At 49.8% G+C, this 57,671-nt stretch carries 55 protein-coding genes, 1 other RNA gene and 1 pseudogene; 50 read left to right on the top strand and 7 right to left on the bottom strand.

Annotation, left to right across the window (positions count from 1 at the left end; translation table 11 throughout):
- Positions 1-102: 102 nt before the first annotated feature.
- The 4 genes and pseudogenes from EDC14_RS11190 to EDC14_RS11175 form a co-directional block, all read left to right on the top strand.
- Positions 103-666, top strand: a pseudogene (locus EDC14_RS11190) (MBL fold metallo-hydrolase); the annotation flags it as partial.
- Positions 663-1,511, top strand: coding sequence for an Hsp33 family molecular chaperone HslO (gene hslO / locus EDC14_RS11185; RefSeq protein ID WP_132014376.1), 849 nt, complete (start codon positions 663-665; stop codon positions 1,509-1,511). The pseudogene EDC14_RS11190 and the gene hslO, both read left to right, overlap by 4 nt.
- Before the next feature lie 30 nt (positions 1,512-1,541).
- On the top strand, positions 1,542-2,048 hold the full coding sequence (locus EDC14_RS11180) for a YqeG family HAD IIIA-type phosphatase (RefSeq protein WP_132014375.1): 507 nt from the start codon (positions 1,542-1,544) through the stop codon (positions 2,046-2,048).
- On the top strand, positions 2,045-3,154 hold the full coding sequence (locus tag EDC14_RS11175; protein ID WP_132014374.1) for a GTPase: 1,110 nt from the start codon (positions 2,045-2,047) through the stop codon (positions 3,152-3,154). Before EDC14_RS11180 ends, EDC14_RS11175 begins: the two co-directional genes overlap by 4 nt.
- A 667-nt stretch (positions 3,155-3,821) precedes the next feature.
- On the opposite strand, the gene EDC14_RS11170 is transcribed toward EDC14_RS11175, so the two are convergent.
- Complete coding sequence (locus tag EDC14_RS11170; RefSeq protein WP_132014447.1) at positions 3,822-4,751, bottom strand: ribose-phosphate diphosphokinase; 930 nt, start codon at positions 4,749-4,751, stop codon at positions 3,822-3,824.
- Between the two features lie 121 nt (positions 4,752-4,872).
- On the bottom strand, positions 4,873-5,064 hold the full coding sequence (rpmB, locus tag EDC14_RS11165; protein ID WP_132014373.1) for a 50S ribosomal protein L28: 192 nt from the start codon (positions 5,062-5,064) through the stop codon (positions 4,873-4,875).
- Between the two features lie 373 nt (positions 5,065-5,437).
- Between rpmB and EDC14_RS11160 the strand changes: the two genes are divergently transcribed.
- The 24 genes from EDC14_RS11160 to EDC14_RS11045 all read left to right on the top strand — a co-directional run bounded on the left by EDC14_RS11160 (position 5,438) and on the right by EDC14_RS11045 (position 27,312).
- Entirely contained in the window at positions 5,438-5,629 is a 192-nt protein-coding gene (locus tag EDC14_RS11160) for a DUF1858 domain-containing protein (RefSeq protein ID WP_132014372.1), read from the top strand.
- Between the two features lie 97 nt (positions 5,630-5,726).
- Positions 5,727-6,104, top strand: a complete 378-nt coding sequence (locus EDC14_RS11155) for an Asp23/Gls24 family envelope stress response protein (protein WP_243662902.1) — start codon at positions 5,727-5,729, stop codon at positions 6,102-6,104.
- 20 nt (positions 6,105-6,124) lie between these two features.
- Positions 6,125-7,765 carry a DAK2 domain-containing protein gene (locus EDC14_RS11150; protein WP_165907951.1) on the top strand — a complete coding sequence of 547 codons (1,641 nt, stop codon included), beginning with the start codon at positions 6,125-6,127 and terminating at the stop codon, positions 7,763-7,765.
- Positions 7,766-7,776: 11 nt separating this feature from the next.
- Positions 7,777-8,625, top strand: a complete 849-nt coding sequence (locus EDC14_RS11145; protein ID WP_132014370.1) for a DegV family protein — start codon at positions 7,777-7,779, stop codon at positions 8,623-8,625.
- A complete protein-coding gene (gene rsmD / locus EDC14_RS11140; RefSeq protein WP_132014369.1) occupies positions 8,622-9,173 on the top strand; it encodes a 16S rRNA (guanine(966)-N(2))-methyltransferase RsmD in 552 nt (183 codons plus the stop codon). Before EDC14_RS11145 ends, rsmD begins: the two co-directional genes overlap by 4 nt.
- 20 nt (positions 9,174-9,193) lie before the next feature.
- A complete protein-coding gene (gene coaD, locus EDC14_RS11135) occupies positions 9,194-9,694 on the top strand; it encodes a pantetheine-phosphate adenylyltransferase (protein WP_132014368.1) in 501 nt (166 codons plus the stop codon).
- Positions 9,695-9,707: 13 nt separating this feature from the next.
- A complete protein-coding gene (locus EDC14_RS11130; RefSeq protein ID WP_132014367.1) occupies positions 9,708-10,193 on the top strand; it encodes an ATP synthase subunit B family protein in 486 nt (161 codons plus the stop codon).
- A 23-nt stretch (positions 10,194-10,216) separates the two neighbouring features.
- Positions 10,217-10,915, top strand: a complete 699-nt coding sequence (cmk, locus tag EDC14_RS11125; protein WP_132014366.1) for a (d)CMP kinase — start codon at positions 10,217-10,219, stop codon at positions 10,913-10,915.
- Between the two features lie 9 nt (positions 10,916-10,924).
- The gene (locus EDC14_RS11120; RefSeq protein WP_132014365.1) at positions 10,925-12,973 is read left to right on the top strand and encodes a bifunctional 4-hydroxy-3-methylbut-2-enyl diphosphate reductase/30S ribosomal protein S1; all 2,049 of its coding nucleotides are present in this window, start codon (positions 10,925-10,927) and stop codon (positions 12,971-12,973) included.
- Between the two features lie 539 nt (positions 12,974-13,512).
- Entirely contained in the window at positions 13,513-14,193 is a 681-nt protein-coding gene (locus EDC14_RS11115) for a DUF1614 domain-containing protein (protein WP_132014364.1), read from the top strand.
- Positions 14,194-14,237: 44 nt separating this feature from the next.
- On the top strand, positions 14,238-15,302 hold the full coding sequence (gene spoIIP, locus EDC14_RS11110) for a stage II sporulation protein P (protein ID WP_165907950.1): 1,065 nt from the start codon (positions 14,238-14,240) through the stop codon (positions 15,300-15,302).
- Positions 15,299-15,769, top strand: a complete 471-nt coding sequence (locus EDC14_RS11105; protein ID WP_165907949.1) for a DUF3189 family protein — start codon at positions 15,299-15,301, stop codon at positions 15,767-15,769. Before spoIIP ends, EDC14_RS11105 begins: the two co-directional genes overlap by 4 nt.
- Complete coding sequence (locus tag EDC14_RS11100; RefSeq protein WP_165907948.1) at positions 15,766-16,218, top strand: DUF3189 family protein; 453 nt, start codon at positions 15,766-15,768, stop codon at positions 16,216-16,218. The genes EDC14_RS11105 and EDC14_RS11100 overlap by 4 nt, the downstream gene beginning before the upstream one ends.
- Positions 16,215-16,784, top strand: coding sequence for a stage V sporulation protein SpoVABEA (gene spoVAEA / locus EDC14_RS11095; protein WP_132014361.1), 570 nt, complete (start codon positions 16,215-16,217; stop codon positions 16,782-16,784). The genes EDC14_RS11100 and spoVAEA overlap by 4 nt, the downstream gene beginning before the upstream one ends.
- 137 nt (positions 16,785-16,921) lie before the next feature.
- The gene (locus EDC14_RS11090; protein ID WP_132014360.1) at positions 16,922-17,830 is read left to right on the top strand and encodes an acyl-CoA dehydratase activase-related protein; all 909 of its coding nucleotides are present in this window, start codon (positions 16,922-16,924) and stop codon (positions 17,828-17,830) included.
- Positions 17,831-18,030: 200 nt separating this feature from the next.
- Complete coding sequence (locus EDC14_RS11085) at positions 18,031-18,951, top strand: 2-hydroxyacyl-CoA dehydratase (RefSeq protein ID WP_243662901.1); 921 nt, start codon at positions 18,031-18,033, stop codon at positions 18,949-18,951.
- A complete protein-coding gene (locus tag EDC14_RS11080; protein ID WP_132014358.1) occupies positions 18,924-19,916 on the top strand; it encodes an acyl-CoA dehydratase activase in 993 nt (330 codons plus the stop codon). The genes EDC14_RS11085 and EDC14_RS11080 overlap by 28 nt, the downstream gene beginning before the upstream one ends.
- The gene (locus EDC14_RS11075) at positions 19,909-20,433 is read left to right on the top strand and encodes a mismatch-specific DNA-glycosylase (RefSeq protein WP_243662900.1); all 525 of its coding nucleotides are present in this window, start codon (positions 19,909-19,911) and stop codon (positions 20,431-20,433) included. The genes EDC14_RS11080 and EDC14_RS11075 overlap by 8 nt, the downstream gene beginning before the upstream one ends.
- 115 nt (positions 20,434-20,548) lie before the next feature.
- A complete protein-coding gene (locus tag EDC14_RS11070) occupies positions 20,549-21,412 on the top strand; it encodes a DMT family transporter (protein ID WP_132014357.1) in 864 nt (287 codons plus the stop codon).
- Between the two features lie 239 nt (positions 21,413-21,651).
- Positions 21,652-22,125 (top strand): hypothetical protein, encoded by a 474-nt coding sequence (locus EDC14_RS11065; RefSeq protein WP_132014356.1) that lies wholly within the window; start codon positions 21,652-21,654, stop codon positions 22,123-22,125.
- Positions 22,126-22,286: 161 nt separating this feature from the next.
- Complete coding sequence (locus EDC14_RS11060) at positions 22,287-24,440, top strand: clostripain-related cysteine peptidase (RefSeq protein WP_132014355.1); 2,154 nt, start codon at positions 22,287-22,289, stop codon at positions 24,438-24,440.
- Between the two features lie 903 nt (positions 24,441-25,343).
- On the top strand, positions 25,344-25,913 hold the full coding sequence (locus tag EDC14_RS11055; protein WP_132014354.1) for a DNA-3-methyladenine glycosylase I: 570 nt from the start codon (positions 25,344-25,346) through the stop codon (positions 25,911-25,913).
- 593 nt (positions 25,914-26,506) lie between these two features.
- Complete coding sequence (locus EDC14_RS11050) at positions 26,507-26,797, top strand: glutaredoxin family protein (protein WP_132014353.1); 291 nt, start codon at positions 26,507-26,509, stop codon at positions 26,795-26,797.
- Positions 26,794-27,312, top strand: a complete 519-nt coding sequence (locus EDC14_RS11045; RefSeq protein WP_132014352.1) for a ferredoxin-thioredoxin reductase catalytic domain-containing protein — start codon at positions 26,794-26,796, stop codon at positions 27,310-27,312. Before EDC14_RS11050 ends, EDC14_RS11045 begins: the two co-directional genes overlap by 4 nt.
- Positions 27,313-27,316: 4 nt before the next feature.
- Here EDC14_RS11045 and EDC14_RS11040 read toward each other — a convergent pair whose 3' ends face one another.
- Positions 27,317-27,904, bottom strand: a complete 588-nt coding sequence (locus EDC14_RS11040) for an LOG family protein (RefSeq protein ID WP_132014351.1) — start codon at positions 27,902-27,904, stop codon at positions 27,317-27,319.
- Between the two features lie 208 nt (positions 27,905-28,112).
- Here EDC14_RS11040 and EDC14_RS11035 point away from each other — a divergent pair, with 208 nt between their 5' ends.
- The 4 genes from EDC14_RS11035 (at position 28,113) to EDC14_RS11020 (ending at position 32,692) form a co-directional block, all read left to right on the top strand.
- Positions 28,113-28,610, top strand: coding sequence for a flavodoxin (locus tag EDC14_RS11035; RefSeq protein ID WP_132014350.1), 498 nt, complete (start codon positions 28,113-28,115; stop codon positions 28,608-28,610).
- A gap of 367 nt (positions 28,611-28,977) precedes the next feature.
- Positions 28,978-30,720: a phosphoenolpyruvate carboxykinase (GTP) gene (locus EDC14_RS11030; protein WP_132014349.1), complete on the top strand. Its 1,743-nt coding sequence runs from the start codon at positions 28,978-28,980 to the stop codon at positions 30,718-30,720.
- Positions 30,721-30,886: 166 nt separating this feature from the next.
- Positions 30,887-32,254 carry an FtsZ/tubulin family protein gene (locus EDC14_RS11025; protein ID WP_132014348.1) on the top strand — a complete coding sequence of 456 codons (1,368 nt, stop codon included), beginning with the start codon at positions 30,887-30,889 and terminating at the stop codon, positions 32,252-32,254.
- Positions 32,255-32,341: 87 nt separating this feature from the next.
- Positions 32,342-32,692 (top strand): cupin domain-containing protein, encoded by a 351-nt coding sequence (locus tag EDC14_RS11020; protein WP_132014347.1) that lies wholly within the window; start codon positions 32,342-32,344, stop codon positions 32,690-32,692.
- A gap of 30 nt (positions 32,693-32,722) precedes the next feature.
- Here the strand turns inward: EDC14_RS11020 and EDC14_RS11015 are convergent, their stop codons facing one another.
- The gene (locus tag EDC14_RS11015; protein WP_132014346.1) at positions 32,723-33,616 is read right to left on the bottom strand and encodes a LysR family transcriptional regulator; all 894 of its coding nucleotides are present in this window, start codon (positions 33,614-33,616) and stop codon (positions 32,723-32,725) included.
- 161 nt (positions 33,617-33,777) lie between these two features.
- On the opposite strand from EDC14_RS11015, the gene EDC14_RS11010 reads away from it, so the two are divergent.
- The 8 genes from EDC14_RS11010 (at position 33,778) to EDC14_RS10975 (ending at position 46,407) form a co-directional block, all read left to right on the top strand.
- A complete protein-coding gene (locus tag EDC14_RS11010) occupies positions 33,778-37,557 on the top strand; it encodes a phosphoribosylformylglycinamidine synthase (protein ID WP_132014345.1) in 3,780 nt (1,259 codons plus the stop codon).
- Positions 37,558-37,836: 279 nt separating this feature from the next.
- Complete coding sequence (locus EDC14_RS11005) at positions 37,837-38,328, top strand: SPOR domain-containing protein (RefSeq protein WP_132014443.1); 492 nt, start codon at positions 37,837-37,839, stop codon at positions 38,326-38,328.
- A gap of 564 nt (positions 38,329-38,892) precedes the next feature.
- Complete coding sequence (locus EDC14_RS11000; RefSeq protein WP_243662899.1) at positions 38,893-41,208, top strand: vitamin B12-dependent ribonucleotide reductase; 2,316 nt, start codon at positions 38,893-38,895, stop codon at positions 41,206-41,208.
- 159 nt (positions 41,209-41,367) lie between these two features.
- Positions 41,368-42,345, top strand: a complete 978-nt coding sequence (locus tag EDC14_RS10995) for an L-lactate dehydrogenase (RefSeq protein ID WP_132014343.1) — start codon at positions 41,368-41,370, stop codon at positions 42,343-42,345.
- Positions 42,332-42,598 (top strand): putative signal transducing protein, encoded by a 267-nt coding sequence (locus tag EDC14_RS10990; RefSeq protein WP_132014342.1) that lies wholly within the window; start codon positions 42,332-42,334, stop codon positions 42,596-42,598. The genes EDC14_RS10995 and EDC14_RS10990 overlap by 14 nt, the downstream gene beginning before the upstream one ends.
- Before the next feature lie 41 nt (positions 42,599-42,639).
- Positions 42,640-43,254, top strand: a complete 615-nt coding sequence (locus tag EDC14_RS10985; protein ID WP_132014341.1) for an MBL fold metallo-hydrolase — start codon at positions 42,640-42,642, stop codon at positions 43,252-43,254.
- Positions 43,255-43,307: 53 nt separating this feature from the next.
- On the top strand, positions 43,308-44,762 hold the full coding sequence (gene hemZ / locus EDC14_RS10980) for a coproporphyrinogen dehydrogenase HemZ (protein WP_132014340.1): 1,455 nt from the start codon (positions 43,308-43,310) through the stop codon (positions 44,760-44,762).
- 112 nt (positions 44,763-44,874) lie between these two features.
- Positions 44,875-46,407 carry a peptidylprolyl isomerase gene (locus EDC14_RS10975; RefSeq protein ID WP_132014339.1) on the top strand — a complete coding sequence of 511 codons (1,533 nt, stop codon included), beginning with the start codon at positions 44,875-44,877 and terminating at the stop codon, positions 46,405-46,407.
- 1 nt (position 46,408) lies between these two features.
- Here the strand turns inward: EDC14_RS10975 and EDC14_RS10970 are convergent, their stop codons facing one another.
- Positions 46,409-46,810: a hypothetical protein gene (locus tag EDC14_RS10970; RefSeq protein WP_132014338.1), complete on the bottom strand. Its 402-nt coding sequence runs from the start codon at positions 46,808-46,810 to the stop codon at positions 46,409-46,411.
- Between the two features lie 260 nt (positions 46,811-47,070).
- On the opposite strand from EDC14_RS10970, the gene hisS reads away from it, so the two are divergent.
- The 6 genes from hisS (at position 47,071) to EDC14_RS10940 (ending at position 53,086) form a co-directional block, all read left to right on the top strand.
- The gene (gene hisS, locus EDC14_RS10965) at positions 47,071-48,363 is read left to right on the top strand and encodes a histidine--tRNA ligase (RefSeq protein WP_132014442.1); all 1,293 of its coding nucleotides are present in this window, start codon (positions 47,071-47,073) and stop codon (positions 48,361-48,363) included.
- Between the two features lie 75 nt (positions 48,364-48,438).
- Entirely contained in the window at positions 48,439-50,205 is a 1,767-nt protein-coding gene (gene aspS / locus EDC14_RS10960; RefSeq protein WP_132014337.1) for an aspartate--tRNA ligase, read from the top strand.
- Between the two features lie 78 nt (positions 50,206-50,283).
- Positions 50,284-50,468, top strand: a non-coding RNA gene (ssrS, locus tag EDC14_RS10955) — 6S RNA.
- Positions 50,469-50,543: 75 nt separating this feature from the next.
- Positions 50,544-51,125: a 5-formyltetrahydrofolate cyclo-ligase gene (locus tag EDC14_RS10950; RefSeq protein ID WP_132014336.1), complete on the top strand. Its 582-nt coding sequence runs from the start codon at positions 50,544-50,546 to the stop codon at positions 51,123-51,125.
- A 276-nt stretch (positions 51,126-51,401) separates the two neighbouring features.
- Positions 51,402-51,791, top strand: coding sequence for a hypothetical protein (locus EDC14_RS10945; protein ID WP_132014335.1), 390 nt, complete (start codon positions 51,402-51,404; stop codon positions 51,789-51,791).
- 125 nt (positions 51,792-51,916) lie between these two features.
- Complete coding sequence (locus tag EDC14_RS10940) at positions 51,917-53,086, top strand: iron-containing alcohol dehydrogenase (protein ID WP_132014334.1); 1,170 nt, start codon at positions 51,917-51,919, stop codon at positions 53,084-53,086.
- 291 nt (positions 53,087-53,377) lie between these two features.
- On the opposite strand, the gene EDC14_RS10935 is transcribed toward EDC14_RS10940, so the two are convergent.
- The gene (locus EDC14_RS10935; RefSeq protein WP_132014333.1) at positions 53,378-53,734 is read right to left on the bottom strand and encodes a hypothetical protein; all 357 of its coding nucleotides are present in this window, start codon (positions 53,732-53,734) and stop codon (positions 53,378-53,380) included.
- Positions 53,735-53,886: 152 nt separating this feature from the next.
- Between EDC14_RS10935 and safA the strand changes: the two genes are divergently transcribed.
- The 4 genes from safA to EDC14_RS10915 all read left to right on the top strand — a co-directional run bounded on the left by safA (position 53,887) and on the right by EDC14_RS10915 (position 57,233).
- On the top strand, positions 53,887-55,149 hold the full coding sequence (safA, locus tag EDC14_RS27275) for a SafA/ExsA family spore coat assembly protein (RefSeq protein ID WP_243662898.1): 1,263 nt from the start codon (positions 53,887-53,889) through the stop codon (positions 55,147-55,149).
- 128 nt (positions 55,150-55,277) lie between these two features.
- Positions 55,278-55,865, top strand: a complete 588-nt coding sequence (locus EDC14_RS10925) for an RNA polymerase sigma factor (RefSeq protein WP_132014332.1) — start codon at positions 55,278-55,280, stop codon at positions 55,863-55,865.
- Positions 55,866-55,871: 6 nt separating this feature from the next.
- Positions 55,872-56,231 carry an anti-sigma factor family protein gene (locus tag EDC14_RS10920; RefSeq protein ID WP_132014331.1) on the top strand — a complete coding sequence of 120 codons (360 nt, stop codon included), beginning with the start codon at positions 55,872-55,874 and terminating at the stop codon, positions 56,229-56,231.
- Between the two features lie 24 nt (positions 56,232-56,255).
- Entirely contained in the window at positions 56,256-57,233 is a 978-nt protein-coding gene (locus tag EDC14_RS10915; RefSeq protein ID WP_132014330.1) for a hypothetical protein, read from the top strand.
- A 227-nt stretch (positions 57,234-57,460) separates the two neighbouring features.
- On the opposite strand, the gene EDC14_RS10910 is transcribed toward EDC14_RS10915, so the two are convergent.
- On the bottom strand, positions 57,461-57,671 hold a 211-nt coding region (locus EDC14_RS10910; RefSeq protein WP_207930738.1), incomplete at its 5' end, for a transposase.

Genomic DNA, 57,671 nt, shown 5'->3' with positions numbered 1-57,671 from the left:
CTCATCGGCCTGGATCCAAACCGGCCCTTACAGCATCCTTATTGATACCGCAACCGAGTTTCGAATTCAAGCTCTGCTAAACCGGATGACCCGGGTGGATGCTTATTATTAACGCATACCCATGCCGATCACGTTTGCGGTTTCGACGATCTACGCCGTTTCAATGAATTGCAGAAGGATTCCATTCCCGTATACGGCGGAGCATCCCACCTGGCGGAGATTGGCCGGATGTTCGCCTATGTCTTTGATGACTCCGTGCAAGTCGGAGGAGGTAAACCACGAGTGGTTCTCAATCCGGTTGAGCGGGCTTTTCAGTTTAAGGGAATCAAGGTTGTTCCGGTCCCGGTTCTCCATGGGAAACTAACGATCTTCGGCTATCGTATCGGCCGGTTCGCTTATATCACGGACTGCAGTCAAATTCCGCCATCGAGCATGGAGCTGTTAACTGATTTAGAATTATTAATTCTGGGCGTGTTGCGGTTTCGAAAACATCCGACCCATTTTAATCTGGATGAAGGGTTGAGAACCGTTGCGGCCCTTAAGCCGAAGCGCGCCGTTTTTACCCATCTATGCCATGATTTTAAACATAGTGATTCCCGGCACTGGTTGCCTGAGGGAGTAGAGTTGGGTTTTGACGGAGAACAAATTGAGGTGACAGACGAATGACCGATTCCCTGATGATAGCCACCACTGCCAATGACATGGTGCGGATTTATACCGTGTCTACCACCGGCGTGGTAGAAGAAGCCCGCCGGATCCACCAGACGTGGCCGACCGCAACCGCTGCTTTGGGTAGAGTGCTTACCGGGACATTGATGATGGGCGTAATGAGCGATACGCTAAAAAGATTGACCGTCCAATTCGCCGGTGAGGGACCTTTGGGAAAAATTATCGGTGTATCCAATCAGCCCGGGACAGTCAAAGGCTACCTGGAGAATCCCCAGGTTGACCTGGATCTGAATCCTCTGGGAAAATTTGATATTGCGAAAGCGGTCGGCCCGGGCACATTAACGGTAATTAAAGATCATGGTCTAAAAAATCCCTACAATGGGGTAGTCCCTATCCAAAGCGGAGAAATCGGCGAGGATTTAGCCTATTATTTTACCAAATCGGAACAAATCCCGTCAGCTGTGGGATTGGGTGTTCTCGTGGCCCCGGACGGCCAAGTTCAAGCCGCGGGCGGTTTCATTGTTCAGTTGTTACCGGGATGCCCGGACGCCGTGGCGATGAGCCTTGAAGAGACCTTACGATACATACCGGCAGTGACGACAATACTGAACTCCGGAGAGACTTCAGCACAATTAGCGCGGCGTTTTGCGATTGGAAGCCTTAAAATCCTGGCGGAGATGCCGGTAAAATATTATTGTGACTGTTCAGGGGAACGCTTTCGCGGCCCCTTGCTGAGCCTAGGGCGCCAAGAGTTGGAAAAGATTATTCAAGAGCAAGGCAATATTGAGGTTCAATGTCAATTTTGCAACCAAAAATATACTTATTCTGCGGCGGAACTATAAAAACTACCGATTGTATTCATGGAGGTTTGAATGCTTGAAAAGTTATGCCCGGACTGTCAGGCAAACTCGATCTTGGAACTCAATCTTGAGGAACTGAAGAAAGTTGGGATCCGGGGGGTCATCTTCGATCTGGATAATACTTTGGTTGAATGGAAGAAAGATATTTTAGACCCCGAAGTGGTCGTCCTGATCGAAAGGTTTAAGGCGGAGGGCTTTAAAATTTGCATTCTGTCCAATGCATTGGAGCACCGAGTCGAGGCTGTTGCCCGCGCTCTCGACGTGCCCTATGTATCGCGGGCGGCTAAACCCAGAAAGTTGCCGTTTCGCAAAGCCTTGGAATTGCTGGCCACCCTCCCGGAAGAGACAGCCGTGGTCGGCGATCAGTTATTCACCGATATTCTTGGTGGAAACCGCATGGAACTTTACACCATTTGGACACCTCCCTTGAGTACTACCGAATTCTTGAGCACCAAGGCTGTACGAAAGTTAGAACGTCTGGTCATTAAGCGGTTTCGTAAGAAAGGAATTCTGAAATGAAGAATGGTTACTGTCGAGGTTGCGGTTCGGTTTTACAAAGCGAAGACCGGAATAAGCCCGGTTTTATTCCCGCCGAGGCCCGGGAACGAAGTGGGCCGCTGGTGTGTCAACGCTGTTTTCGGGTCACTCACTACAATGAGATTGGTTCGACCAATCCTGACCCGAATCTGATTCGGGAAAACATTACGAAAGCCATAACGCTCAGTGATCTACTGGTGCTAGTGGTTGACTTTTCTGATCTTACCGGAAGTTTACCGGTTTGGTCCGGATTTTTAGGGGACAAACCGTATCTGTTGGTCCTCAATAAAATCGATTTATTGCCGGAACGTACGAAAACCGAGGAAGTAACCAATTATGCCGCCAGCTATGTACAGCACATCGGATTAAAGGCTCCCAAGGCGATTTGTGCCGTCAGCGGACTCAAGGAGAAGGGAATCACCGCTTTAAAAGAGCGGCTGCAGAAAGCAACCGCTTCCGGGACCAAAATTGCCATTTTGGGAGTCTCCAACGTCGGCAAATCATCGTTGGTAAAAAGCATTTTGAATAAAGAAGGCGCTGATTTTGGACCTACGATTTCTCGTTTCCCCGGTACCACCATGGGCTTGAGCAACTGGAGCATCTTCAAGGGGCGCAACACCTTGATCGACACGCCCGGGTTGAACCCCGGAGATCGTTTTAGCGATCGTTTATGCACAAAATGCGCCAGTTTGCTTTTGCCGGAACGCAAGATCCAGCAGAAGCTATGGGGGATCAAGCCGGGAAAAGGACTGATCGTCGGAGGCTTGGTCGGTTTGGAATCTTTAACGGAATCGGAGGTAGTCGTAATCAGTTTCGCATCTCCGGAATTAATGATTCATCGGACCGACAACAGTAAAATTCGGGCGTTGTTAGACGACCAACCCGATTGGTTGAATCCATGCTGCGATAGTTGCCGCAGGAAGATTGAATGGGTTACGGAGACAATCACCCTGCAACCCAACTCGGATCTGGCAATATCGGGACTGGGATGGCTTTCTTTCCGTAGAGAAACAGCCAGTCTCCGTATGACCATCCCATCGGGGATTCGCTGGGAGATTCGTCCGGCCGTAATTGGTAAAAAAGAATAAAAGAATAATCGAAATGATTATCAAGTTCGCTCCGCTCATTCACGAAGGGATTGAAGGATAAGTCATGGCGTCAAGTAGCGTTGTTTGGCGGATACGTGACCGGGTTGAGGAGCCGAAAGAGTGATTTTGCGGATCACGGATCTCTTTGGGTGACTGAAAGAGCTCTTTCAATCGCTGAACAAGCTCTTTTTGAGGAAAAAGAGTTCTTTCAGTCGTCGGGCGAGCTCTTTTTGTGAATAAGAGAGCTCACTCAGGCGTTCAACAAGCTCTTTTTGTGGATGAGCAAGCTTGTTTTGTGAATAAGAGAGCTCACTCAGTCGCTCGGCAAGCTCTTTTTGTGGATGAGCAAGCTTGTTTTGTGAATAAGCGAGCTCGCTCAGTCGCTCAGCAAGCTCTTTTTGTGGATGAGCAAGCTTGTTTTGTGAATAAGAGAGCTTGCTCAGTCGCTCAGCAAGCTCCTTTTGTGAATCAGCGATCTGTTTTTGTGGATAAACGGATCCGTTTAACGTGGTTAATGGTTTTGGCTGTGGATAAGTCGGGGAAGTGTGACGAAAACCGGGTACAGTCAGCGGGTGAGCGGAGCCAAGTTGATACTCAGTTAATCAAAAAACCCGGAAATGTACCGGGTTTTTCTTCGAATCGAATAGAAATCTGGAAAGGCCGTCTCTCAATCGAAGAGGACACTCACGGAGATGTCTTGATGGATTCGGCGAATGGCATCCCCAAACAAAGGAGCCACGGATAAAACAGTGACATTCGGAAGAAATTTTTCTGGAGGAAGCGGCACCGTATTACAGGCTACAATCTCTTTGATGGCCGGATGCCGCAATCGGTCTACCGCGGGCGGTGAAAATAAACCGTGCGTGGTTAATAAATGAATCTCCGGTTTGGCCCCCCTCTCCAGCAGTGCATCCACTACTTGCATGATGCTGCCGGCAGTGTCGACCATATCGTCAATGATAATCGGAGTTTTATTTTTAACATCGCCGATAAAAAAGGTCATTTCAGCTACATTGGGAGCCGGGCGACGCTTATACATTACGCCTAATGGCATGTCTAAGCGCGTAGCCAGCTTTTCGGCTTTTTTTACACTACCGGCATCCGGCGCTATAATTACGCCATCTTGAATGTTCTTTTGCGTCACGTACTGGGCGAGCATCGGTAGGGCCGTCATATGATCGACCGGGATATTGAAGAAACCTTGAATGGCCGGGGCGTGTAAATCCATCGTAATGACACGATCGGCGCCCACTGCCGAGATAATATCGGCTAACATCCGCGCGGTTATGGGTTCGCGCGGCGCGGATTTCTTTTCCTGGCGAGCGTATCCATAATAAGGGATGACCGGAGTAATCCTTCCGGCCGAGGCTCTTTTCAAGGCGTCGATCATGATCAACATTTCCATAATGGAATCATTGACATTATTGACTAACGATTGGACGATGAAGACATCGGAACCCCGAATGCTTTCCAGAAATCGAACATAAATTTCCCCGCTGGCAAAACGGGATATCTGAACTCCGCCGAGTTTCACACCGAGGTAATCCGCAATCTCTTTTCCCAACATAGGATTGGAGGTACCGGAAAAAAGTTGCATGGGACCATAGCGAGACAAAGCCGAAACACCCCCGTTTGGTGTACAAAATATTCCGAAATTATCTGTAAAATTGAACGGCAAAAACAAAAAAGACCCGTAGGTCTTTTTTAAAATTATAGTACTAGATAGCCCTCTTTACCTTGTTCGAACGCAAGCAGCGGGAACACACTCTGATTCGGCGAGTAGAGCCGTCAACAATGGCTTTGACCGAGCACAAATTAACTTTCCAGCGACGATGAGTCTTAATATTTGAATGGCTCACCAGATTCCCTGTTTGGTGGCCTTTGCCACAGATTGAACAACGGTTAGACAATTGATACACCTCCATCATAACATGCTTTTTTTAAAGCAAACTAATTTTACCATAAAGAAATCTTACTGACAAGCGGAAAGTTAGACAAACCTTTATATATGAAAGAAGTATATCTTTAAAACCAGAATTAATCTCTAAGTTCTTACGGAGGTGGTCCACATAGGGCGGAGGATTCCTTGGTAAACATGAGACAAGGCGAACATTTTGAAAAAACAGGAGGAATTTAATTGGAAAACCGCGAAATTTATTCATAAAGATAGTGCTAATCAGGTATTCATGGAGTATCGGTTTGTGGTATGATACGTTTAAGTGTTAACAAATCGATAGTTCAAGTTTGGCGTTCAACGCTCTGGTTTTAGCAAGGAGTGATATGATGATAACGAAAGAAACTCGAATTATCGACGTGCTACGGATATGTCCCGAAGCTTCGGCAATTTTCGAACATTTCGGCATGGGTTGTGCAGGATGCATGGGCATGACCATGGAAACAATCGAAAATGGCGCGAAAATGCATAACATACCAGTGGATGAATTATTGGTTGAATTAAATAAAGCGACTCAATAATTCATCATTTTTTAAAATTGAAGGAAAAAGTTTTTTTATCGCGAATAATATTTCCGGTTGTGCTCAAATTTTTGGCGCGAAATAAGGAGGGAAAGGCGTGTCGGAAACGACTAAGTCTTCTCAAAGTCGTCCTTTAGGTCTTGTCAACATCTCGAATAATGCGATTGCAATGGTTGCGGGAATCGCCACTTTACAGTGTTTCGGTGTGATTGGTATGGCTTCGCGGAATATCCAGGATGGTATTTCCGAATTGTTAACTGGAAAAGACAATTTAACCAAGGGCATTGAAGTCACCATCAATGATGATGAACAGGTTTATATTGACTTATCGATCATCGTTGAATATGGAGTCCGAATCAAAGAAGTGGCAAATAATGTCATTGAAAGCGTCAAATATGCGGTCGAAACGCAGCTTGGTTTGAAAATTTCCAAAGTGAATGTGATAGTCCAAAGTGTACGTACAAATAAAAAGTGATTCGGTAAGGGGGCACTCTGTTGCTGCAGGAAGCGATCGATAGTATACAAATAAAACAACTAATTGCTTCTGGAACGACAAGTCTTTATAATCATAAAGCGGAAGTGGATGCTTTGAATGTGTTTCCGGTACCCGATGGTGATACCGGAACCAATATGTATTTGACCTTTCAGTCGGCATTGCGGGAACTCAACAACAACCAGTCATTACGGGTGATTGATCTATTAGAGTCTGCAGCATACGGCGCTTTGATGGGAGCCCGAGGAAATAGCGGTGTGATTGTATCCCAGTTTTTTCGAGGATTTGTTAAGGCATTACCGAAAGATTTGGAAAAACTGACCAAGTATGAGTTGGCATTGGGGATTCAAGGAGCTTATACCTTATCTTATCAAGCGGTTCGCCAACCGGTAGAAGGTACGATTCTGACTGTTATCCGGGAGATGGCCAAGTTCGCTGAAGAAAATGTGGTGCGTGACATTCCATTATCCCAATTCATGATGGAAATATACCAACACGCCCGGAAAATTCTGGCCCGGACACCGGAGATGCTTCCAGTTTTAAAACAAGCGGGAGTCGTTGATGCCGGCGGACAAGGATTAGTGTGGTTTACCGAAGGGATCGCCCGGCAAATGAACGGAGAGTCTTTCCCGGAGTTTCCCCAGGAAGTGTTGAGTACCAGCGACCATGTGAAGAGTGTTTCGTCGTATACCGCCAACGAGTTGCTTCCCGATTCCGAGATTAATTTTCAATATTGCACTGAATTTATTTTGAAAGGGAAAGAACTGGATTTAGAACATATTAAAAACAGCCTCAGTCCGCATGGCGACTGCTTATTGGTCGTAGGGGATGAAAACACTGTAAAGATCCACATTCATACGAACAATCCTGGTCTGATTCTGGATTTCGCCGTGCGTTTCGGCGAGATGTTCGAGATCCAGATTCATAATATGATCGAGCAAAGCCAGCAAAGACTGGCCAAGCAAATCGCGGAGCAAGGTAACGGGCGGATTGGCATTATAGCGGTGGCTGCCGGGGATGGCTTGGAAAAGATCTTCAGGAGCCTGGGAGTGCAAGGCATTGTGAATGGCGGCCAGACGATGAATCCCAGCATTGAAGATTTGGCGAAAGCAGTTTCTTCGTTGAACGCTTCAGAGGTCATTATTCTCCCTAATAACAGTAACATCGTAATGACGGCCTCGCATGTACAGGACTTGGTCAATAATAAAAAAGTGCGCGTGGTCCCAACCCAAAGTATTCCGGAAGGTTTAGCAGCGATGCTAAGCTTTTCTGATGATAAAAGCCTGGACGAGAATGTGGAAAGCATGACGGAGAAAGGGCGATCGCTGATCACCGGCGAAGTTACTTATGCGGTACGGAACACAACAATTGCAAATTTAGAGATCAGGCAAGGTGATACCATCGGCTTGGTTAATGGTAACGTCGTTTTCTCCGGAAACACTCCGGAGGAAGTCGTCGCCGCGACGCTAAAGCAGATCCCCAATTCGAACAGCGGCTTAATCTCTATTTATTATGGCGCTGAAGTTACTGCGGCTACGGCGCAAAATTTATTAAACCACTTGGAAGAATCCTACCCCCAGGCCGAGATCGAGCTGTATTACGGCGGCCAGCCATTATACTATTATTTCTTTTCCGTAGAATAAGGGGTGTTCTGATGACGGTACATATCGTGACCGACAGTACCGCGGACTTACCGGGAAAGGTCATTAAAGAATTTGGAATCAAGGTTGTTCCATTAAATATTCATTTCGGCGATGAGGTATTAAAAGATGGGGAGGATATCTGGAGCGAGGAGTTTTACAATCGGCTTCGTAATGAGGATCTCCTGCCCAATACTTCACAACCGGCGCCAGGAGAATTCTTAAAGGTTTATCAGCAGATCGCCAAACCAGGAGACACCATCATTTCGCTGCACATTTCAAAAGAGATGAGCGGCACTGCCCGTTCGGCAGAATTGGCTGCGGAAATGCTCGAAAAAGATATCCAAGTTCATGTTATCGACTCCCGCAATGTTTCGGCCGGTTTGGGCTTAATCGCTTTAAAAGCGGCGCGTTTGGCGATAAATGGAGCCTTACCGGCACTTATCATGGAAAACATCGAAAAATGGAAAGAGCAAGTAGGCGTTTATTTTACAGTAAACAGTTTAGAATATTTGCATCGGACCGGAAGAATCGGCAAGGCTTCAAGCTTGCTGGGAGGTTTGCTTAACATTAAACCGATTCTCGCCATTGAAAAAGGGATTATTGTTCCGGTGGAAAAAATACGAGGTCACTTTCAGAAGGTAGCGTCACAAATTGTCAACCATCTGGTGGAACGATTTGGCTCCCAACCACTTCTAATCTGCTTTCTTCATACCGATCTCCCTGAATTGGGTCTCATTTTGCAAAAGACGGCCGAATCCCGGCTGGTGATCGCCGAATCCTTCACGAATACGATTGGCCCGATTGTCGGCTCCCACGGTGGTCCGTATACTCTCGGAATCGTGGCCTTACCCTCACAATGAGAGTAATTGCGGGAAAGTATCGGGGGCGGGCCATTAACGGCCCCAAACATAAAGGGGTGCGTCCCACTGCCGATCGGGTTAAGGAAGCTTTATTTAATATCATCGGAATCAAGATCATGGATGCCGCTTTTTTGGACCTTTTTGCCGGAACCGGCGCCATCGGTATCGAAGCTTTTAGTCGAGGTGCCACTGCGGTGACGATGGTCGATGAAAATTTATCCAGCATTCGATTGATCCAGGAAAACTGCAAAATTCTTTTGACGGAGGATCGTCCACGGATTCTCCATCTTCCGGCGTCCCGGGCATTAAAATTGTTCGACAGGGAAGGAATGACATTTGATCTAATTTTTCTAGATCCGCCCTTTCAAGCCGGACTTTTGACGGACACCATCAATGCCATCGCCGACTTGAACCTGCTCAAGCCTCATGGTCAATTGGTGGCTGAGCACCCTCGGGACGTTCGGTTTGAGGGGATACGTTTGAAATTATTTGATGAACGCAACTATGGCGATATCGGATTGACTTTTTTTAAAATAGACAATCAATAAACAACGAAAGGTACAGTTTGATGACAATCAATCAGAATTCGGTGAAAGCAGTATGTCCGGGCAGTTTTGATCCCATTACTTATGGGCATATCGACATTATTGAACGGGCGGCCCAGTTATTTCCATCGGTGATTGTGGGGGTACTGAAGAATCCGAATAAAAAACCGCTTTTCACGGCGGAAGAACGGGTGGAATTGATTAAAAGCGCTACCCGGCATCTCCCCAATGTCGAAGTCCTATTCTTTAGCGGATTATTGGTGGATTTTGTCCGGGCGGTGCAAGGAAACTTGATTATCAAAGGCTTGCGGGCAATTTCGGATTTCGAGATTGAGTTTCAAATGTCGCTGAATAACAAAAGAATGGCCCCGGAGATCGAAACGATGTTCATGATGACCAAAAATGAATATTCATTTTTGAGTTCAAGCATGGTAAAGGAAGTGGTCCAATTTGGCGGCGAAATCAAGGATCTGGTGCCGCCGGAAGTCGCAGCGGCCTTAGTCAATAAATTCTCAATTACTTAGGAGTCGAAGGTCAATGATGAATATCATGATGCTTTTGGATCATCTTGAAGATTTGATTGCTTCCAATTTTCGAATCGCGGGAAAGGTAATGGTGGATATCGACGAATTGGAGGAGCTGTTGGAGAAGATTCGTTCGGCGGTCCCTGAAGAGATCAAAGAAGCCGAATGGGTCAGCCGGGAAAAGGAACGTTATTTGGAACAAGCCCAAGAAGAGGCCAAACGCATTTTGCGGGAAGCTGAAGCCTATGCCCAACGATTGATCAACGAAGACCAGATTGTTATCCGTGCCAAAGAGGAAGCCGAACGATTGGTTACCTATGCTCGACAGGAATCTGAACAACTTATGCTCCAGGCCAAGCAGGAAGCAGAGCAGGTTGAGAGCGGTGCCGTGCAGTATGCGGAGCAAATTCTGCGGCAGTTGGAAGAACAGTTAGAAAAGACTTTGCGGATCGTGCATCAGGGCCGGGAAGATCTCTCCGACCCCGAGGAACAAGATTAATCTTCCGCAAATGGAGGTTACCGATGTCCAAAGAGATTGCGATTGCAATCGACGGCCCTGCCGGATCGGGCAAAAGTACGATTGCCAAGGCAATAGCGGGACGTTTCAATTATATTTACATTGATTCCGGAGCGATGTATCGGGCTGTCACTCTAAAAGCCTTGCAGCTCGGGCTCGATCTCCAAAACGAAGCAGAACTGACTTTATTGGCGCATACGATTCAGATTCAATTACAGTACAAGAAAGGCGTTTGCGGACAGCCCGAATTACGGGTCATTGTCGATGGCAACGATGAAAGCGAAGCCATCCGCAGCCTGGAGGTGACCAGTAACGTATCAGTGGTGGCGGCAGTGGCCGGAGTTCGCGAAGCCATGGTTAATTTACAACGCAAAATGGCGGACGCTTCGGGAGTCGTCATGGATGGAAGAGACATTGGCACGGTTGTCCTGCCGGGCGCTGAATTGAAGGTTTTCTTAACCGCTTCCGCCGAAGAACGTGGGAAGCGGCGTTGGTTGGAGCTGCAAGCAAAAGGGATTCAAACCGATCTTGCGGAATTGACGGACCAGATCCGGAAGCGCGATTTGTTTGATAGCACCCGGCAAGTCAATCCTTTACGTCAGGCGCCGGATGCGATCCTGCTTGATACGACCTCACTCACGATTGAGGAGGTAATCGAAAGATTGATGAGCATGGCGCTTGAAAAGGGGGCGAAGCCGGTTTAGCCGGCGCCGATGGAAATCATCCTTGCAAAGTCAGCCGGTTTTTGTTTCGGGGTCAAACGGGCTTTGGAGATGGTGCAGAAGGCGCTCCAAGATCGGTCCGCGCCGGTTTTTTGCCTGGGTCCCTTGATCCATAATCCGGCAGTCGTGGAGGAATTGGAACAAAACGGCCTCCAAGTCATTGACAATATCCGCAATTTGCCGGCAGGCCGGTTAGTGATTCGTTCCCATGGCGTTGGACCGGGTGTTTACCGCGAAGCGGCCGCCCAAAATTTAGAAATTGTCGATGCGACATGCCCATTTGTGAAAAACGTTCAACAACTGGCGGTGTTTCTCGTCGACCAAGGCTATCAGGTGATTATTTTTGGCGAAAAAGAACACGCGGAGGTGGCCGGGGTCTTGGAGTCAGTGGGCGGCAACGCTTTCGTGATCCACGGCCAGGAGGCTCTGCCGGAGTCCGGGATCGGGCCCAAAGTCGGAGTCATCAGCCAAACCACTCAGGACATTGCCGGATACCAAAGGCTCGTTTCGGAGTTAATTGCACAAACCAAAGAAGTCCGGGTTTTTAACACGATATGCCTGGCAACTTCCCAACGCCAGCAGGAAGCGGCCGAACTGAGTAAAAAAGTGGATATCATGATCGTGGTCGGCGGCAGGAACTCCGCCAATACGAAACGATTGACCGAGATCAGTCAGGCTTCCGGTACACCGACCCATCAAGTGGAATCCAGCAATGAATTAAAGCCGGAATGGTTCGAAGGGGTGCAGCAAGTAGGAGTTACTGCCGGCGCTTCAACCCCGGACCATCAAATAGATGAAGTGATCCAGAAAATAAGGAATTTAGGGGGTAAACAAGCAGTGTCTGCGGAATCTATCGAAACGAAAGAGAATCAAATGGCGGTTCAGGATGGGGAAGAACAGGAGGTTATGAATTACGATTGGCCGGAAGATCGTTTTCGAGAACTCACTCCCGGACAGATCATCGATGCAAAAGTCATCTTAGTTCGTGATGATACCGTTTTCGTCGATATCGGCGGCAAATCCGACTTAACGATTCCGCTCGCAGAATTGACAGCCGAACCGGTGAATTCCGCCAAGGAACTCGTCAAAGTGGGCGATGTAATTAAAGTGATGGTCACCAAGACCGGATCCGAGGATAAAATCCTGCTCTCAAAACGGTTGGTCGACCAACAACAGGTCTGGTTTCAGCTGGAAGAAGCTTTTCAGCAGGAACGGGTGGTGGACGGGAAGGTTTCTGAAGCCGTCAAGGGCGGTTTTTCCGTATCCGTCAGCGGGATAAGAGCATTCATGCCTGCTTCCCAGGCTTTCTTGGGATTTGAAAAGGATCTCAATTCTCTGGTGGGACAGGAGATTCAAGTAAAAATCATTGAATTCGAACGTTCCCGGAAACGGGTGGTGGTTTCCCGCCGGGTGCTGTTGGAAGCCGAGCGGCAAAAGGCGGAGGCCGAAATTTTCGCTACCATCACCGAGGGCGAGCGGCGTCAGGGAACTGTCACCCGGCTGGCTGATTTTGGCGCTTTCGTCGATCTCGGCTCGGGTGTGGAAGGTTTGGTCCATGTCTCGGAACTCAGTTGGAACCGGGTAAAGCATCCCCAGGAAGTATTAAAGGTCGGCGAACGGGTTGAGGTCCTGGTGACCAAAGTGGATCCTGCCGCCAAGCGGATTTCGCTATCGATCAAACAGATCCAGGAACATCCCTGGCATTCCGCCATCCTGAACTTCGCTGAAGGCGAAGTCTATCCGGGAACTGTTGTCCGCCTGGAGAGCTTTGGGGCATTCATCCGGCTGGCGCCCGGAATCGACGCGCTGGCTCATATCTCGCAAATTGCCGATCGCAGAATCAGCAAGCCGGACGAGGTTTTAAAAGTCGGCGAAGAGGTTCGGGTTAAAATCCTGAAGATCGATACCGCCAACCGGAAAGTTTCGGTGAGCCTCAAAGAAGTAGCCCAGGATCAAGACCAGCAAGAAACGGACGAGTTTTTAAATCAACAATCCGAAGATAACTTTTCCCAAAATCTCGGTGCTTTTATAAAAAAATAAATTCATTGAATCTGCAATCTACTTGCCTGATGATCCGACCCGGGGCCAACCAAAGCCCCGGGTTTTTACTTTGTTCCGTACTTTTCTCGAATCCCTCCCATGGTCTCTCTGAACCTGGAGAATCAGTTCAGGACCTCTATCTAAAACGGAGAAAGTACCGGGAATATCTTCCGGAGGCTTCGGCAAGAAAGCGATCGTCCCTTCCCTTCCTTCCAAAGGCTTCGGATGTCCCGCCCGGGTTCCGGGAGGACTTTCCGGGGACTTCGGACGGCCTTCCGAAAGCTTTGGAAGACCATCCTGAAACTTCGGACCATCGGCCGGAAGCTTCGGAAAATTATCCAGGAACTCCAGCAGGATCTCCGAACTTTTTAGCTGCAGTTACCGTGTCGTTCGGGGTTAACCAAAACATCACACTCCTCAAACCAGCTTCTGGCATTGCTCCGACTTTTCTGGCAAATAAACTGTTTACTTCCTTTCAAATTCGAGCATAAGCACAGTTCCGCAGGAGAATCTATTGTAGAGTAAAGGAGGTCGGAAAGATGATTGGGGTTCTGTTATTAGTCGTAGTGGGTATCTTGATCTTTCTGGGAATGGCGCATCAAGTATTGGATCGCCTGTATCTGAGCGACCGGGGTGGTCTGATCTTTATCGGCGCTTTAGTCGTCGGCAGCTTTATCGATATTCCGGTTTGGAGTAATCCCAAAGTCACCCTCAATATCGGAGGAGCGCTCCTGCCGCTGGGATTAGCCATTTACGTTTTGATTAAAGCCGGTTCAGCCAAGGAATGGCTCCGCTCCCTCATCGGAATTGTGGTAACGGTCGGCGTTCTGTACGGGGTGAGCCGACTCTATCGGTTCGATACGAAATCCGGGATCATTGAACCGCAATATTTATGGGCGATTCTCTCGGCGGTCATTGCCTATGTGGTCGGCCGATCCCGGCGGCTGGCCTTTATCATCGCAACAGTCGGATTGATCGCCATGGATGTGGTTCGTTTCTTTGAGGTCATCGGATTGGGAATTTCCGCTCCAGTATTGATCGGGGGCGCGGGCGCGTTCGATACGATTGTAGTGGCCAGCATCCTGGCGGTGCTGCTGGCGGAGATCATCGGTGAAGGTAGAGAGGCTTTGCAAGGAGGCCCGGTGCGGGAGGAGCGTCCCGCGGAATTGCGGGAAGCGCTTGATCACCCGGAGGGCACGGGAAAGGAGGAAGAAAAATGAAACGTTGGATCGGTTCAATCGGCGTCGCCATTCTATTATGCTTAATGTTTACGGCCGCGGCCTTAGGCGAGAGCGAACTCAATCAAAAGTATATGACCTTAAAAGATAATCACGGGCAGGTTATCACCCGGACGGCACATGAAGTGGTGGTGGGAGACGAATACCTTAACAGTAAAAACCAACTTTTTAGGGTGTACCGGGTCTCCGGAAACCTGGCCAAGGTGAAGATGGTAAAGTCCGATGCCTTGAAAGTGAGTGCCTGGACTGAAGTCATAGGTTTCCTGTCAAGCCTGTTTCGGGGGGATTTCTTTCGTTCGGAGGTAAAGCAAAGGGGACCCATTGCCATCTATCATACTCATTCCGACGAATCCTATGTTGAGGGCGACGGAGTCTCCAGTAAGAGAGGGAACGGCGGCATATTCCAAGTTGGAGACACGCTAACCAGGTCATTTGAAAAGTTGGGAGTGCCGGTGGTTCATTCAAAAGTCCCCCATGACCCTCATGACGCACTGGCGTATGATCGTTCGAGGCGGACCGCTGCCCAGCTCTTGAAACAGCAACCGACGGTTCTGCTGGATGTCCATCGCGACGCGGTTCCCCGCCAAGAGTATGCCGCGGTCGTTAATAAAGAAAACGTGACTCAGGTTCAATTGGTGGTAGGCAGACAAAATCCTAATTTTCAAGCTTCCAATGATTTTGCCAAACAGATTAAAGCCTCGGTCGACAAAAAAGCGCCTGGTTTGATCAAAGGAATTTTTTACGGCAGAGGAAAGTACAATCAGGATTTAGGCCCGCGGACCATGCTGCTTGAAATAGGCTCACATACGAACAGCAAAGCTGCTGCTGAACGTGGGGCAAGTCTATTCGCGGCTGCCGCCAAAGATGTGTTATATGGCAATGTTGGCGCCGGCGTCGTCAACCGGGGCGGCATGCGAAATACCTTTTGGATTGTGGTGGCGGCGCTCGGCGGCATTGGGTTATTTCTCTTGTTGAATCATAGCGGATTGAAGAGTATCCGCAGAGAGTTTGCCGGAGCCTTGGGTGAGAAATCAGAGGAAAAACGGAAAAATGATCCTTCCGATCCCGATCATAACGGGGAATCTTCTTGAAGATTGTTTATCATTGTTACGGAGGAGCGCATGCGTCGACCACAGCTGCTGCGATTCATTTGGGGATTATCCCGAAAGATCGGTTGCCGCATTTTTCCGATTTTCAACGGATCCCATACTTCGATCGCACCACCAGTATTCAACATGGCAAACTAATCAAAGTCGGCGATGATGCGGATGGTAACGAGGTGTTTGTTTTAGGAAGGAGAAACTCTCCCCGCCTTGTCATTCACTTGATAACGGAGTTTCTCCGGTTGAATGGAGAAGACCCGAAGGATTATCTTTTTGTAAGTTGCGTCCAACTATTCAATCCATTCATGGTGACTGGAGGGTTTTCCTCTCGCGCCATGGGATGGGTAAAGATCGGGAGACCGATGGTCACCTTCGGCACCATAATTTCTTTCCCATTTTTGGTTACCATCGTCCGGCGGACACTTCAATCGATTGCGAGAGACCGGTCAAAATGAAAATCTTCTATTTTTGTTATGGGCGGGCTCATTCGTCGATTATTGCTGCATATTTGCATCTGAACCGACTACCCATGGAGCGAATTCCGACGGTTCGAGAGATTACCTCTCTAGGGGAGTTTGATAAGGCTGACTCCTCGGATCGGGGTATCCCCCTTTATATGGGAAAGGACCCGCACGGAAATGAAGTTTATGTCTTGGGTTTCGGATCCCAACGTTCGTTGAGCCTGGAGACGCTTTATTTTATTTTACATGAACGGGCGAATTTAAAAGAATGGCGTTTCTTTGATACACTCGCCACGATTAATTGGATCACCCGTATCGGAGGTTTTTTATCGCGGAGATTGAAAATGGTTACACCTGGCAGAACCATTGTCGCTTGGGGAATTCGCGGCAGTTATTGGCGTTTGGTCCGGTTAGTGAAAAAAGTGAAGGAGCTAACTTCATGACCAAAAGAAAAGTGATTGTCATCACTGATGGAGATCGAGTCGCTAAAAAAGTCGTGGAAAAAGTGGCACAGAATGTGGGAGGCCGCGCGATCTCGCTGTCCGGCGGCAATCCCACCCCTGTCACCGGGAATGATATCGCCGAAGCAGTTCAAGAAACTCCCTATGATCCGGTTCTGGTAATGGTTGACGATTGCGGTTCGCGCGAAAAAGCCAGTGGCGAAGAAGCGCTGGAAGCGTTGGCGAAACATCCGGCGATTGAAATTTTGGGGGTCATTGCAGTCGCTTCCAACACGGCAAGGGTGGAAGGCGTGCCCGTGGATCTGTCGGTGACCCGTGAGGGAAAGATTGTTTCGGTACCAGTGGATAAGGACGGCAATCCCGAACCGGAAGGACACGTCAAAGTCGAAGGCGATACGGTGGATGTGATTAATCGATTGCAGATTCCGATCGTGATTGGAATCGGCGATCTCGGCAAAATGGATGACGCCGACCTCGAAGAAGATGGGGCCAGGATTACGACCATTGCCGTGCAAGAAGTTTTAAAACGCAGTCATTTTCAGCATTGAGTTCAAAGTCCTTTTCCAGAATTGATGCAACAATGGAACATAAAAAGCAGGAAAATAGATTTCAGATTGCGAAATGTTGATAATGAACCGCTCTCGGCTTGGTCTTTCGAATTATTGTAAATCGAAGGTGAGAACGCTTGCAAATCGGTATTCCGCGGGCACTGCTTTATTACTGGTATGGGAATACATGGCACGATTTTTACAAACAATGCGGAGCTACGGTTGTCGTCTCTAAACCCACCGAACGGCGGACCATTGCCGCCGGGGCGGAGGCGGGTATCGAGGAGTTATGCCTGCCCATGAAAATTTTCTTAGGACACCTTCTTGAACTAGACGAAAAGGTAGAACGCGTTGTCGTTCCCCATCTCATCCGAGTCGAAAAAACTGCTTATGTATGTCCTAAATTTATGGGCCTTCCCGATATTGTCGCTCATGCCTTGCCTCACTTGCGGGAAAAAATGCTCGTCTTGAAAGTTGGACCCATTGTAACCGATATGATGCAATGTTTAACAAAATCGGTTCATTCCCTGGGTTGGTCGTCGCCGGCAAAACTTGAAAACAGCCTCACCCCGGCGCAACAAATGATGAAAGAGTATCTTTTGGCCGCCACCGGCCGGCAGCTAACCTTTGGCTTACTGGGACACCCGTATTGTCTGTATGATTCCTGCTTCAACTTGGGATTACTGGATTATTTAGCTCAAAAAGATGTTCGAATCGTAACCCCTGAAATGACCCCGCCTTTTTTTAATGGCGTCGGTTCGGGAAAGTTGAGCAAAGATTTATTTTGGACCCTTGGAAAATCGCAATTCGATGCGCTGGATTGGATGTTGAGTTCATCGGAACCGGCGGTTGACGGTTTTATTCAAGTCTTGCCCTTTGCTTGTGGACCGGAAGCGATTGTCGGAGATCTGTTGGAACGGAAGATCAAGGATGCCCAAAAGCCTTTGCTAAAACTTTATTTCGAAGAACATAGCGGTGAGGCCGGTTTTATCACGCGCTTGGAAGCTTTTATCGATTTAGTTACTTACCGGAGAAAAGCATGCTAAAGGTAACTTTCCCGCATATCGGGAATACCTATATTCCCTTACGAACTTTACTTTCAGAACTAGGAGTGGAGCCGGTCGTACCCCCGCCGATTTCCGACCGAACCATCGCCCTAGGAGCTCGAATCGCCCCGGAATTTGCCTGTTTTCCCTTGAAGGTTAATCTAGGGAATTATCTTGAGGCCATGGAGGCGGGGGCGGAAATGATTTTGATGGCCGGCGGGGTGGGCCCTTGCCGGTTTGGCTATTATGGAGAGGTACAACGGGAAATCCTCCGCGATTTAGGATACGACGTTCAATTTTTGCTTTTAGAGGCGCCCAAGACTCATCCTCGGCAACTATGGGAACGAATTCATTCCATTTTTCCCCGGAACACGCTTTCCGATCTCATCCGCGCTTTACGCCTGGCATGGTTGAAAGTAGCGGCCCTGGATCGAGTGGACCGGCTGGCGAACCGAATCCGGCCGCTTGAGATCCAGCCGGGATTGACTACTTCACTCCAACAAAAGTTTTACCGCCGGTTGGATGAGGCAACGCTCGAAGCGGAGATTCGCCGGACATTGCGCCAGGCATGTCTCGAATTGGAGTCTGTCACGCTCCGACAACATGAACCCGACCTGCGAATCATGTTGGTTGGGGAAATTTATATGGTGCTTGAACCGCGCGTGAACTTCGCCATTGAGCAAACTCTGGGCGAAATGGGTGTAGCGGTGGACCGTACCATTTATTTGAGCGACTGGATCCGGGATCAATTGGTTTTTAGTATTATCCGGCCGGATTGGGACCGGCAATGGCGACAGATGGCCAAACCTTACTTACACAATTTTGTGGGGGGACACGGACTGGAGACGGTCGCCCACACCGTCGAGGCGGGGGTCAATCGTTTCGACGGCGTGATTCAACTGGCTCCCTTTACCTGTATGCCCGAGATTGTCGCGATGCAAGTTTTACCGACGGTCTCGCGGGAACTGTCCATCCCCGTGCTGTCGATCATCATTGATGAACATTCGGCTGAGGCCGGGGTTCAAACCCGGTTGGAGGCTTTCATTGATTTACTGCGGCAGAAGAAACGCAAAGCGTCTGGAGGGAATTCGTCTTGCAAGCTTATCTCGGTATTGACGTAGGTTCGGTCAGCACCAATCTGGTGTTGTTGAATCAGCGGGGGGAGCTCCTCCGCAAGCTCTACCTTCGTTCTCAGGGCAACCCGGTGGGTTCGGTTCAGGAGGGCTTATCCCGTCTCGGCTCGGAATTCCCGGACTTGACCATTGCCGGCGTCGGTACAACCGGGTCTGGCCGGCAACTCATCGGCAAGATGGTAGGGGCGGATCTGATTAAAAATGAAATCACCGCTCACGCGGTAGCTTGTTTGAATCTGGAGCCAACGGTTCAAACCATTATTGAAATCGGCGGCCAGGATTCGAAATTAATCTTGATCCGTGACGGCGTAGTGTATGACTTTGCCATGAATACGGTCTGCGCCGCGGGTACCGGATCATTCCTGGATCAGCAGGCGGCCCGCTTAAGCATTGGCATTGAGGAGCTGGGCATGCGCGCCGCCCAGGGCAGGCATCCGGTACGGATTGCCGGTCGATGCGCGGTCTTTGCCGAATCGGATATGATCCATAAACAGCAAATGGGACACAAACTAGAGGATATTCTGGCCGGACTTTGCCGGGCTCTGGTTCGGAACTTCCTCGGCAATCTGGGGAAGGGGAAGGAATTGAAGGCGCCGGTGATCTTTCAAGGAGGAGTCGCCGCCAATCTGGGAATCCGGCAGGCTTTTGAAGAAGCTTTAAATTGTCCGCTGGTCATTCCGGAACATTTTGACGTGATGGGCGCAGTGGGCGCAGCTTTGCTGGCCCGGGACGAGATGCTCGCCTGTAAAAGTTCTTCCAAGTTTAAAGGGCTGAAGTTGCTGATGGAGCCGGTAGCCACCCAGAGTTTTGACTGCGAGGGTTGCTCCAATCAATGCGAAGTGGTGGAGATGCGGCAATCCGGCCTACTGGTGGCCTGTATCGGCGATAAATGCGGCAAATGGAGCCAGCGGGCGAATAGTCGATCGCAAGAACCGGAGACTCAGGTTGGGTAGCACAGAGTTGATCCTTCCCAACCTGTTACGGGAGGATCTGACCATTTTATTCGTTGGGATCAATCCCGGCTTGCGGAGCGCCGCCGTCCGCCATCATTTTGCCGGGCACTCCAATCGTTTTTGGCGTTTTCTTTACGAGTCCGGCTTGACTCCGGCAAAAATGCGGGCGGAAGAAGATGCGCTTTTATTAAAGCTTGGTTTTGGAATCACCAATATTGTGCCGCGCCCCACTGCCGCCGCTTCCGAATTACGCCCTGAGGAATTAAGGGCCGGGGCGGCAGACTTACTGGAACTGCTCCGGCATTACCGTCCTTTGATAGCAGCCTATCTGGGCAAGGATATTTATAAATATCTCTCTGGCCGCAGGGAATGCAATTGGGGGATTCAAGAACCTGGCGTGGTAGAGGGAGTAACCGACTTTTTGCTGCCCAATCCCAGCGGCTTAAACCGGATGGTACCGGCCGAGCAATTAAAATACTATCAGGATCTGAAAGCTTTGTCCGAAAGTCATCGTTGACAAAAACCCCGGGTATCAGAAACCTGGGGTTTTGTTTGGCCGTGGATCTTGACATTGGCCCATATTCATTCGATAATGATAACCAGACTCTTCCACGAAACGAGGTTTCCCATCGGTGAACGCTTCTTTATTAAAAGGTCCGATTCAGATGCTCTTTTCCGCCTTTTGCTTTGCAGTAATGGCCTATTTCGCCAAATTGGCTTCTGTGAATGTTCCTGGACCCGAAGTCGTCTTTTTCCGGTTCTTGCTCGGCGTGGTGGCGGCATGGTTCCTGGCCGCGCTGGGACGGGTCGATCTCAGGACTTCCCGCCGTGACCTGTTATTCGCCCGGGGTATCTTCGGCGGTACCGCGATCTTGCTCTATTTTATCGCCATGGCCAAAGGGTCGATGACCAATAGCACCGTCCTGAATAATACCTACCCGATCTTTGTCACGATGATTGCCGCATTTTTTATGAAAGAACGAGTCTCGGTTTTCACATGGCTCTGCCTGATCGTATCCTGGGCCGGGGTCGGCCTGTTGATTCACCCCGATTTGCACCGTATTTTCTGGCCGGATATCCTGGCCTTGATCTCCGGAATTCTCTCCGCCTTCGCCGTTTTGGTCGTCCGGCAATTACGGCAGAACGGCGAGTCGGCGTGGACCGTCTTTTTTTATTTGAGCATCTTTGGCTTGCTGGTTTCATTGGTGTTTGCGATTCCTGTCTGGCAATGGCCGGACGCGACTGCCTGGCTCTTTTTGCTGGCAACCGCGGTGACCGGTCTGGTCGCCCAGATCACGATGACTTCGGCCTATAAGTATTGCAGCGCCGCGACCGGTTCGATTCTCTCCATGACTACCATGGTCTTCGCGGCGGTATTCGGAATGGCCTGGCTGGGGGAGAAACTGAGCACCGGCGAGGCGATGGGAGCGGTTCTGATCGCGCTGGGCGGCGGCGCCATCGCCTGGATGAGCAATAAAGAGCAGACCATGAAGTAGTGGGGTTGCAATCAACTTACTTGAGTTCAATTCGCTTGCTCCACGATTTGTTTGATTAGGATCTGTCATATGCAATTGATTTTTCCCAGGATATAATCTTTGGGTTTTTTTATATTCATATATCTAAAGAAGTTTTACAACTTGTAGGAAAATGATGGTGTTAGAGAGAATATCTTTCAAATAATTTCCTGACAAATTCCAAAGAAATTCTGATTTAGGTCATCAAGGAGCGATCATGAATGAAAAGGTTAATCGTCGTATCCATCTTCTGTTTTTTATTGGCGGCTTTCTATCCAGTCCGGGCGGATAACCAGTTTTCAATTCATGACGCAATACAGCTATGCGAAGAAAACGATGTCGGCGCATTCGTCTCGGTCGTTAGCCGAAACGGGTTCTGGCAGGTTAAAGCGATTAATCTTGGCAACCACAAGCCTTGCGAATTGCGGATTAACCAGGAGACCAGAATTATTGATTATTGTTCCAACGTAACCCCGCGGGAAATTGGGCTTGGGGAGAATACTTACGGATTTAGCAATCATTTCTACGACGTTCATGAAGGTTTTTATAACACTAGCATGGTGGTGAATGGTTTTAAGATTTACAAAAATAATGACCAGTATTTTCAGATGCGGAAGGCGATCTTCATTCAAAATCGCGACCAATTCGTGGGGTATTATATTTTCAGGGGACCTGGTGTTATCAAAGGAAGGTGAATCCGGCAATTTGAATTTGTAAAAACGAATCCGTTGGACACGTATCGGATTCAAGTTTGTTTTACAAAAATTTTTGAGATGGGAGGGAGATGGAATTTATAAGCCTGTTTTTAAATAATTGATTTCATTTTGACTTTCATTCAGAAAAAGGAGGGGCATCTGTGAAGAAAAGTTATGGTTTGGTCTTTCTATTCGTAATAATGTTTACATTTTCTATAATATTGACGGGTTGCGGTGGGGGAGGTGGAGGAAATAATGGTAATGGGGGAGGTCAAACCTATACAATTGCCCTATCAAGTAACCCTACCGAAGGGGGAACAATACAAAAAGATCCTGACGCTTCTTCTTATAGTAGTGGGACCAATGTGACTTTAACTGCAGTTGGCAATACTGGATGGATATTTTCTGGATGGAGTGGTGATCTTACCGGAATAACAAATCCTGCAATAATTCAAATGAATAGGAATAAAGCTGTTGTAGCAAATTTTACCAAGATAAAATATACCCTAACCCCAAATGTGGATGGACAAGGTACAGTTTCTGAAACATTAAAATCAAAAGGGACCTATGAAAATGGCGCAATCGTAACTGTAAAAGCAAATCCTTCCCCGGGATGGAAGTTTGATCACTGGACGGGGGATCTTTCAGGAGATACTAACCCCGCTGATATTACTATGAATAAAGATAAATCCATTACTGCACATTTTATACAGGAACAGGCAAGTGTCAAATGGAATTTTCTAGTTTACATGGATGGCGATAATAATCTCGAAGGAGAAGCTATCGCCGACTTGAACGAGATGGAACAAATCGGTTCGACCAATGATGTCAATGTATTGGTGTTATTGGATCGTAGTCCGTTATATGATGCAACCAATGGAAATTGGTCTGGAACCCGGCTCTATAAAGTTACCAAAGATAACGCTAATAGTTCGAACATCGTTTCAACAATGGATCAAGATTATGGCGAGAAGGATATGTCCAATCCCAACACTCTTACGGATTTTATCGTCTATTGCCAACAAAAATACCCAGCGCAACATACTGTGCTTACACTTTGGGATCACGGCGGCGGGGTTTATCCGCGTTCCGTTAGAAACAAGAATAAGATCACGAAATCAATCGGGGCCAAAGACTTGATCAAACCAGGGGCTTCGGCCAAAGGGATCTGTTGGGATGATACCACCGGCAGCGATGCCTGGTCTTGTTTGACCACTGATGAAGTGGCTCAGGCTTTATCCCAAGCCCGGGCTGCTACCGGAAAGAAGATCGATGTTCTAAATTTTGATGCTTGTGTAATGCAGATGATGGAACAAGCCTACGAGTGGCGAAACGAAGCTGACTATCTGGTCGGTTCCGAAGAATCGGTTCCAGGTACGGGAAATGATTATGATGTTGTACTTGAGCACTTGACCGCCAATCCCAACATGACCTCTTCGTTTTTGACCACGACCTTGGTTGACGATTTTTACAGCTATTATTCAAAAACAGGTGAAAACACGACTTATTCCGCGATCAACTTGGGATCCATTCCTTCGTTGTTGAGGTCGTTTTCGGCCTTTGCCACCGCTTTGAATAATTCCAACGATTTAACAAATATCGGTAAAGCAATGGCGGCGGCGGATTATTATGACTATCCGGAAAACATTGATTTGTACGGATTCGCCAATGCCATTCCAGCGTATTGTATGGATACTAATGTTAAGAACACTGCCGCTGCGTTAAAAACGGCTATTTCCAACACAGTGCTGAGCCATCATGAAACCGGGACCCATGCTGGGTCTTCATACGGGGTCGCTATCCTATTTCCATATAGCCACAATCAATACAAGGCTTATTTCGGAACTAACCAATACACGACATTAAAGCTGGCTATGGATACTCAATGGGATGAATTCCTAATTAAGTTTATAAATTCCTTGCTCGGCAGCCAGGATTCGATGAAATCGCAAATTTCATGGTCATCTGGAGATTGCGATATTGCCATGGTCGAGCCGGATGGTATTATCTATGATGTTACATCGGGGTCAACGGCGAACGGCGTATTTTCGGCGGACTCCACAAACGGCGGCACGGAAAGCTATACCTTGAGGGCAGTCCACCAGATCGGTAACTATTGGCCGGCGTTGGTCCGATATTCCGGTTCGGGAACGATCACTTTATCTCTCACCATTAATGGAGTAGCCAATACTTATTCGGTCAATCCTCCGGCCGATGGAGATTATTATACGGTTTCAGGTGTGGGTCCTTACGCGCTGAAAAGCGCTCAACCTCAGCTTGTGCCTATCGGAAAGAAAGCTCTTAAAAAGAAGTAATACTATAATTATTGTAATTGATACATTCAAACCGCTGCCGGGTCTAGCAGCGGTTTCTTTATAAGAGAAACCCCGCGTTAGACGTGGGTTTAAAAGAGCTTAGAGCAATGAGGAAGACAGAAAAACTCCTTTTAATAAAGTACGATCTGCCAACTACACAAACCCAACAGTTAACGTTGGACGATTTGGACGCGTTTATGGGTAGTAAGTTACAATCTCATCGCATATGGCAGTTCGTACCGACGCCCTTTTAGATGTGGCTAGTAATCAAGAACTAGCCCGTTAAAGAAAAACCCCCGGCTCCGCGCGTCGTTTGGCGGATACGTGACCGGGTTGAGGAGCTGAAAGAGCACGTTTTGTGAATCACGGATCGCTTTGAGTGACTGAGAGAGCTCATTCAGTCGCTTAGCAAGCTCGTTTTGTGGATAAGAGAGCTTGCTCAGTCGTTCAGCGAGCTCTTTTTGTGGATGAGTGAGCTTGTTTTGTGAATCAGCAAGCTGGTTTTGTGAATAAGAGAGCTCGCTCAGTCGCTCGGCAAGCTCTTTTTGTGGATAAGCAAGCTTGTTTTGTGAATGGGAGAGCTTGCTCAGTTGTTCAGTAAGCTCTTTTTGTGGATGAGCGATCTATTTTTGTGGATAAACGGTTCCGTTTAACGGGTTAATGGTTTTGGCTGTGGATAAGTCGGGGAAGTGCGGCTAAAACCGGGTACAGTCAGAGTGTGAGCGGAGCTAAGTTGATACTCAGTAAAGCCAAAATTGTGAGACTGGAATCTACTCTCTAATACTGAATAATGCCTGTGAAGCGCATTAAAGTCAATTGAGCGCTAATCCGTAATGATGGCTTGACGAGAGGTGAGTCCTTTGATACATTACTTATACAAATGAAAACAAGAAGGTGAATTTCATGACCCGTTGCGGCTGGGCGGGGGACGATCCGCTCTATATCGAGTATCATGACCGGGAGTGGGGCGTTCCGGTGCATGACGACATCAAACTCTTTGAATTTCTGATCCTGGAAGGAGCGCAAGCCGGCCTCAGTTGGATTACGATTCTCCGGAAACGGGAGAACTACCGCGCCGCTTTCGCCGGATTCGATCCTGCCAAGGTTGCAAGCTTTGATGCAGCCAAAGTCGAAGAGCTCCTGGGAAATCCGGGCATTATCCGCAACCGGCGCAAGATCGAGGCCGCAATCGGCAACGCCCGGGCTTTTTTGAAAGTCCAATCCGAATTCGGCAGTTTCAACGAGTATCTCTGGCGTTTCAACGGCGGGAAACCCCGTCAGAACGCCTGGACGACGCTGGCCGAGGTTCCGGCGCAGAGCTCCGAATCCGAAGCGCTGAGCAAGGATCTGCTGCGGCGCGGCTTTCGCTTTGTCGGTCCCACCATTTGTTATGCTTTGATGCAAGCGGTGGGGATGGTCAACGACCATCTGATCGATTGTCCTCAACATGCGGAGTGCGGCTTTCTGGAATGAATAACTCTTCGAGTCTTAATAAAATCAGCAAATTTATTTAAAATGATGATATTTTGATATTTTGTATGATTGTTAAAATTGCATGATTACAATTCATATTTGTCGTCATGCAATTTTATTTTGTCAGCCCCAAATTACAATGCTCCATCATGCAAATTGAATTTGCAAGCATTCAAAGATCATTTGCGAAACGGCGAATGCAATTTGGGATCTGCCTCGTGCAATTTGTCGGCTGACAGATTTCATTGGCATGATGGATATGTTGTTTTCTGATCATGGAAAGCTTTTTCGAACGCAAACGGATTCAATTTCTATCCCGCCCAGGATAACTTCGAATCCGGAAAGAACGCCGATGGTTCCGCCATTGCGTCATGCCACCGTTTATGATAGAGTATAGAAAACTGAGATTATCCAATCCGGCGGAGGAGCCAGTTGCAACAGATCAGCTACGACGGGCGAAACGTTGCTGCGGGCAAGATCATTTGCGTGGGACGGAACGATAATCAGGAACGGGGCGCGTTTTGTTGAAAGGAATGGCAGGTCGGCTACTGCAAGACAGGCACTTTCCAGACCTTCAACAGCAGGAGGACAAGATGAATAGCGAAAACATTCAGCATCAAGCTGGCCGGGTTCCGGGGAATATTTTCTTATTCACGCTGAGCACCTGTATCTGGTGCCGCAAAACCAAACAGCTGCTGCAAGAATTGGAGATCGCGTTTGATTTTGTGGAATTGGACCGGTTGGAAGGCACGGAACGGGAGGAAGCTCTGGCCGAATTGGAAAAATGGAATGCGGATCGTTCCTTTCCGACGATGGTGATCGAGGGGGCCCGGAGTATCATCGGGTTTCAGGAAGCCGAGATCCGGGAGGCGGTTGGCCAATGAAGGAAGCTTATCATGCTGACCCCGCGGCAGTCGCGGCGCTCTTTCAAAAACTGCAACGGGAGGCGGCGGCCGCCGGCTATCATCTGAATCCCGATCAGGAATTTACAATGGCCTTGGTCGAGGGGTTGCTCGTCAACTCCGAACGGTATGGCGCTCCGGTCTGTCCGTGCCGCTTGGCCTCGGACATTGCCGAGGAGGACCGGGATATTGTCTGCCCCTGCGATTACCGGGATCCGGACTTGAACGATTTTGGAAGTTGTTTTTGTGCCTTGTATGTCTCGGAGAAGATCGCCCGGGGCGAGGCCAAACCGCATTCCATTCGGGATCGCCGGCCCCGTCTTGAGGAACGCCGCGCCAGCGCCAAAGCAGCGGCGCTGGCGAAGGAACCGCCGCAATCCTTGCGCTATCCCGTTTGGCGCTGCAACGTCTGCGGCTATCTTTGCGCCCGGGAGAATCCGCCCGAGATCTGCCCGATCTGTAAGGCTCGCCACGACCGTTTTGAGCGGTTTCTCTGAGACTTTAGCACTTAACGTCGGTCAGCCATTTATCTTTGAAGGGATAGGGCTGGTAGTTATCGATATAGCGCAGTGCTTCCGAGACTCGGTCGGTCACGAAGTAGAGGTGCCGGCACTCCGGCTTGGCAAAGGACTGCGTGATGCTCGATTCGAACTGTTCGAGGAGTTTATCGTAGAAGCCGCAACTGTTCAAAATGACGATGGGTTTTTGGTGGTACCGGAGTTGTTTGAGGGTGATGATCTCCAGCAGCTCTTCCAGCGTCCCATAGCCGCCGGGCAAGGCGATAAAAGCGTCGGACCGGCTATCCATGATCGCTTTCCGTTCGCGAAGCGTCGCGGTGACGACCAACTCGTCACAGTTCTCGTAAACCACCCCTTTGACGTTCAAGGCCGTGGGAATCACGCCGATCACCTTGCCGCGCTCTTTGTGAACGGCTTTGGCCACGGCCCCCATCAATCCCAATAAACCGCCGCCATAGAGCATGACATCCTTCCGCAAGGCGATCTCCCGTCCGAGCTCAGCGGCGACTTTAAAATACTCCTCAGCGATCGCGCAACTGGATGAGCTATACACGCAGATGACTTGGTTCATTTCCCATTCGCACCTCGTCTTTCCCAAATTTAGTGACAATTATATCACCTTTGCCGGGGGTTGAAAACAGGACACTGTCAGCAAGCGTTCAAACTGATGAATGATCCAATTCGCGCCATCAGTAACATAACCAGGTAGGCAGAAATTTTTGGGGTTTTCCACGAGTCAACCGTCCGATTTAGGAAATATTAAAAAGGGGGTATTTGTCATGTCGAACCAACTCCGAAAACTGGTCGTCTTTTATTCTCTGGAAGGGAATACGCGGCTGATGGCATCGGCCATTGCCGCGGCCAGCGGCGCGGATCTGCTGGAGCTGAAACCGGAGCAGGATATCAATCCCCAAGGGTTTATGAAGTTTTTTTGGGGCGGACGTCAGGTGATGACCAAAAAAGCGCCGCCCTTATTGCCGCTGGCCAAGGATCCGGCAGATTACGAGCTGTTATTCATCGGGACGCCGGTCTGGGCTTTCAGCTTTGCCCCGGCCTTGAATACTTTCTTTCACACCAGCGAAATCAAGGGGAAAAAAGTGGCCTTATTCTGCTGTCATGAAGGCGGCCGCGGGAAAACCTTTGAGAATATGCGGCGGGAGTTGGCCGGCAACGAAATCATCGGCGAGATTGATTTTATTGCGCCGCGCAAAAAAGGTATGGTCGATGAGAATGAAGAAAAGGCGAGAAAATGGGCGGAAGCACTTGTCCGTCCGTGAAGAATTATCCACCCGTGTGATTATCGTAAATGATAGGTTATGGATGAACCTTCCGAAACGGGGATGGTTTTTTGGAGTTGACACGGCGATTTGACTGGTGTTGCGAGACACTTCAAATCGCTTTTTTGCGGGGTTGGGCTGGGGATAACTCAAAAAGAACTGTATACATTGTCGAAGTGGTTGACACCACGGGCATCCCATTATAAAATTAATTTTAATTGCAATTTTTTATTTCGAACAGATTGTTAACAATCGGTTACTTTAGTTCGCGGTTTTGTTTAAAAAATTGTAAATTTAAAGTTTTTTAAAGAAGCGTTGACGAATTAAATTTTATCATAAGTAATTCGTTGAAGAGAGGAGAATCATCATGAATCAAGCAGTACTCAATTGGATCGACGAAATGGCGAAAATGACCAAACCGGACCGGATCGTATGGATCGACGGCTCCGAGGAGGAAAGACAGCGGTTGACCGCCGAAGCCATTAGCACCGGCGAGCTCCTGGAATTGAACCAGGAAAAATTACCGGGTTGCGTTTACCATCGGACCGCTGAAAACGATGTCGCCCGAGTTGAACATCTGACCTTTATCTGCACCAAAAAGAAGGAAGATGCCGGTCCCACCAATAACTGGATGGATCCGGAGGAAGCTTACAAAAAACTGGCCGGCCTCTTCGATGGCGCAATGAAAGGCCGGACGATGTATGTCATTCCCTATATCATGGGAGTGCCCGGCTCGCCTTTCAGCAAAGTGGGAATTGAGCTCACCGACAGCATCTATGTCGTCTTGAATATGCGCATCATGACCCGGATGGGCAAAGTTGCGCTGGATCAACTCGGTGAGAGCGCCGAGTTCGTAAAAGGACTCCATTCCAAAGCCGATTTGAATCCGGAACGCCGTTTTATCTGCCATTTCCCCCAGGATAACACCATTTGGAGCGTTGGTTCCGGTTATGGCGGGAACGTTTTGCTCGGCAAAAAATGTTTTGCGTTGCGGATTGCCAGCTATATGGGTCAAAAAGAGGGCTGGATGGCTGAACACATGCTGATCCTGGGAATCCAGGATCCCCAAGGCAACGTTTCTTATGTTGCCGCGGCCTTCCCGAGCGCATGCGGAAAGACCAACCTGGCCATGATGATTCCGCCCGAGACCTTCAAGGGCTATAAAGTATGGACCGTGGGCGACGATATCGCCTGGATGCGGGTCGGCCCCGACGGCAGATTGTGGGCGATCAATCCGGAGGCCGGCTTCTTCGGCGTAGCTCCGGGAACCAGCGCCAAATCCAATCCGAATGCTTTGGCCACCGTTCAAAAAGATACCATCTTCACCAACGTAGTATTGACTCCCGAAGGCACGGTGTGGTGGGAAGGCATGGGCGTCGAACCGCCGGCGGAAGCTCTGGACTGGAAAGGCAATCCCTGGACCCCGGATTCCGGCAGAGTGGGCGCTCATCCCAATTCGCGGTTTACCGCTCCGGCCCGGAATTGCCCGTCCATCTCCCCGGAATGGGAGAATCCGCAGGGCGTTCCGATCTCGGCCATCATCTTCGGCGGCCGCCGTGCAAAAGTGGCTCCGTTGGTTTATCAATCCTTCAATTGGCAACACGGCGTTTATGTAGGAGCGGCAATGGCCTCTGAAACCACTTCCGCCGCTACCGGCGCGGTCGGCGTGATCCGTCGGGATCCCATGGCGATGCTGCCGTTCTGCGGTTACAATATGGGCGACTACTTCGCGCATTGGTTGGAGATGGGCCAAAAGATTCCCAATCCGCCGCAGATCTTCCATGTTAACTGGTTCCGCACCAATGAAGCTGGCAAATTCATCTGGCCGGGCTTCGGTGAAAACTTCCGGGCCATCAAATGGATCCTCGAGCGTTGCGCGGGTCAAGGAAAAGCGGAGACCACCGCTATCGGCTATGTTCCGACCGAAGATGCTATCGATCTCACCGGTCTGGATATTACGAAGGAAACGATGCATTCCTTGTTGGAAGTGGATCCTGAGGCTTGGCAGAACGATATTGCCAACCAGAAAGAATTTTTTACGAAATTCGATCGTTTACCTCAAGCCATCGAGGATGAACTGGTCAGTCTTGAAAAAAGACTGCAAGGTTAATCCAGATCCATCTCAGCGTTTAAAAAGCGGGGGTAATCCCCGCTTTTTTGCATGTTTCGAACATGATTATTCATTTCCAAAAAGGATTTTGATAAATTTAGTCAAATTAAATATAGGGATCGAATTTTAATACTGGTGTTCGACAACGAATGTTGGAGGAAAAACGATGCAGGATAAAGGGATTCAATTCGGTTTCATCGGATGTGGCCAAGGCGGCGGGAAAATTGCCGATCTATTCGCCCGTCATGGCTATAAGGCGATTGCCGTGAATACCTCCCCGGTTGACTTGGCGGCTTTGAATGGGATTCCTCCGGAGTACCGGATTCGAATCGGAACCAGGCTCGGCGCAGGTAAAGATCCGCGGATCGGTCAGGAAGCGATCCGTACCGATGCCGAAAAAGTACAGAACGTCATCGAAGAGTATTTCTATTATGAAGTCGATTTCGTGTTAGTCTGCGCCTGCCTCGGCGGGGGGACGGGAACGGGAATCGCTGCCGATGTGCTGGAAATCTCCCGCCGCGTGGGCCTTTCCACCGGTTGTCTGGCCACAATACCCCTGCTCTCCGAATCGCTGGAAGAACAGAAGAATGCGCTGAAAGGTTTCGACATTTTAAGCGATGTCAATCCGACTCCGCTTTATCTGGTCGATAATCAGTTATTGCGGCTCAGATTCGGCGATCAGGCGATCCTTAATTTTTGGCCGAATGCCAATGAGGCGATCGTGGGCTTGTGGGATGAGATAAACCAGATCCCGAACCGGCTTTCCAATATGTTTGTTTTTGACCGCGAAGATTACTTCCGTCTGTTAAACACGCCCGGTTGCTTCACGCCATTACGAATCGAGCTGAAACTTGATGGCGAGGAAGGACCGGAATGGTTGGCCAACGCGATGCGCGAAGATGTCACGGCTTTGCTTTCCGAGAATAATTTCGAAGGGGAATGTTCAAGGGTGGCGGCCTTGTTGGTTTGCCCCGAAAACTATCGGATCAATGCGGAGACCGTGGAACTGGTTTATCAGGAGTGCCAGAATCTCACCAACGCGCCGACGTTGTTCAGAGGATTATACAGCGATCCCAACTTAACGGACAGTGTTGTGCTTTACCTGATTCTAGCCGGGTTGAATCCTCCTAACCTCCGTTTACAGGCGATTCGCAATAAATTGCAAGAGCTGAGCCCGGAGATTATCAGCCGTTTAAACCGTCCGGTGACCACTAATTTCGGCGATGAATTGCAGGATTGGGATACGCCGAATCCATTGCCGGCCGCCCGGCGCAGTTTTGCCGCTCCCAATTCGAGCCCGACCGTGGCGCAAGTCAGTAATGTAGTAAAACTCGAGGAAGAACGCGGTGACACGGAGGCCGATGCGTTGGAGGAGAGTCTTTCGGAAACAGCTGCCGCACAGGAAAAAGAGGACTATAAGGTTCTCACTATGGACCAAGTTATGAACCTCATGGAGGCAGGCACAACCGCTGATTCCACTGAATATGACAGTGCGTTTTGGGACCAGTTCAAACTGAATAATAAAAAACGCTGATTCGACCATTGATTGCTATTTTTAAAAATTCCTACCGTGCAGGTAGGAGTTTCTTTATACTGTCAATCTGCAAGGGGGTCTACTGAAATGTTACGAACAAACGATGCCATGGAATGTGAATTCCGGGAAAGAATGCGCGAAGGGAACGGGACAGTCACGATTAAGCACCTGTTCAAAGAGGCGGAGATTAACGGCAAGGCACGACTGATGGCCGAGATTACCCTGCCACCGGGAGCATCGATAGGTTTTCACCAGCACGACCGGGAAGAAGAATTGTTCTATTTTATCTCCGGCACCGGCCGTCTCAATGAGGATGGACAATGGCAGGAGATTCAAGCGGGAGATGCGTCGCTAACAGGCGGCGGACACGGGCATGCGATCGAGAACACCGGGAACGAACCGCTCGTGCTACTGGCAGTCATTCTGCTATATGATTGAACGTCGTAGACGCTTCATGAGCGAACGTGATCACGTAAAGGTCTCATTCATCAGCATTGCGATGAAACATTCAGCCGCTTTGGAAAACGGGACGTTTTTCAGAGCGGCTATCCCCAAATGACGCAGGGGCAGTCCTTCTTCCACCTTGACCTCAAACAGCTCACCGGCAGCGATCAGTGTACTGGCACTCTCCCGCTGAACGTGGGCAATCCCCAACCCGATCCGGGCAAACTCCACTAACAAATCGACGCTTTCCAACTCAAGTTCAGGAGTCACGCTGAGGGCTTTGGAGCTTAAATAAGCATCAAAATTTCTCCGGGTGGCGCTGGTTTTCTCCAAAAAAAGCAGCGGATAGCCGGCAAGGTCGCCGAGCGACAACGTGCGGTGTCGCAGTTCGGAAAAATGCGGCGCCGCCACAAGGATGTCTTCGACGGCCGTCAATACATGCGTGGTGATGAGCGGATCGTTTAGCGGCAAGGTGACGATCCCGAAATCCAGGGCGCCGTTTTTAAGGATCTCCAGGATCTGAGCGGAAGTCCGATTGATCACTTTCATCTTCAGCTTTGGATAGCGGCGGTTAAACTCCTGTAAATAGGGGATTAGAAAATACTTGCAAATGGTGTCGCTGGCTCCCACCTGGATCGTTCCGGATTGCAGGTCTTGCAACTCGGCCATTTTTGATTCCGCGCTTTTGAGTAAATTATAAGCTTGTTCCACATGGGAAAGAAGCAATTCTCCTTCGCGAGTCAGCTTCAGATGGCGTGTTTTTCTGAAAAAAAGCTGGGTACCCAGTCGGGTCTCCAGATTTTTAATGGCTTGACTTACAGCCGATTGGGTAATAAATAGCCGGTTGGCAGCTATAGAAAAACTGCCGGTTGTGGCGGCGTGGTAAAAAATCTTATAAAGCTCGAAGTTAATATCCATGACGGGTACTCCTCGTTGATTTGACAGGGTTACAATTAGAACATTTAATATTATATATTAAAATTATTAATTTTACTAATCATGCTTTGCCGCTTATAATGAATTTATCAGGCGTCAGGCAACACCAATCCTGATGAAGCCAAACTTTTGGAGGAATTCCAATGACTACCGCGATCCAACGGATCTTTGTTGAGAAAAAACCGGGTTTTGACGTGGAAGCACAGAATTTATTCAAAGAACTTAAGGAAAATGTCAGGGTCAACAACTTGGAAGGAATCCGGATTGTGAACCGTTACGATATCGCCGGAATTACCGCGGATGAATTCCAACGCTCCCGTACTACCATTTTCGCGGAACCGCAACTCGATCAGATATGTGATGAAGTTTTGCCGGTCCGTCCCGGAGAACGGATTCTTGCGGTAGAATTCTTACCAGGCCAGTACGATCAGCGGGCGGACTCAGCCGCGCAATGCATTCAGATTCTTACGCAACGGGAGCGGCCCGTGGTTCGCGTGGCCAAGCTGTTTCTGTTGCGCGGAAACTTAACCAGCCAGGATGAACAGCGAATTAAGGAATATTGCTTGAATCCGCTGGAGTCGCGAGAAGCCTCCCTGGAAAAGCCGAACACCCTGGATTCAGACTTTCAAAGCCCGCCGGACGTGCCGGTGGTTCACGGTTTTACCGAATTAAATCCGGAGCAATTGGAAGAACTCCGCCGCGAATTGGGGCTGGCAATGTCCCAGGCCGATTTGGTTTTTTGTCAAAATTACTTTCGCAATACCGAGGGCCGGGACCCCTCACTGACCGAGATCCGGGTTTTGGATACGTACTGGTCCGACCACTGTCGGCATACCACCTTTTTAACACGGATTGAGGGCGTTGAATTTGACGAAAGCCCGTACCTCCCGGCGTTCCTCGAGGCGTATCAAAGCTACCTCGGTTCCCGCCGATTTGTCCATGGGGACTCCGCCGGAACCATCACCCTGATGAATCTGGCGACCATCGCCATGAAGGAACTCCGGAAACGGGGTCAACTGGACGATCTGGAAGAATCGGACGAGATCAACGCTTGTAGCATTACGGTAAAGGTCAAAGTGGACGGAGTAGACCAGGATTGGCTGGTCATGTTCAAAAATGAAACCCATAATCACCCCACTGAGATCGAGCCGTTCGGAGGCGCCGCCACCTGCCTGGGAGGAGCGATTCGCGATCCGCTCTCCGGGCGATCATACGTCTATCATGCCATGCGCGTCACCGGGAGCGGCGATCCCCGGACCGCGATTGCGGATACTATCCCCGGCAAGCTGCCTCAACGTAAGATTACCAGTGGCGCGGCAGCCGGTTTCAGCGCTTACGGGAATCAAATCGGTTTGGCCACCGGACAAGTCACTGAGATCTACGATGAAGGATTTATCGCCAAGCGAATGGAGATCGGCGCAGTCATCGGGGCGGCTCCCCGGGACAATGTGCTTCGTGAAAAGCCGCAAGCGGGCGATATCATCATTCTATTGGGGGGGAGGACCGGCCGCGACGGCTGCGGCGGAGCCACCGGTTCGTCCAAGGCCCATACCGAAGAATCGCTCTACACTTGCGGGGCGGAAGTTCAAAAGGGCAATCCGCCCACGGAACGGAAAATCCAGCGTTTATTCCGCGATCCAAAAGTCAGCCGGATGATCAAAAAGTGTAATGACTTCGGCGCGGGCGGCGTCGCGGTGGCCATCGGCGAGTTAGCTCCCGGTCTGGAGATTGATCTGGATGCGGTACCTAAAAAATATGAAGGATTGGATGGAACGGAACTTGCCATCTCCGAATCCCAGGAACGGATGGCCGTCCTGGTAGCGCCGGAGCATGTCGCATCCTTCCGCGCGGCGGCCGAGGCCGAAAATCTGGAAGCGACAGTAGTGGCGGTCGTGACGGAGGAAGCGCGCCTGCGCATGGACTGGCGGGGCCAGCGCATCGTCGACATCAGCCGCCGATTTCTTGACAGCAACGGAGTGCAACAGGCGGCCAAGGTGAGGGTCACGGCGCCCCGGGTCGAAGCCAATGTCTTTCGGAATGTTCCGGCCACCGCGCCAGCCGACCGCTCACAACTGGCCGAGGCCTGGCTGAGCCACCTGCAGCAATTGAATATCTGCAGCCAACGCGGTTTGGCGGAGCGGTTCGACAGCACCATTGGAGCGGGAACCGTACTAATGCCCTTCGGAGGAACCTATCAGCGCACACCGATTCAGAGCATGGTCGCCCAATTGCCCGTGATGAACGGGACGACCACCACCGGAACCATGATGTCCTTCGGTTACAATCCTGAAATTGCCAAATGGAGTCCTTTCCACGGCGGCATTTATGCGGTGGTTGAAGCGGTGGCCAAAATTACCGCAGCGGGAGGCGATTCCACCCGGATCCGTTTGACGCTGCAAGAATACTTTGAGAAGCTGGGCGAGGCTCCGGAGAAATGGGGCCAGCCTTTTGCGAGTTTATTAGGCGCTTACTACGCCCAGATTCGCCTGGGGATTCCGGCTATCGGCGGCAAGGACAGTATGTCAGGCACTTTTAACGAGCGCACCGTCCCGCCGACGCTGGTGGCGTTCGGCCTGGACGTGGTGGATGTCACCAAAGTCGTTTCGCCGGAGTTCAAGGCGGCCGACAGCCAAGTGATCCGGATACCCTTGCAACACGACCCTTACGATTTGCCGGACTTCGAAGCGCTGCAACGCAATTACCGCCGGATTTACCAATTGATTCAGTCGGGAACGGTCCGGGCGGCTTATGCGGTTACCGGCGGCGGGATAGCCGAGGCTGTTACCAAAATGTGCTTTGGAAATATGATTGGGATGCGGTTTGTTGAGGCATTGGAACCGGCCGCGCTTTTCCGGCCGGATCCCGGCGCGATCCTGCTGGAGATTCCCGGCGGGGCGGATCTGGAAGTTTTGTTCGACGGGATCGACTATCAGTTGCTGGGCGCGACCCAGTCTGAACCGCACCTTGAGGTTTTCGGCGTTCGGATTGGCTTGGAGGAAGCCTTCGGACGCTGGGAAGAGCCGCTGGAAAAGGTATTTCCAACCCGGGCGCATCAGCCAACCGACCCGCCGCGGACCTATGCGTTTTCCCGACGCACAGCTGCGGCTTCCCGGGTCCAATACGCCAAACCGCGGGTCTTTTTGCCGGCCTTCCCCGGCACCAATTGCGAATACGATACCCAGAAGGCCTTCGAGCGGGCTGGCGCGCTGGTTGATACGCTGGTATTCCGGAACTTGACGCCGCAAGACATCGAGATGACGCTGGACCGGATGGTGAAAGCGATCGATCACGCCCAAATCATCATGTTGCCCGGAGGATTCAGCGCCGGGGACGAACCGGACGGTTCCGGCAAATTCATCGCTACTGCTTTCCGGAATCCCCGGGTCCAAGAAGCGGTGATGCGGCTTCTGAAACAGCGGGACGGATTGATCCTGGGGATTTGCAACGGTTTTCAGGCCCTCATCAAGCTGGGACTGGTTCCTTACGGAGAGATCCGGCCGATGGGTCCCGATTGTCCCACGCTGACCTTTAACAGCATTGGCAGGCATGTGTCGTGCCTGGTGCGGACCAGAGTCGCCTCTACGCTTTCGCCATGGTTCAACCGGTTGCAGGTGGGGGATATTCATATTATCCCGGTTTCGCACGGCGAAGGACGTTTTGTAGCCGACCCGGAACTGATCGCCGCGTTGGCGGAAAAGGGCCAGATCGCCACGCAATATGTTGATCGGGACGGCAATCCGACCTATGCCATTGCGGCGAACCCCAACGGATCCCGGCAAGCGATCGAAGGCATCACCAGCCCCGATGGCAGAGTGCTCGGCAAGATGGGGCATTCGGAACGGATTGGGCCTTATCTCTACCGGAATGTGGGCGGTCCCCATGACCAAAAGATTTTCGAATCCGGCGTCGAATATTTCCATTGAACGCAGCCGCGCCCCGGCGGCCCGCTGCCATATTGACGGGTCCGGGCCGCCGGAAGGCGCCCGGGCCGAACAGAAAGCCAATCCGAAACCCAGAGACAATGGCGTTTCGGTTCGCCTATATCCAGAGATCCGACTCCGCATTCCGCGGAGTTTTTTTATGGAACGCCATAAAATGATGCTTTCAAAAGATCTTTGTCAATCCAGGAATATTTTTCAGGTTTGGTAGTATCCTTTAATGAGAACGAATTGTCCGATTCATAAACAAAAGGGGGTGTGTTCATGGAGCATAAAGGCGTTAAATCGTTGAGCAATCTACTTTCCAAAACAGCTGGTCTGGTCTTCTTTTCGTTTTTGGCGATCTCACTCGGTGTGGTTTTCGGATTGCTCTTTGAAGGCTGGGTCAAAGATCAACCGGGTTCTCCGGTCGGTACCGAAAATAACTTGGAAACGGTCAACCTGCCGACTGAGACGAGCGAGAATGTTAACGTCCCGCTGGATAAGAATTCGACAACTTCCGCAGTCAACAATGAACCAGCTGTAAACCCGGTAATACCCACCGTAAAATACAAAGTTCGGGTCGGGCCGTACAATTCCCGGAATGAAGCATTGGCAGCTTCGCAACAGTTGCAATCTTTGGGTTATCCAGTCTACGTAGGAAACAACCCGCCCTTCGCCGTCCAAGTGGGAGCATTCGGCTCGCAAGCCAACGCCGATAAGCTTAAATCCGAGCTCACCGGCAAAGGTTATAAAGTGTTCGTCGACAAGAACTGAAAGTTTATTGCAAGATTTTATGATGCCCTTTAAAGGTCAAAACCGGAACCATTTTCGTTTTTTGATAAGAAAAGTAACGCGAGCATTCGATTGCGAAATAAGGTCTGATCGTTTCAGGCCTTATTTTTTTTATCAGCCTCAGCCATTAGGTGCGGCATAGTTTCCGGATCCTCCGGAAACTATGCCGAAGGGTCCGGCCGATCGTCCGAAGACTCCGGACGAACTTCCGAAAGGTTTGGCAAACCCGCCGGATTCTCCGGAAACCCAGCCGATGGTTCCGGCGGAGTGTCCGAAGCTTTCGGAAGACTTTTCAAACTTTCGGGAAGGTCTTCCGAAGGCTTCGGAAAGAAAGGATGGGACCATCCCGTCCGTGCCGAAACTTCGGAAGGTTTCCTCGAAAAACACTTCATCCGGATGCGGTTGCGATCTACTGACCTTCGGGGAAAGGAGTCTTTTTTGTTCAAGAAACGAAAAATAATTCCTTAATATGGTTGGACATTCTATATATTGTGTATTAAAATAGTTATGACACAACATATAGTATTTGAAAGAGGGATCAGCGGGATGAAATTATCGGATAACGCCAGGGCGGTATTGGAACGACGGTATTTAAAGAAACAAGAGGGGAAGGTCGTGGAAGAACCCGAGGATCTACTGCGGCGAGTGGCTCAGCACGTCGCGGCGGTTGAGGCTGAAGCGTTTCACCTTCCCGAGGCCGAAGTCGCGGCATTAGCGGAGGCGTACTACCGGGTAATGGATGAGAAGAAATTCATGCCCAATTCGCCGACTTTGATGAATGCCGGCCGGGAACTGGGCCAACTTTCGGCATGTTTTGTCCTGCCGATCGAAGATTCAATGGAAAGCATCTTCGAATCGCTCAAGATTGCGGCCCTCATTCATAAAAGCGGCGGCGGCACCGGGTTCAGTTTTTCGCGCATCCGCCCCCAAAACGATCAAGTGGGGAGTACCGGCGGAGTCGCCAGCGGACCCTTGTCATTCCTCAAGGTCTATAACGCCAGCACCGAAGCTGTGAAACAGGGCGGAACCCGGCGTGGAGCCAATATGGGAATTCTCCGGATCGATCACCCGGATATCCTGGAATTTATCGACGCCAAAAAAAACCGGGGCGAACTCACTAACTTCAACCTGTCGGTTGCCGTTACGGATCGATTTATGGAGGCCCTGGACAAGGACGAGTCATATTTCTTGGTAAACCCCCGTTCACGCCAGCCGGTGGGTAAATTGCCGGCGCGGGAGGTCTTTGAGAAGATTGTCAGGTCCGCTTGGGAAAACGGCGAACCGGGAGTCGTCTTTATCGACCGGATGAACGAGGCGAACCCGACTCCGAATCAAGGCGCCATTGAGAGCACCAATCCCTGCGGCGAACAACCCTTATTGCCCTTTGAATCCTGTAATCTCGGCTCATTGAACCTCTCGCAGCTGGTCAAAGCGTGTGATGGACGGTTCGAAGTAGACTGGGATGAATTGGCCGCAGTCACGCGATTGGCGATTCGCTTTCTGGACGATGTCATTGAGGTCAACCAGTATCCCATTCCCCAGATCGAGCAGATCACCAAAGGCAACCGGAAAATCGGCCTGGGTGTGATGGGCTGGGCGGATCTCTTGTTCAAACTGAGGATTCCCTACAATTCCGAGCAAGCGATACAGCTCGCCGAGACGGTGATGAACCGGATCGATATGGAATCCAAACAAGCCTCGGCAGCGCTGGCCGAGGAGCGCGGCACCTTCCCCAATTTTACCGGCAGCGTTTATGAGAATAAACTGAAGCTTCGCAACGCCACGACCACTACCATTGCGCCCACCGGGACCATCAGCATCATCTGCGACACCAGCGGGGGTATCGAACCTTTATTCAGCCTGGCTTTTGTGCGCCAGATCATGGATAATGACCGCTTAATCGAGGTCAATCACGCTTTTGCCGAGATTGCGAAGGCGGAAGGCTTTTTCAGCCAGGAATTATTGGAGAAGCTCGCCGAAACCGGCAGCGCCGCAGATCTCCCGGAAATTCCGGAGGAATGGCGCAAGGTCTTCATCACCGCCCATGAGATCGACCCGGAATGGCATATCCGCATGCAAGCCGCGTTCCAGAAATACACCGATAACGCGGTCTCCAAGACAATTAATTTTGCGCATGATGCAACTCCCGAACAGGTGGCCGAGGCCTATCGCCTCGCCTATAAGCTGGGCTGCAAGGGACTGACGGTTTACCGGGACGGCAGCATCGATAATCAGCCGATGCAAAAAGGCCTGGAGACGAAAACCGTAACGGATAGCGCTTCCAACCCGGAGACCCGCTTAACCTACGGCGAATGGGGTCAGATCCAACCGATAAAGCGGCCCAAGCGACTGAACGGAATCACCGACGCCCGGCAAACGCCGGAAGGAAATCTCTATCTGACGCTGAATTTTCACGAAAGACAACCGTTCGAATTATTCGCCCAAATCGGAAAGGCCGGGAGTGATCTCTCCGCTTTCACGGAGGCGATTGCCCGCCTGATTTCGCTGGCCTTCCGCTGCGGGATCGACCCGCAAGCCGTTGCCGAGGAATTGCTGGGGATCGGCGGCAGCCGGTTCGTTGGTTTTGGCCCCAACCGGGTCCGTTCGGTCCCGGATGCCATCGGACAATTCTTAAGCGAGTACCTGGCCAAAATGAACGAAACCGCGGAAACAGCCGCGGTCCAACCCCAATTGGATTTGGGGTTGATCGAATCCGCTCCAACCGTCAGTGAGGGTATCAAACCGCCACGGCCGTCCCATGGGAAAATGGGCTTTAATCTCTGCCCGGTTTGCGGCATGTATACCTTCGGCTATTTCGAAGGTTGCGCCAAGTGTATTTCCTGCGGCCATTCGGAATGTTAAGGCCGGGAATGGCAAAACTAGTCGAGTTATCCCATGCCGGTTCCCAAATTCGGAAAACCGGTAGACAAATCATAAATTTCATCTCCGGATGATCAATGGTATAATAGCTTAAGCATGACAACGCCGTAATTATTTCATCATTTTAAAGAGGTGAGCCGCATGGTCCGTCAAAAAGCGAGTAAAGTAGTGATTATCGGTGCAGGAATGGTCGGTTCTACCTATGCCTACAGTTTGATGATTAATGGAGTCGTATCGGAGATTGCCATCATCGATCCCAACCAGGAACGCCTGGAAGGAGAAATTATGGATTTAAATCACGGGATCTCCTTTGTCCGGCCGGTTTCGGTTTATGCCGGCTCCTATCAAGATTGTTCCGACGCCGATTTGATCGTGATTTGCGCGGGAGCCAACCAAAAGCCGGGCGAAACCCGGATCGATCTCTTATCCCGCAATGCCGCCATTTTCCGGAGCATCATCGACCAGATCAAAGCGGTGGGGACCGATGCGTTATTGTTGATCGCTTCCAATCCAGTAGACATCATGACCTACATCACTTGCAAATTAAGCGATTTTCCCCGCGAGCGGGTGATCGGATCCGGTACGGTGCTCGATTCAGCGCGCTTTCGCTTTTTAATCAGCCGAAACTGCCACGTTGACCCTTCAAACGTTCATGCCTACATCATTGGAGAGCATGGGGATACCGAAGTACCGGTCTGGAGTCTCGCGAATATCGCCGGATTGCGATTTGGAGATTACTGCCCGGTATGTAGTCGTCCTTGCGCGAAACCTTTCTCCAAGGAAGAGATATTTAATGAGGTGAAAAACGCCGCTTACCAAATTATCAAAGGAAAAGGCGCTACCTATTACGCCATTGGGCTCGCTCTGGTGGAGATCACCGAGAGTATTCTGCGGGATGAGTACTCGGTGCTTACTGTTTCGAGCCTTTTGGACGGCGAGTACGGTCTCAAGGACGTTTGTTTGAGTCTGCCTTGCGTCGTTAGCCGGGCGGGGATTGAACAGAAGATCCAACTGGAACTCGCCCCCGAGGAAGAAGCCGGTTTGAAGCATTCGGCCGCTGTTCTCCAAGAGATCCAACGGCAGATAAGATTCGAGAGTGAAGTGAATGAAAATGAATAACCGTCCCCATGAGGAAACTTGGATTCCCCTTACTCAAGTGTACAATCAGGACGAGGCAGGGTTAATCTGCGGCCTGTTGACAACTGCAGGAATTCCCAATAAAATGGAGCGGGATGCCATCGGTGATTTATACGGGCTCACCATAGGACCGCTTGCCCGGATTGTAATTTGGGTTCCCGCCGAGCACCGGTCCGACGCCGAGCGGATCATCAATGAATCCGGAGCGGCTCCAGATTCGGAAGAAGATCAATAACCGTTGGAACTTTCAAAGTCGGAACGCGTTTGGAGTAGGGTATGGAATATCAACGTTTCGTTTTAGGTGACTTAAGGGTCAATTCTTTTCTGGTTTGGTCCGGGCGCGAGGCGGGCATCATCGATCCCGGGGAACCGGCAGGAGAGCTATTGGCGGCATTGGAAAAGCGGGATCTCCAATTAAAATGGATCGTAAACACCCATGGCCACGCCGATCACATTGGCGGCAACGCCCAGCTACAGGCTGCCACAGGTGCGCCCATTTGGATTCATAAGGAAGACCGTCCGATGCTGACTTCAGCCGAAGCCAATCTCTCCGCCTGGCTGGGCGCTCCCATCATAAGTCCCGATGCGGCGGGAACTCTGCAAGATGGGGACACGCTCAAGTTGGGGGAGGAACGACTCACCATTATTGAAACACCCGGCCACACACCGGGGGGAATCTCTTTGTACTTCCCGGGATTACTTTTTTCGGGCGACGCATTGTTTCGGGAGAGTATCGGAAGAACTGATTTTCCCGGCGGCAGTGCGTCAAAATTGATCCAGGTCATCAAAGAGCGCTTATTCCAACTGCCCCCATCCACGCTCGTCTGGCCGGGTCATGAAACGTCAACCACTATCGAGCATGAGATCCGTTTTAATCCTTATTTCCAGTGAACGGTCATGTCTTTGTTAAAAGTAAATATCAACCAGCCACGGTGTAGACAACCATGAATTATTGGGTAAACTTAACTGATCCCAAGCAACGGGCCAATATTCTAGCAGCTTTGCGAATCGTCGATGCCGACGCCGAACTCAGTACCGTTCCGGCTGATTGGAACCTCACAGTCGCCTGGGATGCGGAATATGTCGTAAGGATAACCTTGGAAACCCCGGGCGTCATTGAAACTTGGCAGTCCAACGATCCCAGCATCCATGATCGGCGTTGGCGCGGCAACGATCTGCAATTACGGTTGAAGGAATTGATTCGTTTGGGAGTCATTCGGTTGATGGACCGATTCCTGGACAAACCGGTGCCGTGGGGGATCTTGAGCGGAGTCCGTCCGACCAAAATTTTTCATTTCTTAAGAGATCGAGGTTTTTCGATCCCGGAGATCCGAGAACAATTGCTGGGAATCTATGGATTGGATCCCGTGAAAACGGATTTGGTTTTAGAAGTTGGTGCCAGACAGGAACCGTTCTTCAAGCCTGAATCCACGGTCGGTATTTATATTGGAATTCCATTTTGTCCGACTCGTTGTCATTATTGTTCTTTCCCGGCCGTTCCGTTATCCACTCATGGTCACTTGGTTGCGAATTTTTTAGCTGGTTTAAAAATTGAAGCGCAAGCCATTTCCGAACTCTGCCAGGAGATGGGTTTGCAGGTCGAATCGGTATATGTGGGCGGAGGTACACCGACCAGTTTAGATGAAGCGACTTTTTCCGAGATTATCCAAACAATCGTTCGGAATTTTGTGGATGATAGTATCGTTGAATTTACCGTGGAGGCAGGGCGACCCGAGACATTGTCTCCAATTAAATTACAAACGATGCTCAATGCCGGTGTCAGCCGGATTAGTATTAACCCGCAGACAATGAACCAATCAACTTTGGACCGGATAGGACGACGCCATACCGTGGCGGATGTATACAATGCCGTCGCAAGCGTCAAAACGACCCAACTGATTTTGAATATGGATTTAATCGCCGGTTTGCCCGGGGAGAGCGGAGCGGATTTCGGGGATTCATTGCAGAAAGTGATTGACTTGGAACCCCAGAATATAACCGTTCATACTCTGGCTCCCAAAAGGGCAGCGGCTTGGCGAAATGATTTCAGCGCATTGGATCTGCTCGCTGCCAGCGAGCTCAGCATCGCGCTTGAGAATGGACGAACCTTATTACGAGGTAACGGATACGTTCCCTATTATTTATACCGGCAACGCCATATACTGGCCGATCAGGAGAATACGGGCTACGGTACACTCGGCACCGAAAGCATTTACAACATCCAAATGATGGAGGAACGCCAGACCATTTTCGGATTAGGTGCCGGAGCGGTCACCAAGTGGGTTACTGGTCATCGGGTAATTCGACATCAAAATCCCAAATGTCCGGCAACCTATTACCATCGGATTCAGGACGAATTAGTTAAAAAAGCCCAGCAAACCCGGTTACTTCTTGGTTGACATTTACAGTGACATTGGGTACAATATTAACAGTGTTGTCATAATCCATATTGGTGGTATTCATGGGTTTTAACTCATTTTTTTTTTGGAATATTAAAGGAGGAATTGTTGGATGAGTATGATGTCAATTCGTCGTATCTGTCAGAAAGTGCTGGCACCGGTGATTATCATACTGGTAATCGGTTTGACTGTGGGAATGTTTTATATTGGAATCCCGCAATTGAGCAAAGAGCCGACGTCTTACCAAGGTAAGGCCATTAAAATTAATGGTAAAGTGATCGGCGGCGAGGAGTTCAATAATTACTTGATGCGCGCAGCACAACAAGCCAGTCAGATGCAACAGTACGGCATGACTTATAATGATGCTCAGATTCGAGATACGGCATTAAATATTGCATTGCAAGATACCGCTTTTAATCAGGAGATTAGTAAGGCGAAGATTACTGCAACCGAAACCGATGTCGATAAGTTAATCAAAAAATATTTACCGACTGAGGAAGAATTACAGTCTTTCATGGAAAAACAGGGTTATACCGATAAGAATGAGTTCCGGAAAGCAGTTAAAAACGATATTGTAAAGCAAAAGTTTATTACGTTGAAAGCTCGCCAGTTAAAAATCAAAGTGCCAAAAGAACAGATCGAAGGCATGTTGGAACAAATCCAAGTCAGCCACATCTTAATCGGACTCAAATCCGGCAATACCACCCGGACGGATGCCGAGGCACTGGCCCGCGCCAATGAGGTTTATGCCAAGGCTACCGCCAGCAACGCTGATTTTTCTCAGCTTGCCAAGCAATATTCGGATGATCCCGGTTCCAAAGATCAAGGTGGTGTAATCGGACCGATGCCGCTGGAACAGTTCAAAGGCAGTATGGTGAAAGAATTCGTTGATGGTTCGTTGGCATTAAAAGCCGGTGAAGTCAGCCGTCCGGTTAAAACCGAATATGGGTATCACATTATTAAATTAGATTCCAAAGATGTGCCAAGTGGTAAGGAATACAAAGAAAAGTATAAAGAAGCGGAGAACGATCTCTTATTGCAATCCGCTCCTTATAACCAATCTTTCCAAAATTGGCTGCAAGGCGTTTACAAGAAGGCTCAAGCTAATATGGAAGTCATGGATCCCGCTTTGAAGGCTTATCGTTTCAAGCAAGAGCAAAAGTGGGATGAAGCAGCCAAAGCTTACGAAAAAGCGATTAAGATGGCTTATTATAAGAACAAAATCGATCTTTATATTGACGCTTCCGATGTCTACCTCAAGTTAAAACAACCGAAAGAAGCGATCAAAGTTCTGAAACGTGTTCCGGCTCAATCTCAAGACATTGTCGATTATCAGATCGCTTTGGCGAAAGCCTATAATGACGCTGGACAGAAAAACGCTGCAAAACAGACTTTAACCAAGTTCAGCGCGGCGCATTCGACTGAAACAAATATTCACGAGAGTTTGAAAGCTGCTTTCACTGAAATGAAGATGACCGCGGAGGCCAAGAAAGAAGAGCAAATTATCGCAACGCTGAAGCAAAAGGAAGAAGAGATGCTGCAGAAGTATCAACAGAATCTGAATCAAAAGGCCGCGAATCCGGAAGCAAGTCCTAGCGCGGAAGCGACCCAAAGCCCGGCTCCGAGCGATTCTACGGCCAACTGATTTACAATTTAGTTATTTCCCCATTCAACAAAACACGCGGAGGGCGGATATACCGCCTTCCGCGTATTGATATCTGCTGTTCCGGCACTTTAGCAATCTCTTGAACGCGAGTTGATGTGCCGAGAGGCTTTGTCGTTTTGTGAATTATGGTTCCTTTGGGTGACTGAAAGAGCTCATTCAGTCGTCGGGCAAGCTCGTTTTGTGGATAAGAGAGCTTGCTCAGTCGTTTAGCGAGCTCTTTTTGTGGATGAGTGAGCTTGTTTTGTGAATCAGCAAGCTGGTTTTGTGAATAAGAGAGCTCGCTCAGTCGTCGGGCAAGCTCGTTTTGTGGATAAGCAAGCTTGTTTTGTGAATGGGAGAGCTTGTTCAGTCGTTCAGCAAGCTCTTTTTGTGAATAAGCCATCTATTTTTGTGGATAAACGGATCCATTTAACGTGGTTAATGGTTTTGGCTGTGGATAAGTCAGGGAAGTGCGGCTAAAACCGGATAAAACCAGAGGGTGAGCGGGGCGAAGTTGATACTCAGTTTATAATTTAGGCTGTACAACATATATTAAGGGCAAGATTTAGCAAACAAGGGTTGTTTTCCTTTGTTTGTTTGTCCCTTAAAAATCAACATAAGATTTTTGTTTTTTATCATGAAAAGACATCCAAAAATGGGGCGATGAAAGTGACAAAAGTTTTTGCACCAAAAGGAACGTATGACCTATTGCCTGATGAGGCGGCCGCTTGGCGTTATCTGGAAGGGATGGTTCACCGAATCTTCCGTGAATACGGTTATGGTGAGCTTCGGACGCCCATCTTTGAGCATACGGAGTTGTTCCAACGGGGCATTGGTGAAACGACCGATATTGTTGAAAAAGAGATGTTTACCTTCACCGACCGGGGAGAGCGCAGCATCACTTTACGTCCCGAAGGTACGGCTTCCATAGTCCGGGCCTATTTGGAACATAATCTGGCCGCAGCCGGCGGTGTCGCCAAACTTTATTACTATGGGCCGATGTTTCGTTGTGAAGCACCACAAGCGGGGCGTTTTAGACAGTTTTCCCAATTTGGAGTGGAAGCCCTTGGTAGCAGCGATCCCAGAGTCGATGCCGAAGTGATTGCGCTGGCGGTTAACATTTATCGTCGCTTGGGAATTTCTGATTTAGAGATTAACATTAATTCGATCGGTTGTCCGACTTGTCGTCCGCTTTATCGGGAAAGGTTGCTGGAGCACTTACGGCCACACGTTGCGGAAATGTGCCCAAACTGTCAGCGGCGTTTGGAACGGAACCCTTTGCGATTGCTCGATTGTAAAAATGAGAATTGTAAACGCTTGACTGATAATATTCCCTTGATTACCGAGACGCTTTGTTCGGATTGCGGCGGCCATTTTCAACAATTGATGCAGTATTTGGACGGTATTGGGGTGCGATATCGGATAAACCCCCGTTTGGTGCGCGGTTTCGATTATTATACGAAAACCGTTTTTGAGGTCGTCGCCGGTGACTTGGGAGCCCAGAATGCCTTATGCGGTGGTGGAAGATATGATGGCTTGATCGAGGAGTGCGGCGGTCCGCCTACGCCAGGTATCGGTTTTGCAGCCGGAATGGAACGATTGATGATGGTGTTAAAATCACGGAATCTCCTGCCGCAAGTTAAGGAGAAGCCGCAACTCTATCTGGCGCCACTGGGGATGGAAGCCAGGCAAGCGCTTTTTCCAATCATGATTCAGCTTCGCGAGGCAGGTTGGATCGTCGAAACCGATCTTCTGGGCCGAAGTCTGAAGGCCCAGTTGAAATCCGCCGATAAGTTGGGCGTGCCTTTGGTCGGCGTTCTGGGCGAAGACGAATTACGCAATGGACAAATTTTAATCCGGCACATGGACACCAGCCAACAGGAGCTTGTTCCCATAACCGATCTGGTTGCGATCTTGAAGAAAAAATTTCAGCCATCCGCCGAATTTCACGAATGAGATGATTTTTACTTCTATTGCCAACTTCATGATTTAGTGATAAATTTATTAGAACAGGATTTAGGAGGAGTCAACTTGGTTTATGCGTTGCGAGACACTGCTTGCGCCGAATTGAGCAGCAAAGACGCTGGAAAGTCTGTCGTATTGAACGGCTGGGTATCACGCCGCCGCGATCATGGTGGGTTAATCTTCGTCGATCTGCGGGATCGTTCTGGACTGGTACAGGTAGTATTTAATCCCGATTTAAACCCCGAGGCTTTCCGTTTGGCGGAGTCCTTGCGCAACGAATATGTGGTGTCGATCTCTGGTAAAGTGGCGCTTCGCCCGGAAGGAACCATCAACTCGAACATGGCCACCGGCGAGGTCGAAGTGCTCGGCGAAAAGTTGGAGATTCTGAATGAGGCGAAAACCCCGCCAATTTACATAACGGATAACCTTGAAGTTGATGAGACGGTTCGTTTAAAATACCGTTATTTGGATCTCCGCCGTTCCGAGATGCAGCGCAATATCATCTTACGCCACCGGGTTACGAAGGTGGTGCGTGATTACTTGGATTCCCAGGGTTTTTTGGAGATTGAGACTCCGATCCTGATGAAGAGTTCACCCGAGGGCGCGCGCGACTTTTTAGTACCGAGCCGGGTAAATCCGGGCCGGTTTTTCGCTTTGCCCCAATCGCCCCAGATTTTTAAGCAATTGCTCATGGTGAGCGGTTTTGAGAAATATTTCCAAATCGCTCGTTGCTTTCGGGATGAAGACTTACGGGCTGATCGGCAACCGGAGTTTACTCAAATTGACATTGAGATGTCCTTCCTCGATCAAAACATGGTACTCGAAATGATGGAAGAAATGATGGCTGCCGTATTTGAGGAAACCCTGGGGCTTGAGCTAAAGCGTCCGTTTCCCCGGATGGAGTATAAAGAAGCGATGTCCCGTTTCGGTTCGGACAAGCCGGATATTCGGTTCGGCCTGGAACTGGTGGAAATTTCAGATCTGGTCGCCGGCTGCGGATTTAAAGTATTTGCCAATATCGTTGCCGGCGGCGGCAAGGTCGTTGGTATTAATGTCCCCGGTTGTGCCGGATATACCCGTAGCCAACTCGATGAACTTTCGCCCTTGGCTGCTACGTATGGCGCGAAGGGCCTTGCCTATCTTGTGCTCGCCGAAGACGGCGTCAAATCACCGATTGCCAAGTTCTTTACCGAAACCGAACTGCAACAGATTATTGACCGGTTTGGTGCCAAGACCGGCGATCTGATTTTACTCGTTGCCGATAAACCGGCGGTAGCCCAGATCGCTATGGGCCAAGTACGCTTGGAATTTGGCCGGAGACTGAATTTAATCCCTGAGAACACTTTCCACTTCTTATGGGTGATCAACTTCCCGTTGCTTGAGTATGATGAAGAGGAACAACGGTATGTGGCGGTTCATCATATGTTCACTGCTCCGTTACCTGAAGATGAGGCCAAGCTGGAATCCGATCCTGGCAACGTTCGTTCCAACTCCTATGATCTAGTCTTAAACGGCGTTGAATTGGGTGGGGGAAGTCTCCGGATCTATCAGCGCTGTCTGCAAGAGAGGATGTTTAAGGCGATCGGAATGTCTATGGATGAAGCGCGTGATAAATTCGGTTATCTGATGGATGCTTTTGAATATGGCACACCGCCGCATGGCGGCATCGCTTTTGGTCTGGATCGGATGGTGATGCTAATGACCGGGAGCAACTCCATTCGCGACGTAATCGCTTTCCCGAAGACCGCCAGCGCTACCTGTTTGATGACCAATGCACCGTCGGAGGTTACACCGCGCCAGCTAAAGGAACTTTCCATCAAGACAACGGTTTGAGTGAGCCATTCTTTAGCGCTTGAAGGATGCTGGAAGCTGTGATATGATATGGGTAGTTAAGAGGTAGAACCAATTTTTGATACCCTGCGGTGTGCGTCATCAAGCTGAATATGTTATGAACCAACAGAATTACCTAGGGAGCTCGGACTCTGCTCATGGCTTGAATGCCGCCTGGTTGCGGATCGATAAGTGAGTAGGAGAGCACCCACCTTGCTTGCGCAGGGTTCAGGTAACGTTCAGCACAACGGCATGGCGGGGTTCATTCGGATTAATAAAACCCTTTTCCCATTCTCGGGAGGAGGGTTTTTCATCAAATCGCCGCTTGGAGGTCTTCAGAGGTGTATTCAAAAACGGAGCTCCGCCAATCGCTCCGGGAGCAACTTGAACGGATGACCCCGGACCAGTATCAATTGTGGAATTCCCAGATCGAACAGCACTTTTTTCGATTGGAAAGAGTCTGCCAGGCTCAAAAGATTATGATTTACTATTCGGTCCGCCATGAAGTAATGACCATCGGAATGATTCAGCGGTTGCTGGGACTGGGCAAGACGGTGGCCTTGCCCATTTGTACGCCGGAACGGGATCTCAAAGCCGGCTTGATTACGAGTCTGGATCAATTGGTTCCGGCCCGGTTTGGCTTGAAAGAGCCGCCTCCGGAAGTTCCGGTCATGCCTCCCGAAGCTTTGGATCTAGTGGTAGTTCCCGGCCTGGCCTTTGACCGGTCAGGGAACCGCTTGGGTCATGGCGCTGGGTATTACGACCGCTTTTTAATGCGCGCCGGTTCAGTTTATCGATTGGGATTGGCCTATGCATTTCAAGTTGTTTCGGAACTTCCGGCGGAGCCTCATGATCAGCCGTTGAACGGCATCTTGACTCCAGATGGGCTGGTTTTGATTGACCGCTGCGATCAAGTTTATTGATTGAGCCCCGCTCCGACTGGTTATGCTAACCTTGATTCACATGCGCGGAACGGAGGCTGGTTTTTTTGGAGCGGAAGAATGGGCAGGTATTTCAATTTCGGAAGGCCGGCAAATACTATAATGTCCGGATGCAAGCGCTGGAAACGGCCGCTCCGGGCGATCCCATGAAGGTTAGTGGAGAAATCCCGTCCGAATTGGAAAAAGTGGGATATTTCCCTGAGATGATTATCGGGCTAAACGTCCGGAATGAATTGGGTCAGGAATTTCAGGTCACCGATGCAGAGTTTGCAGTGGATGATGAAGGACGACGGATTATCCAAAATCTTTGGTTGGATCCGCGACCCGAAACAGACAATGACTAAAGAAGGTTTTTGTATCCATAGAATGGATGGGATGGATAGAAAAAGGAGGAGATGTGCGCTCTTCTTTTTATATTTTTGGGGAATTAAAATTAAAGGCGGCCTGCTGAAGTTTTTGCAAGTCGTGCCGGATACCAGACGTACTCCATTGGAGTCGGATCCGGCAGTTCCCCGCCGTCGTGATTTCACAAGCCGTCAAACAGCGACCGCTGTGTCAGCAGATACGACGCTAGGTGTTTCCACCGCCGCCATATTTAGAATGGCCGGTACGTCAAAAACTATGAATGGTAATTCGTGGATGTCCTGATGAGGATTTTGGGTCAAACTCAAAAGGAGAATATCCTTCCATCACGAATCAATGACTAAGATATCCGGAATCATCGCACAGGCTGTAAGCAGCAGGCAAAAGATTCTAACCAGGGAGGACTTTCGATGGAAAATTTTGATTATTATAATCCCACGAAGATTATTTTTGGGCGCGGCGTCGAGAGCCGGGTGGGCGCTGAGACGAGAGTTTATTCGAAAAAGATTTTATTGCACTACGGCGGAGGCAGCATTAAAAAGTCCGGCCTGTACGAACGGGTCGTTCAATCGTTAAAAGCAGCGGAAATCGAATGGGTTGAACTCTCCGGTGTACAGCCCAACCCCCGGCTCAGTCTGGTGCGGGATGGAATCAAGCTCTGCCGCGAGCAGGGCATCGACTTCATCCTGGCGGTCGGCGGCGGTAGTGTCATTGACTCCGCCAAGGCTATCGCCGTCGGCGTGCCCTATTCCGGCGAGGTTTGGGATTTCTTCTCCGCCAAGACCGTTCCGGAACGTTCATTGCCGGTGGGAGTCGTGCTGACGATTCCGGCTGCCGGCAGCGAATCCAGCCGTAGCTCTGTCATTACCAATGAGGAGGGCTGGCTCAAATGGGGATTGAATAGCGATTTCAACCGGCCTCGGTTTGCGATCATGAATCCGGAGCTCACGTATTCCCTTCCGCCGTATCAGACCGCCTGTGGCGCAGTGGATATCATGGCTCATGTCATGGAACGCTATTTCACCGACGTCCCGCATGTCGATCTTACTGATCGGCTTTGCGAAGCGGTCTTAAAAACGATGATCCGGAACACACAGCTTGTGATGCAGAAACCCGACAATTACGACGCGCGCGCGGAGATGATGTGGTCCGGCACGTTGGCGCATAACGACCTGTTAAGCACCGGCCGGGTCGGCGACTGGGCGGTCCATCTCATTGAGCAGGAATTGAGCGCCATTTATGATGTGGCTCATGGCGCGGGATTGGCCGTGGTCTTTCCGGCTTGGATGAAATATACCCTCCGGCGGAATGTGGCAAAATTTATACAATTCGCGGTTCGGGTCTGGGATGTGGAATACGATTTTGATGATCCGGAGCGCACTGCCAGAGAAGGGATCCGCCGGCTCGAATCATTCTACCGGACGATCGGAATGCCGACGAACCTGCGGGAATTACAGGTGCCCGATGATCGCCTCGCGGAAATGGCAGCCAAGTCCATTAAGCCTTGGCTGACGAGCGTCGGTGGGGTGAGCCGTTTCAGCCGCGAAGATGTTTTGGCGGTTTTGGAGTTGGCCCGTTAGACGGATTCCGGATGTTCTGTGCCGGGACTCCTGCAAAACGAAGGAGAAGGAGTCCCGGAAAGGACTGGACGACTCCGCGGAAAGCCCGTCGAAGGCTTGGGAACCTCTTCCCCGGACCCCGAAAGGCCCGCCGGAGTTCACGGCAGATCTGCCGAAGCTTTTGGAAGGCTTTCCAGAGACCGTGGATGACCTGCTGGAGGCTTCGGAAAGCCTTCCTAAGAACGAAGCGCTCCTTCCCGGGTCCCGAGGAGGAGCGCTTCTCTATTTGGCAAGCCCAAATCGATCATTGAACTATTTCGTTCCCGCTGCCAGTCTTGAAGCCGGGGCCGGGGTGGCGGGACTGGGGAGAGGTTGCCCTGTACGCTCAAAGCGGGGCGAATGGGCAATCGTGATACTGCTCAAGATAATTTCAGTGTTCCGGTCGGCGCCATTTTTTAGGGATTGATTTTGGCGAAGTTCGGCACGGGGAATCACGATTGACAATTCATGGGGCACTTTAGCCGAAACCTCCCGGGTCACTTCAATCTTCAGGCCAAACAAATTAACCTTGGCCGTATCCAGCGTAGTATCGGGTTTGGTACTCACCCGAAAGAAATTCAATTTATTCCAGATACCTTTCATAAAATCCCAAATTTGCTTCCAAAACATTCTCAACACCTCATTCTCCCGATTATTGTATGTTAAAGGATTCCGTCCGGCTCGGGTCTTTTAAATATATGCCAACGTCCCGGTTACAAAATGTAGGACGACGGAATATGTTACATTAGTAACTCAGTACTCGGTCACGAGGAGGTACCAGAATGTCCGAAGAGATGAAAGAAAACAGCGCCGAGCATGCTCCGACCAGCGGAACCACGCCCGCCTGTCCGGCGGGACATCACCGAGCGGCGGCTCCAATGTGCCCCAATGGGCAGTTATATACAGTCAAATCCGGCGATACGATGTTTTTCATTGCAAAAAGGTTTAATATTTCTTTACAGAGCTTACTCAATGCCAACCCGCAAATCTCCGATCCTAATGTTATCTTTCCGGGCCAGGTCATCTGCGTTCCGGTAGGCACTCCGGCGCAGGCGGTCTGCCCGAATGGCGCCACTTATACTGTCCGTTCCGGAGACACGATGTATGAGATTGCGAGACGCAACAACATTTCCTTGGCGGCGCTAATTGCGGCGAATCCCCAAATAAGTGACCCCAATCTGATTTTTCCAGGTCAAACCATTTGTATTCCCGGCGGTGCAGGCGCGGTCGTCGCTTGTCCGAGTGGTCAAATGTATAAAGTTGTAAAAGGGGATAGCATGTATGCTATCGCTCAGCGCTTCGGCGTAACCTTGGATGCGTTGATTCGGGCCAATCCTCAAATCAAAAATCCCGACCAGATCTTTCCGGGCCAGGATATCTGCATTCCGAGCGGAGAAGCTCCGGTTTCATGTCCCACTGGAACTCCATATACCGTAAGGTCTGGTGATACGCTGTATCATATCGCCAGGCGCAATAACATTTCATTATCAGCGTTGATCGCGGCAAATCCGCAGATTCCGGATCCGAACCGGATTTACCCCGGGCAAGTGATCTGCATTCCGACCGCAGCAATGCCGATGCCGATGCCGACACCAATGCCAACACCAATGCCGACACCGATGCCCGTTCCGATGCCGATGCCAATGCCAATACCGATGCCAATGCCGATGCCAGCTCCAGCTCCGGCACCAGCACCGGCTCCGGCACCAGCTCCGGCACCAGCTCCTACACCAGCACCGGCTCCGGCGGAAAGACCGGCTCCGACACCGATGCCGATGGTTCCTTGTCCGAGACCAATGGTTTCTCCGACCACCATCCCGGAACCCAGGCCGCTACCGGCACCTATCCCAGTACAGCAACCTGTTTATCCGGTATCAGCACAGCCTATTTGCCCGATACCGACAGAGCAAGCCTTTTATCCGGTATCGGCACAGCAGCCCACCTATCCGACGTATCTTCTCGTTCCTTGGGAACAGTGCCCCTATCACAGGCCCAAGAAACGGAAAAAACACCATCATCACCACCGCAAGGGTTGTTGTCGATAATGGCCGTCTTTACGGCCATTTTTTATGGAAAATAACGGGACAGGCAGGAATAATCGGATGATTCAAGAAAAATTAGTAAGAGGATGAACTATTTATGGGTTAATTTCGTCAACTAATTTGAGGTAAAGATGGCAGAGTTAAATGTGGAGTTGATCGCCAAGGCTAAGCAGGGTGATCCTCAAGCCATTGAAGAATTAATCGGTAAAGTGCGGAAACCATTGCACCATTTTGCTTGCAATTTCTTGGGAAATGAGTTTGAAGCCGAAGACGTAACCCAGGAAGTGCTGCTAAAAGTGACTCGAGCACTCCCGACATTTAAAGGCGATTCCACCATCTGGACTTGGCTGTTTCGTATCATGACCAACGCGTGCATTGACTATCAACGGAAATGCGCTTCCCGCCCTGTTTCTTATCTGACCCGGGCGGGGGCCGAAGATGAAGAAGCAGTTACGATTGAATTGAAAGATCACCGGCAGATACCGGAAGAAAGCTATGAGCAGACTGAGCTGCATGCCACGATTCACGGCGCGCTGAACCAGCTCTCGGCGGAACACCGTACAATCGTCATTTTGCACGATATTTATAGTTTTAAATACCAGGAGATTGCCGCGATTACCAAAACCGGGTTGGGGACCGTGAAGTCACGTTTGTTTTATGCCCGCCAAGAGTTGCGGAAGATCCTCGGCCCGCTTTTGATGAATGAGAAAAAGGAGTGAACGGCAGTGCGTTGTCCAAATGATTTGAAACTGCAAAGTTTTGGCGATGGCGAACTGTCAAATTGGCAAGCTCGAATCGTAGAACGCCATTTACAGCATTGCCAGGATTGTCGCCAGAAAGTAGCGGATCTCCATCAGCTGCGAAATTTTCTTCGAGGGGCCTATCCCGAGGTGGATTTGGCTCTCGCCAAAACGCAACCGGCTTTGCCTTTCCTCCGCTACAAACTGGCGGTTGCCGCAGTTATTGTGGTGGTAGTGATGACGGTTTCTACCTATTGGCAACAATTTAATCGGTCTATTCCCAGCGGACCGGATGCCGAGATGATCGAAGAATATTTAACAATTTATTATGAAGCAGGTTCTTGAGTGGAAAACGGAGGGTGAGTGGCAGTGTTCAAAGCATGGCGGAAGATGATTTGGGTCCTGGTTTTGTTGCTGGTTCTCCCGACTGCTGCGCCGGTTTATGGAGAGCTCAATTTGGCTCAAATTAAAGAACGGGTCCTGGAGACCCTTAACAAAGGAAACTATACGGTGCAATATACGGAGACCAGTTTCCGGTTTGGCAGGCGGCAAGAGAGCGCCAGCCAAGTCTGGGTAAAGGAGCGTTCCTTGTTGCGAAGGATGGAGAGTCCTTTTTGGCAACGCGGCGAGGTTACCTTGGAAAATGACAATCGCTTTCTTTTTTTCATTCCGAATTTAAATGTGGGTCTCAAGTTGGATCACCAAAGCGGGAAAAATAAAAAACCGCTGCCGGAATGGAAGAATTGGCTTGATAAAGTCACTCAATTCGATGGTGAAACCGTTCTTACCGGCCGTCCGGTTTTCAGTTTAAGCGGGGTTAGCGACAAAAATTCTTTCCGAATTTACATTGACAAGGAATATAATTTTCCCATCGGTTTCGATCTGAACCGCCGGGGGATTTTAATCCAATCCCTCCGCTTCCAACAGTTTAAAAAACTGCCGGCATCGTTCAACCTGGAAAGTTTCTTTCCGGAAAATGTAAAATGGTATGAGAATGAAACGAAGTTTTGGCAAGCCATTAGCATTCCCCGGGTGCAAATGGGAGTAAATTTCCCCATTGGCCAGCCGGCTTATGTTCCGGAGGGTTATCAATTTTTGCGGGCATCGATCGAGGAACTATCTCAGGCCACCGTCGTCCATCTGCTGTATGAAAACTCCAACCGTCAACGAATTTCCATCTTTGAGCGGGAAAAGCTCTCCGATCGCCAACGGTTTTCGTTTGAAGAATTCATCAGAGCTGGCCAGACTGTGTATGTATATCAGTTTTTCAGCAACCAAGTGAACTATGCGATTATTGGCGCGGTTCCGGTGGAAGAGTTAAAAAAGATTGCCGCCTCTATAAAGTAAGAATTCGATATCGGTAGTTAGCTGGATGATGATACATGTGGAAGCCAAAGACCGGGAATTAAAGAGGCCGCTGAAAAAGGTTTAAATTTTCAGTGCACGCCCACAAAATGCTAAACACAAAAACCCGATTTAGAAACTTCTAAGTCGGGTTTTACTTTAAAAATGGATTTTGAGAAGTCAAATAAAACTTTAGACTTGGTAATAACAGTAAATTTTATGGCAGACCCTTAGTTTTGGTCCAACAACTTAATAATTCTCTTCATATTCACCGCGAATATTGTCGCGGCTCCTTGCATCTCCATGCCGACTAAGCCTGACGATGACGCGACATCATAACCATGCCGATGTTTTAATTCACTGTTTTTAGCCTCGATCTTATAACGTTCTTTGGATTTCTCCTTGAAATAATCGCTAGCTTGGAATTCCATCTGTTTTTGG

The organism is Hydrogenispora ethanolica (genome assembly GCF_004340685.1).
GTDB classification, from domain to species: Bacteria; Bacillota; UBA4882; order UBA8346; family UBA8346; genus Hydrogenispora; species Hydrogenispora ethanolica.
This window is presented reverse-complemented; position numbering and strand designations above follow the sequence as displayed.

Excerpts from the sequence above, each read along its gene's own strand:
- safA (WP_243662898.1), top strand. The coding sequence starts at position 53,887 with ATGTCCGAAGAGATGAAAGAAAACAGCGCCGAGCATGCTCCGACCAGC.
- EDC14_RS11170 (WP_132014447.1), bottom strand. The coding sequence starts at position 4,751 with ATGCAACTTTTTTCCGGTACCTCCAATCCTATGTTGGGAAAAGAGATT.
- EDC14_RS11025 (WP_132014348.1), top strand. The coding sequence starts at position 30,887 with ATGCAGGATAAAGGGATTCAATTCGGTTTCATCGGATGTGGCCAAGGC.
- hslO (WP_132014376.1), top strand. The coding sequence starts at position 663 with ATGACCGATTCCCTGATGATAGCCACCACTGCCAATGACATGGTGCGG.
- EDC14_RS11130 (WP_132014367.1), top strand. The coding sequence starts at position 9,708 with ATGATGAATATCATGATGCTTTTGGATCATCTTGAAGATTTGATTGCT.
- EDC14_RS11040 (WP_132014351.1), bottom strand. The coding sequence starts at position 27,904 with ATGAACCAAGTCATCTGCGTGTATAGCTCATCCAGTTGCGCGATCGCT.
- EDC14_RS10935 (WP_132014333.1), bottom strand. The coding sequence starts at position 53,734 with ATGTTTTGGAAGCAAATTTGGGATTTTATGAAAGGTATCTGGAATAAA.
- EDC14_RS11055 (WP_132014354.1), top strand. The coding sequence starts at position 25,344 with ATGACCCGTTGCGGCTGGGCGGGGGACGATCCGCTCTATATCGAGTAT.
- EDC14_RS10995 (WP_132014343.1), top strand. The coding sequence starts at position 41,368 with ATGGTCCGTCAAAAAGCGAGTAAAGTAGTGATTATCGGTGCAGGAATG.
- EDC14_RS11085 (WP_243662901.1), top strand. The coding sequence starts at position 18,031 with ATGATTTTGATGGCCGGCGGGGTGGGCCCTTGCCGGTTTGGCTATTAT.
- EDC14_RS11115 (WP_132014364.1), top strand. The coding sequence starts at position 13,513 with ATGATTGGGGTTCTGTTATTAGTCGTAGTGGGTATCTTGATCTTTCTG.
- EDC14_RS10985 (WP_132014341.1), top strand. The coding sequence starts at position 42,640 with ATGGAATATCAACGTTTCGTTTTAGGTGACTTAAGGGTCAATTCTTTT.
- spoVAEA (WP_132014361.1), top strand. The coding sequence starts at position 16,215 with ATGACCAAAAGAAAAGTGATTGTCATCACTGATGGAGATCGAGTCGCT.
- spoIIP (WP_165907950.1), top strand. The coding sequence starts at position 14,238 with ATGTTTACGGCCGCGGCCTTAGGCGAGAGCGAACTCAATCAAAAGTAT.
- cmk (WP_132014366.1), top strand. The coding sequence starts at position 10,217 with ATGTCCAAAGAGATTGCGATTGCAATCGACGGCCCTGCCGGATCGGGC.
- EDC14_RS11160 (WP_132014372.1), top strand. The coding sequence starts at position 5,438 with ATGATAACGAAAGAAACTCGAATTATCGACGTGCTACGGATATGTCCC.
- EDC14_RS11035 (WP_132014350.1), top strand. The coding sequence starts at position 28,113 with ATGTCGAACCAACTCCGAAAACTGGTCGTCTTTTATTCTCTGGAAGGG.
- EDC14_RS10975 (WP_132014339.1), top strand. The coding sequence starts at position 44,875 with ATGAGTATGATGTCAATTCGTCGTATCTGTCAGAAAGTGCTGGCACCG.
- hisS (WP_132014442.1), top strand. The coding sequence starts at position 47,071 with ATGAAAGTGACAAAAGTTTTTGCACCAAAAGGAACGTATGACCTATTG.
- EDC14_RS11145 (WP_132014370.1), top strand. The coding sequence starts at position 7,777 with ATGACGGTACATATCGTGACCGACAGTACCGCGGACTTACCGGGAAAG.
- EDC14_RS10925 (WP_132014332.1), top strand. The coding sequence starts at position 55,278 with ATGGCAGAGTTAAATGTGGAGTTGATCGCCAAGGCTAAGCAGGGTGAT.
- EDC14_RS11050 (WP_132014353.1), top strand. The coding sequence starts at position 26,507 with ATGAATAGCGAAAACATTCAGCATCAAGCTGGCCGGGTTCCGGGGAAT.
- EDC14_RS11065 (WP_132014356.1), top strand. The coding sequence starts at position 21,652 with ATGAAAAGGTTAATCGTCGTATCCATCTTCTGTTTTTTATTGGCGGCT.
- EDC14_RS11100 (WP_165907948.1), top strand. The coding sequence starts at position 15,766 with ATGAAAATCTTCTATTTTTGTTATGGGCGGGCTCATTCGTCGATTATT.
- coaD (WP_132014368.1), top strand. The coding sequence starts at position 9,194 with ATGACAATCAATCAGAATTCGGTGAAAGCAGTATGTCCGGGCAGTTTT.
- EDC14_RS11045 (WP_132014352.1), top strand. The coding sequence starts at position 26,794 with ATGAAGGAAGCTTATCATGCTGACCCCGCGGCAGTCGCGGCGCTCTTT.
- hemZ (WP_132014340.1), top strand. The coding sequence starts at position 43,308 with ATGAATTATTGGGTAAACTTAACTGATCCCAAGCAACGGGCCAATATT.
- EDC14_RS11010 (WP_132014345.1), top strand. The coding sequence starts at position 33,778 with ATGACTACCGCGATCCAACGGATCTTTGTTGAGAAAAAACCGGGTTTT.
- EDC14_RS11120 (WP_132014365.1), top strand. The coding sequence starts at position 10,925 with ATGGAAATCATCCTTGCAAAGTCAGCCGGTTTTTGTTTCGGGGTCAAA.
- EDC14_RS11015 (WP_132014346.1), bottom strand. The coding sequence starts at position 33,616 with ATGGATATTAACTTCGAGCTTTATAAGATTTTTTACCACGCCGCCACA.
- rsmD (WP_132014369.1), top strand. The coding sequence starts at position 8,622 with ATGAGAGTAATTGCGGGAAAGTATCGGGGGCGGGCCATTAACGGCCCC.
- EDC14_RS11030 (WP_132014349.1), top strand. The coding sequence starts at position 28,978 with ATGAATCAAGCAGTACTCAATTGGATCGACGAAATGGCGAAAATGACC.
- EDC14_RS10945 (WP_132014335.1), top strand. The coding sequence starts at position 51,402 with ATGCAGAGTTTGCAGTGGATGATGAAGGACGACGGATTATCCAAAATC.
- EDC14_RS10940 (WP_132014334.1), top strand. The coding sequence starts at position 51,917 with ATGGAAAATTTTGATTATTATAATCCCACGAAGATTATTTTTGGGCGC.
- EDC14_RS10970 (WP_132014338.1), bottom strand. The coding sequence starts at position 46,810 with ATGGCTTATTCACAAAAAGAGCTTGCTGAACGACTGAACAAGCTCTCC.
- EDC14_RS11180 (WP_132014375.1), top strand. The coding sequence starts at position 1,542 with ATGCTTGAAAAGTTATGCCCGGACTGTCAGGCAAACTCGATCTTGGAA.
- EDC14_RS11175 (WP_132014374.1), top strand. The coding sequence starts at position 2,045 with ATGAAGAATGGTTACTGTCGAGGTTGCGGTTCGGTTTTACAAAGCGAA.
- EDC14_RS11005 (WP_132014443.1), top strand. The coding sequence starts at position 37,837 with ATGGAGCATAAAGGCGTTAAATCGTTGAGCAATCTACTTTCCAAAACA.
- EDC14_RS11000 (WP_243662899.1), top strand. The coding sequence starts at position 38,893 with ATGAAATTATCGGATAACGCCAGGGCGGTATTGGAACGACGGTATTTA.
- EDC14_RS11020 (WP_132014347.1), top strand. The coding sequence starts at position 32,342 with ATGTTACGAACAAACGATGCCATGGAATGTGAATTCCGGGAAAGAATG.
- EDC14_RS10990 (WP_132014342.1), top strand. The coding sequence starts at position 42,332 with ATGAAAATGAATAACCGTCCCCATGAGGAAACTTGGATTCCCCTTACT.